Raw genomic sequence first — 55,187 nt, 5'->3', positions numbered from 1 at the left:
GTCCAGTGGATCACCAACGGCTACTTCCTCGCCCTCGCGGTCTCCCTGATCACCGCGGGCAAGCTCGGTGACCGCTTCGGCCACCGGCAGACCTTCCTGATCGGCGTGGTCGGCTTCGCCGCCGCCTCCGGTGCCATCGGAATGTCCGACAGTATCGCGCTGGTCGTCAGCTTCCGGGCCCTGCAGGGCCTGTTCGGGGCGCTGCTGATGCCGGCCGCGCTCGGCCTGCTGCGCGCGACCTTCCCGGCCGAGAAGCTCAACATGGCCATCGGCATCTGGGGCATGGTCATCGGCGCCTCCACCGCGGGCGGCCCGATCCTCGGCGGCGTCCTGGTCGAGCACGTCAACTGGCAGTCGGTGTTCTTCATCAACGTGCCGGTCGGCATCCTCGCTGTCGCCCTCGGCGTGTTCATCCTGCTCGACCACCGCGCCGAGAACGCCCCGCGCTCCTTCGACATCCTGGGCATCGCCCTGCTGTCGGCCGCCATGTTCTGCCTGGTGTGGGCGCTCATCAAGGCCCCGGAATGGGGCTGGGGCTCCGGCACGACCTGGACCTTCCTCCTCGCGTCCGTCGTCGGCTTCGCGCTCTTCGCCTTCTGGGAGACGAAGGTCAAGGAGCCGCTGATCCCGCTGGCGCTGTTCCGCTCGGTCCCGCTGTCGGCGGGTGTCGTCCTCATGGTCCTCATGGCGATCGCCTTCATGGGCGGCCTGTTCTTCGTCACCTTCTATCTGCAGAACGTGCACGGTATGGGTCCGATCGACGCCGGTCTGCACCTCCTCCCGCTCACCGGGATGATGATCGTGGGCTCCCCGCTCGCGGGCGCGATGATCACCAAGCTGGGCCCGCGCGTCCCGCTGGCCGGAGGCATGGCCGCCGTCGCCATCGCCATGTTCGGGATGTCCACCCTGGACGCGGGCACCGACAGCGGCCTCATGTCGCTCTGGTTCGCCCTGCTGGGCTTCGGCCTCGCGCCCGTCATGGTCGGCGCCACCGAGGTCATCGTCGGCAACGCCCCGATGGAGCTCTCCGGTGTCGCCGGCGGACTCCAGCAGGCCGCGATGCAGATCGGCGGCAGCCTCGGTACGGCCGTCCTGGGCGCCGTGATGGCCTCCAAGGTGGACAGCGACCTCGCGGGCAACTGGAAGGACGCGGGACTCCCGGACCTCGCGCCGACCCAGCTGGACCAGGCCAAGGAGGCGGTCCAGGTCGGCGCGGCACCGGTCGCGCCGGGCACGCCGGAGGCGATCGCCGCGAAGATCACCGACGTCGCGCACGACACCTTCGTCTCTGGCATGAGCCTGGCGTCCCTGGTCGCCGCCGGGGTCGCCGTCCTCGCCGTCCTGGTCGCGATGCTCACCAAGCGTGGCGAGAACGCCGAGGCGGGAGCGGGCGTCGGGCACATCTGAGCCCGATCCGGGCGGAGTTCACCTATCCGGGTGACTCCGCTAAAGATTCCTTGCCTCCGGCATGTGCGGCGGGTGACATTGGGCCAACCGGGCTGGTTCCAACCCGGCTGGCGTTGATCGCATAAGACTCGGGCGTTCGCTGAGCGGCCGAGCCGCGTGAGTCAGGAATCCCCCTGTTTCGGCCGGGGGAGGGTTCAAAGTGGGTCAAGCCCTCCGGCCGACAAGGCCGCATGACACGGGGGGCGACCGGTCTGAGGCGCGCCGCTGGAGGGGGCGGCGCGCCGCAAGGCCGGAGGATTAGGCACCGCATCGGGGGTACTCGCATCGTCGAACCCGAAACGAACCCAACCAACCGAGGGGTTCAGGGAGTTGATGATGGCGGGCTTCGGACACGGAACGCGCAGGTACCCCCGCTCACGTAGCCGGACGTGGTCACGGAGCGGGCCGGATCGCGCGACGCTCGGAATCATCGGAGTCATCTGTGCGATCGCCGGATTCTTTGTGCTGGGGATCATCCTCGGCCCCGTCGCGATCGTCTGCGGCTGGCTCGCCATGGGCCGCAGCTGGGCGGGCACCCGCCCCGTCCCGGCCCTGGTCGCCCTGGTACTGGGCGCCATCGACACGCTCCTGGCGGTCATCTGGATCGCCGGAGCGGCAAACCCGGGCACGGGCATGTTCTGACCCCGGGGCGTGAGGGAAGCCGCTGCGCCCGGCCCGCAGAGCTGCGGGCAGTCGTGCCGCTGGGGCGGCACGGGTGGGCGCAGCGGCACCCCGCAAGCGCGGGTGCGCGATACCCACCCCGGCGGCGCAACGCCGGTCACCTTTTGACGGACGTCTCCTGCAACGCCGCGACCTCCGCCCGCAACGCCCGCACCTCGTCGGTCAGCAACCGGATCGCCTCCGTCTGCCGCCGCTCCTCCACGTCGTCCTTCTCGAACCGGGCGATGAACCACGCGGCGATGTTCGCGGTCACCACACCCAGCAGCGCGATCCCGGACAGCATCAGCCCCACGGCGATCATCCGCCCGAGGCCGGTGGCCGGCGCGTGGTCCCCGTACCCCACGGTCGTCATCGTCGTGAACGACCACCACACCGCGTCACCCAGCGTCCTGATGTTCCCGTCCGCCGACTCCCGCTCCACCGACAGCACGGCCAGCGAGCCGAACATCAGCAGCCCGACCACCGCCCCCGCGACATACGTCGTCAGCCGGATCTGCGAGGCCATCCGCGCCCGCCGCTGCACCAGCAGCAGCGTCGACACCAGCCGCAGCAGCCTGAGCGGCTGGATCAGCGGCAGCGCCACCGCGCACAGGTCCAGCCAGTGCGTCCGTACGAACCGCCGGCGGTCCTCTGCGAGGGCCAGCCGCACCAGGTAGTCGACGGCGAAGGCCCCCCACACCGCCCACTCGACCGCCGTGCACGCGAGGGTCAGCGACCGGCTCGCCGGGCTGACCACGATGGGCACGGCATAGGCGACGGCGAACAGCACCGCGAACGCCAGCAGCGGCCGTTGGGTCCGCCGCTCCCAACGCACCTGCGCCGATGGTTCCTTCATGCCCGCATCGTAAAGAAGTGGTGAAGCAATGAGGGCGGTGGGGCCTCAAGCCCCACCGCCCTCATCGGTCCTGCCGGGTCGCGCTACGCGTCGCCGCCCGCGGCCCCCGGGTCCGCCGCCGACACGTCGAGCAGCTGGTAGCGGTCGATGGCCTGCTTCAACGCCGACCGGTCGACCTTGCCCTCCTTCGCCAGCTCGGTCAGTACGCCCACCACGATCGACTGCGCGTCGATGTGGAAGTAGCGACGCGCCGCCCCACGGGTGTCGGCGAAGCCGAAGCCGTCGGCGCCCAGCGACTGGTACGTCCCCGGCACCCACCGCGCGATCTGGTCCGGAACCGACCGCATCCAGTCGGACACGGCCACGAACGGTCCCTCCGCGCCGGACAGCTTCCGCGTCACGTACGGCACCCGCTGCTCCTCCTCGGGGTGCAGCAGGTTGTGCTCCTCGCAGGCCACGGCCTCGCGCCGCAGCTCGTTCCAGGAGGTCGCCGACCAGACGTCGGCCTTCACGTTCCACTCCTCGGCGAGGATCTTCTGCGCCTCGATCGCCCACGGCACCGCGACACCGGACGCCATGATCTGCGCCGGGATCGACCCCGAAGTGCCCTCCGCGAAGCGGTGGATGCCCTTGACGATGCCCTCGGTGTCCACGTTCGCCGGCTCGGCCGGGTGCTGGATCGGCTCGTTGTAGACGGTGAGGTAGTAGAAGACGTCCTCACTGTCGGGGCCGTACATCCGGCGCAGCCCGTCCTGCACGATGTGCGCGATCTCGAAGCCGTAGGCCGGGTCGTACGCCACACAGCCCGGGTTGGTCGAGGCGAGCAGCTGCGAGTGGCCGTCCGCGTGCTGGAGGCCCTCACCGGTCAGGGTCGTACGGCCCGCGGTCGCACCCAGTACGAAGCCGCGCGCCAGCTGGTCGGACATCTGCCAGAACTGGTCGCCGGTGCGCTGGAAACCGAACATCGAGTAGAAGACGTACACCGGGATGAGCGGCTCGCCGTGCGTGGCGTACGACGAACCTGCGGCGATCAGCGAGGCGGTGCAGCCCGCCTCGGAGATGCCGTCGTGCAGCATCTGCCCGGTCGGCGACTCCTTGTACGCGAGGAGCAGGTCCCGGTCCACGGCCTCGTACTGCTGGCCGAGCGGGTTGTAGATCTTCGCGCTCGGGAAGAAGGAGTCCATGCCGAAGGTGCGGTACTCGTCCGGCGCGATCAGCACGAACCGCTTGCCGATCTCCTTGTCCCGCATGAGGTCCTTCAGGAGCCGCACAAAGGCCATGGTCGTCGCGATGGACTGCTGGCCCGAGCCCTTCTTCACGGTCGCGTACGTCTTGTCGTCCGGCAGCGGGAGCGGCTGCGAGCGCACCACGCGCGTCGGGACGTAACCGCCGAGCGAGTTGCGGCGGTCGTGCATGTACTGGATCTCCTCCGAGTCCCGGCCCGGGTGGTAGTAGGGCGGCGCGCCCGACTCCAGCTCCTTGTCGGAGATCGGCAGGTGCAGCCGGTCGCGGAAGCCCTTGAGGTCGGCGACCGTCAGCTTCTTCATCTGGTGCGTGGCGTTGCGGCCCTCGAAGTTCGGCCCCAGCGTCCAGCCCTTGATCGTCTTGGCGAGGATCACGGTCGGCTGGCCCTTGTGCTCCGCGGCCGCCTTGTACGCCGCGAAGATCTTCCGGTGGTCGTGACCGCCGCGCCCCAGGTGCAGGATCTGGTCGTCGGTCATGCCCTCGACCATCGCGCGCAGCCGGTGGTCGTCGCCGAAGAAGTGGTCGCGGATGTACGCGCCGGTCTCGGTGGCGTACGTCTGGAACTGCCCGTCCGGCGTGGTGTTCATCTTGTTGACCAGCACGCCGTCGCGGTCCTGCGCCAGCAGCGGGTCCCAGGTCCGGTCCCACACCAGCTTGATGACGTTCCAGCCGGCGCCCCGGAAGATCGACTCCAGCTCCTGGATGATCTTGCCGTTGCCGCGCACCGGGCCGTCGAGCCGCTGCAGGTTGCAGTTGACCACGAAGGTGAGGTTGTCCAGGCCCTCACGGGCGGCGATGGACAGCTGGCCGAGCGACTCGGGCTCGTCCATCTCGCCGTCGCCGAGGAACGCCCACACCTGCGACTTGGAGGTGTCCGCGATCCCGCGCGCGTGGAGATAGCGGTTCATCCGGGCCTGGTAGATCGCGCCGATCGGGCCGAGGCCCATCGACACGGTCGGGAACTCCCAGAAGTCCGGCATCAGCCGCGGATGCGGGTAGCTGGACAGGCCGTACGGCGCCTTCGACTTCTCCTGCCGGAACGCGTCCAGGTTCTGCTCGCTGAGGCGGTCGAGGAGGAACGCGCGGGCGTAGATGCCCGGGGAGGCATGCCCCTGGAAGAAGACCTGGTCGCCGCCGTCGCCCTCGTCCTTGCCGCGGAAGAAGTGGTTGAAGCCGACGTCGTAGAGGGAGGCCGAGGAGGCGAAGGTGGCGATGTGGCCGCCGACGCCGATGCCGGGCCGCTGGGCGCGCGAGACCATGACCGCGGCGTTCCACCGGGTCGCGTTCAGGATCCGGCGCTCGATCTCCTCGTTGCCCGGGAAGAACGGCTCAGCCCTGGTGGGGATGGTGTTGACGTAGTCCGTGCTGCGCATCTCCGGCACGGCCACGCGCTTCTCGCGGGCGCGCTCGATGAGCCGCAGCATCAGGTAGCGGGCCCGTTCCCGGCCGCGCTCGTCCACAGCGGCGTCGAGGGAGTCGAGCCACTCCTGGGTCTCTTCGGGATCGAAGTCAGGAACCTGACTCGGAAGGCCGCCAATGATGATCGGATTGCGATCGGATCCGGAAGCCACGCTGTTCCTTACCTGTCAGAGGGCTGCTTTGCGAGGGTTTCCTCGGGGTTTTCGTATGCCTGCACCGTTCCCCATCGTGTACCTCGGCGTCGCAAACGTCATCTCTACTGTGAGGTAATCAGAGCCTGGTGCGCACGGACGCCCCCAAGTGGGGTTCCCAAACGTACAAACAGGGCACATGGGTGTGGGCTGCATCACCTCGGACTGGGGCGGTGTGCCGTAGGTTGCGGCGACACGGCCGGTATCGTCACCGTTTCGGCGGTCCGAACGGCCGGGTACTTGCGCGATCGGTCCCGCCCGTGTGGACTACGGCCATTGCTTCGCGCACGCGCGTGGCTGAGACATTCACCAAGACATGATCAGGAGGCAACCCGTGAGCGCGACCGCGGACCACGCGGAGGAGCGGACGAACCCTGCCGTCAGGCTGGGGTTCCAGCCCGAGCAGGTGGTCCAGGAGATCGGCTACGACGACGACGTAGACCAGGAACTCCGCGAGGCCATTGAGGAAGTCATCGGCACAGACCTCGTGGATGAGGAATACGACGACGTCGCCGACGCCGTTGTGCTGTGGTTCCGCGACGAGGACGGCGACCTGACCGACGTACTGGTGGATGCCATCACGTACATCGAAGAGGGCGGTTCGATCCTGCTGCTGACGCCGAAGACCGGCCGGGACGGCTACGTGGAGCCGAGCGACATCTCTGAAGCCGCGACCACGGCAGGGCTGTCCGCGTCCAAGAGCGTCAGTGTCGGCAAGGACTGGAGCGGCAGCCGGCTGGTGACGCCGAAGGCCGCGAAGTCCAAGAAGTAGCCCGCAGCGCCGGACGGGCTGGTCAGTACTCGGCAGTGGCCGAGACCCCCAGCCCGTCCGAAGCCCTTCGGTGATCGCTGCGTAGGGTGGTTCTCACCCGAACAGCCCACGAAGGGACATCCGAGGCGATGGCGATCCAGGTCGGCGAGAAGGCCCCCGACTTCGAGCTCAAGGACAACCACGGCGCGACCGTGAAGCTGTCCGACTTCCGCGGCAGCAAGAACGTCGTACTGATCTTCTACCCCTTCGCCTTCACGGGCGTGTGCACCGGCGAGCTGTGCGAGCTGCGGGACCACCTGCCGCAGTTCTCCGACCGTGACACCCAGCTGCTCGCCGTCTCGAACGACTCCATCCACACCCTGCGCGTCTTCGCCGAGCAGGAAGGTCTGGAATACCCGCTGCTCAGCGACTTCTGGCCGCACGGCGAGGTCAGTCGCGCGTACGGCGTCTTCGCCGAGGACAAGGGCTGCGCGGTACGCGGCACCTTCGTCATCGACAAGGAGGGCCTCGTGCGCTGGACCGTCGTCAACGCTCTGCCGGACGCGCGTGACCTGAACGAGTACGTCAAGGCGCTCGACACCCTGTGATTCTTCGGTTCCACGCCATGCGTGGTGCGGGAACCCGTCACTAGGATCGACTCGTTGATCCGACATCGAACGCACGGCGGGGCCTCCCAGCCCCTGGACACCAATGGAGGACTCGTGGGAGTCAGCCTCAGCAAGGGCGGCAACGTATCGCTGACCAAGGAGGCGCCGGGCCTGACCGCGGTCATCGTCGGTCTGGGGTGGGACATCCGCACCACCACCGGCACCGATTTCGACCTGGACGCCAGCGCGCTGCTGCTGGACGCGTCCGGCAAGGTCACCAGCGACGCCAACTTCATCTTCTTCAACAACCTCAAGAGCCCGGACGGCTCGGTCGAGCACACCGGCGACAACCTCACCGGTGAGGGCGAGGGCGACGACGAGCAGATCAAGGTCAACCTCGCCGCCGTCCCGGCCGACGTCGACAAGATCACCTTCCCGGTGTCGATCTATGACGCCGAGAACCGTCAGCAGTCCTTCGGCCAGGTGCGCAACGCGTTCATCCGCGTCGTGAACCAGGCCGGCGGCGCCGAGATCGCGCGGTACGACCTCTCCGAGGACGCCTCCACCGAGACCGCCATGGTCTTCGGCGAGCTCTACCGCAACGGCCCGGAGTGGAAGTTCCGTGCCATCGGCCAGGGCTATGCCTCGGGCCTGCGCGGCATCGCCCAGGACTTCGGCGTCAACGTCTGAGCCCACGGCGGGTCTCACCGTCCGGCGCCGCACGGTTTGCGTGCGGCGCCGGACGTGCAGGACAAGCAGAGAAGGACTGTCTCGGGGAGGGACCAGCATCATGGGCGTCACGCTCGCCAAGGGAGGCAATGTCTCCCTGTCCAAGGCCGCACCCAACCTCACCCAGGTGACGATCGGGCTCGGCTGGGACGCGCGCTCCACCACCGGCGCGCCCTTCGATCTCGACGCCAGCGCGCTGATGTGCAACAACGGCCGGGTGCTGGGGGATGAGTGGTTCGTCTTCTACAACCAGCTCAAGAGCCCGGACGGCTCGGTCGAGCACACCGGTGACAACCTCACCGGTGAGGGCGAGGGCGACGACGAGTCGCTGCTGATCGACCTCTCCAAGGTGCCGCCGCAGTGCGACAAGATCGTCTTCCCGGTCTCCATCCATCAGGCCGACGAGCGCGGCCAGAGCTTCGGCCAGGTGAGCAACGCCTTCATCCGCGTGGTCAACCAGGCCGACGGCCAGGAACTGGCCCGCTACGACCTCAGCGAGGACGCCTCCACCGAGACCGCGATGATCTTCGGCGAGGTCTATCGCTACCAGGGCGAATGGAAGTTCAGGGCCGTGGGACAGGGGTACGCGTCGGGGCTGCGGGGCATCGCTCTAGACTTCGGAGTCAATGTTTCGTAAAGCCGAGTACGGCGCGGTAGAGACTCGTACATACAGGATTGGGTAGCCAGTGGTTCTGAAAACCTTCGGCTGGTCGTTCGCGGTCACCGCGCTCGGCCTCGTCGCGGCGGTCTTCTACGGGGGGTGGACCGCTTTCGGTGTCGTGGCGATCCTCTCCGTCCTCGAGATCTCGCTGTCCTTCGACAACGCAGTGGTCAACGCCGGAATCCTGAAGAAGATGTCTGCCTTCTGGCAGAAGATCTTCCTCACCATCGGCATCCTCATCGCCGTGTTCGGCATGCGGCTGGTGTTCCCCGTCGTCATCGTGGCGGTCAGCGCCTCGATGGGCCCGATCGAGGCCGTCGACCTCGCCCTCACCGACAAGGACCGCTACGAGCAGCTGGTGACCGACGCTCACCCGTCGATCGCCGCCTTCGGTGGCATGTTCCTGCTGATGATCTTCCTCGACTTCATCTTCGAGGACCGGGACATCAAGTGGCTGGGCTGGCTCGAGCGGCCGCTCGCCAAGCTCGGCAAGATCGACATGCTCTCGGTCTGCATCGCCCTGGTCGTGCTGCTGATCTCCGCGCTGACCTTCGCGACCCACGCCCACCAGCACGGCGGAACACACGTCGACAAGGCGGAGACGGTCCTTCTCTCCGGTGTCGGGGGCCTCATCACCTACATGATCGTCGGCGGGCTCTCCGGCTTCTTCGAGGACAGGCTCGAAGAGCAGGAGGAGCGTGAGCACGAGGCGGAGGAAGCCGCCGAACGCCAGGGCAAGCCCAAGTCGGCGGTCGTCATGGCCGGCAAGGCCGCGTTCTTCATGTTCCTCTACCTGGAGGTGCTGGACGCGTCGTTCTCCTTCGACGGCGTGATCGGTGCCTTCGCCATCACCAACGACATCGTCCTGATGGCGCTGGGTCTCGGTATCGGCGCGATGTACGTCCGGTCGCTCACGGTCTACCTGGTCCGCGAGGGCACCCTCGACGACTACGTCTACCTTGAGCACGGCGCGCACTACGCGATCGGCGCCCTCGCCGCGATCCTCCTGATCACCATCCAGTACCAGATCAACGAATTCATCACCGGCATGGTCGGCGTGGTCCTGATCGGCTGGTCCTTCTGGTCCTCCGTGCGCCGCAACAAGGCACTGGCAGCGGCCGAGGGAAAAGCGGGCTCGGACGACAAGACTGAGGTGTCGTCCGGGGTGTGACACCCCTCGGGGTGAGGAACGCTCTGTGCGGGGCGGCGTCGAGGCGAGTCCTCGGCGCCGCCCCGCCGGTCTTTGACGTGAAGGTGGGGCGGGAATGGGTTTCTTCGACGGGCTCCGGCGCGGGCAGGAGTCCGACTTCGACTCGGGCAACGCGGCGACCAACTCCATCGAGCTGACCAAACGGCACGGCCAGGTCTCCCTCACCAAGCAGGGCGCCGCCACCGGGCATCTGCGCATCAACCTGGCCTGGCGCATGCGGACGTCCGACTTCGGCGGCTCCCAGCGGGAGAGTCTGCTGCGGCACCCCTTCAGGGCGCTCAAGCCGCCGGAGGTCCTCGGGCACAGCCAGAGCATGGTCAACGTCGACCTCGACCTGGGGTGTCTGTACGAGCTCCAGGACGGCACCAAGGGCGTCGTGCAGCCGCTCGGGGGCTACCTCGGGGAGATCAACGGGGCGCCGTACGTGAAGCTCAGCGGGGACGACCGGTTCGGGTCGGCGTCCGGGGAGACGATCTACGTCAACCTCGACCATCGGGACGCGATCAAGCGGCTGCTGGTGTTCGTGTACATCTACGACCAGACGCCGGCGTTCGACCGTACGCACGCGATCGTCACGCTGTATCCCAGCAACGGGCCGCGGATCGAGATAGGTCTCGACGAGCGGCATCCCCAAGCTCGGTCATGCGCGGTGGTGATGATCGAGAACGTGAAGGGGGAGATGATCGTTCGGCGTGAGGTGAAGTTCGTCTACGGGTTCCAGGCGGAGCTGGACCGGTTGTACGGGTGGGGATTGCAGTGGGGGCGGGGCTACAAGGCGAAGGCTGAGCGGTGAGCGCTCGCCCACGTCAGAGCCGCGCGCCCCTTCACCGTCCGATGAACTGAGGTCCCTGAGGAGGCAGCCGGAACTCCTGCGCCGGAGCCGCCGTCACCGGCTGCGGGTAGCCGTAGCCGCCCGGGGCTCCCGTCGTCGCCGCGGCCGGGGTCTGCGGGTAGCCGTACGCCGGCTGGACCGTGGGAGCGGGCTGCTGGGGGTAGCCGTAGGCCGGCTGGGCCGGGACCATCGTGGGCTGTTCCGGGGGGAGGGGCTGGGAGGTCTCCGGGGGCGGCAGGGCCGCGGGCTCGTCCGTCGTACTCTGCTGCTCCTCCGACTCGTCCACCGCGATGCCGAAGTCGGTGGCGAGGCCCTGAAGGCCGTTGGAGTAGCCCTCGCCCAGCGCGCGGAACTTCCAGCCCTCGCCGCGGCGGTACAGCTCGCCGCAGATCAGGGCGGTCTCCTCGCCGGTCTCCGGCTTGATGTCGAAGTGCGCCAGCGGCTCGCCGTCGGCGGCCGTGGCGTCGTACAGCAGGATGCGCAGCCCCTGGACGCGGTCGAAGGTGACGTCGTCCGCGGAAGCGACCAGCAGAATCCGGCTGACATCGGACTCGACACCGGCGAGATCTGTCTGGATCGTGTCCGTGGGCCCCTCGGCGACCCGCTTCTTGCCGAGCAGCCAGACCTTTCCGGAGGGGTGGCGGGGCTGGTTGTAGAAGACGAAGTCCTCGTCGGATCGCACACGACCGTCCGGGCCGAGGAGCAGCGCCGAGGCGTCGACGACAGGGCTCCCCTGCACGGGCGCCCAGCGCAGCACGGCGCGTACCGTGGTGGCTTCGAGCGGGACGTTCGACCCCTTCAGCATCGCGTGCGTCATGCGGTCATCCTGCCCTCTCGGTCCTGCTCACGACAACGCGGGGTCGCAGATCCGTGTGTTTGGCTGTGCATGGGTGTGCGTGTCCGTGTTACCTGAAATTCATGCCCTGCGGGAACCTAGGACATGGATCCCTACGTACTATTACCGGCCACCTGTGGACAGCCCGCAGGAGTCCATCAGCGTCCACGGGGGAGTTCTATGCGTCATTTCGGGCACATCGCCCCTGAGGTGCGGCAGCGCCTCTTCCACGTGGAGCCGTGCGAGTTCACCGCGGACTCCTCGGCCCGGCTGCTCGCCGTGGCCCTGGGCGCCACGCTCTACAGTCCGGCCACCCGGCCGCGGCTCGCCGACGACATCGTCAAGCAGACCGGACGTGGCGTGGTCTCGATGGTGCTGTGCCTGGAGGACTCGATCGGCGACGAGGAGGTCGCGGACGCCGAGGAGAACCTCGTCCGGCAGTTCAAGGACCTCGCCGGCCACGACGGCATGGACCTGCCGCTGCTGTTCATCCGGGTCCGCACGCCCGAGCAGATCCCGGACCTCGTGGAGCGTCTCGGTGTCGCCGCCCGGCTGCTGTCCGGGTTCGTGATGCCGAAGTTCACCGAGGAGCGCGGCATCCCCTTCCTGGAGGCGCTGGCGAGCGCCGAGACGGCGAGCGGGCGGCGGCTCTTCGCGATGCCCGTGCTGGAGTCGCCCGAGCTGCTGTACCGGGAGTCGCGGGTGGAGACCCTGGAGGGCATCTCCCGCGCGGTCGACAAGTACCGCGAGCGCGTCCTGGCGCTGCGCCTCGGCGTGACCGACTTCTGCTCCTCGTACGGCCTGCGCAGAGCGCCCGACATGACCGCCTACGACGTCCAGGTCGTCGCCTCCGTGATCGCCGACGTGGTGAACATGATGGGCCGGGTCGACGGCACCGGGTTCACGGTGACCGGGCCGGTGTGGGAGTACTTCCGCGTCCAGGAGCGCATGTTCAAGCCGCAGCTGCGCCGCAGCCCCTTCCTGGAGGGCAAGGCCGAGGAACTGCGCGAGGCGCTCATCGAGCACGCCATGGACGGCCTGCTGCGCGAGATCACCCTCGACCAGGCCAACGGCCTGCAGGGCAAGACCTGCATCCACCCCTCCCACGTGCTGCCCGTGCACGCACTCTCCGTGGTCAGCCACGAGGAGTTCAGTGACGCCCAGGACATCCTGCGGTCCGAGCGGGGCGGCGGCGGCGTGCTCAGGTCGGCGTACACGAACAAAATGAATGAAGTGAAGCCGCATCGCGCCTGGGCCGAGCGGACCCTGCTGCGCGCCGAGGTGTTCGGTGTGGCGAACGAGGACATCGGCTTCGTGGAGCTGCTCGCGGCCGGAATCCCCGATTGAGACCGCTGACCACCAAGGGACGTATGAACCACGCAGTGAACAAAGCCGTCTGGTCCGGCAGCTGGGTCGCCGAGCGACTCGGCGTCGAACTGGTGGGCGACGACGGGCTGACCGAGCTGCTGGGGCTGGCGCTGCGCCGCAACCCCAAGCGGGCGCACCTGCTGGTGTCGAACGTGCTCGGCAAGCACGTCCCGCAGTCGCCGTCCGTCGTCTACGGCCACGGCTTCGCCCTCGGCCGCCGCGTCCGGGACCTGCTCGGCACCGACGAGGCCCGCCGGGCGGTCGTCCTCGGCTACGCGGAGACCGCCACCGGCCTCGGCCACTCCGTCGCCGACGGCGTGGGCCTCGCGCCCTACCTGCACTCCACCAGGCGCCCGGTCCCGGGCGTCGCCACGGCCGGCGGTTTCGAGGAGTCCCACTCGCACGCCACCTCCCACCTGCTGCTGCCTCAGGACCCGGCGCTGCTGGTCGGGGACGGGCCGCTGGTCCTGGTCGACGACGAGTTCTCCACCGGCAACACGATCCTCAACACCATCCGTGACCTGCACGAACGCTACCCGCGCGGACGGTACGTGGTGGTCGCCCTCGTCGACATGCGCTCGGCGGCCGACGCCGGCCGCCTGGAGGGCTTCGCCCGGGAGATCGGCGCCCGGGTCGACCTGGTGGCGGCCGCCTCGGGGACCGTGCGGCTGCCGGAGGGGGTGCTGGAGAAGGGGCAGGAGCTGGTGGCCCGGCACGAGGCCGCGGCCGCCCCCGCCCCGCCGTCGTACGGCCGGATCGCCCGCGTCGACCTGCACTGGCCCCGCGGCCTGCCCGACGGCGGGCGGCACGGGTTCACGCCGCAGCACCGAATACGCCTGGAGGGCGCACTGCCCGCCATGGCCGCCCGGCTCGCCGAGGCGCTGCCCCCGAAGGCCCGGCGCGTGCTCGTCCTCGGCTTCGAGGAGCTGATGTACGCACCACTCAGGCTGGCCCGCGAGCTGGAGCAGCTCGCAGACACCGCTGACACCGTGGGCGCCGAGGTGCGCTACTCCACCACCACCCGCTCACCCGTCCTCGCGGTCGACGACCCCGGCTACGCGATCCGCAGCCGCCTCGTCTTCCCCGCCCACGACAACCCGGCCGACGGCCCCGGCGAGCGCTACGCCTACAACGTGGCGGGCGGCGGCTTCGACGCCGTCATAGCCGTCGTCGACTCGGCCGCCGACACCCCCGAACTGCACGCGTCCGACGGCCTGTTGGCCCGGCTGGCCGCCCACACCCCGCACGTGGTCCTCGCGGTCGTACCGTCGTACGTCCCCGAGTCGCTGTACGTTCCCGAAAGGCCCGCCATGCTGCCCGAGCCCCTCCGTGGCCCCGCCTTCTCCTCGTACCCGCCCGACGAGGTCGGCTGGCTGCTCCAGGACCTCTCGGACGTGACGCTGGAGGCGCCGACCGAGGAGCGAGAGGAGGCCATCCAGAGCGGCGGCGCGCACTACGCCGAGTCGCTGCCGGTGGAGTACCAGCCCAGCGAGCAGTACCAGGAGCTGTTCCACACGGCGCTGGAGGCGTCCGCGGGGCGGCTGGCGCTGGCGGTGGGCGCGGTCACCGAGCTCGTCCTCGCCGAGCGCTCTCCCCGGCCGGTGCTCGTCTCGCTGGCCCGCGCGGGTACGCCGATCGGTGTGCTGATGCGCCGCTGGGCCCAGTTCCGGCACGGCCTCGACCTGCCGCACTACGCCGTCTCCATCGTGCGCGGCCGCGGCATCGACGCCAACGCGCTGCGCTGGCTGGCCGCCCACCACGACCCGCGTGACGTCGTCTTCGTCGACGGCTGGACCGGCAAGGGCGCCATCACCCGCGAACTCGCCGACGCGGTCAAGGAGTTCGAGGCCGGGGGCGGTGCGGTGGGCTTCGACCCGGAGATCGCGGTGCTGGCCGACCCGGGCTCGTGCGTGCGGACGTACGGCACTCGCGAGGACTTCCTCATCCCGTCCGCGTGCCTCAACTCGACCGTCTCCGGCCTGATTTCGCGAACCGTCCTGCGCGCCGACCTGGTGGGCCCGAACGACTTCCACGGCGCGAAGTTCTACCGCGAACTCGCCGGCGCCGATGTGTCGGTGGCCTTCCTGGACGCGGTCGCCGCCCGCTTCCCCGAGGTCGGGGACGCGGTGGACGCGCAGGCCAAGGAACTGCTGTCCGGCGACCGCGAACCGACCTGGGAGGGCTGGGCGGCCGTCGAGCGCATCAGCGAGGAGTACGGCATCCACGACGTGAACCTCGTCAAGCCCGGCGTCGGCGAGACCACCCGGGTGCTGCTGCGCCGGGTGCCCTGGAAGATCCTCGCGCGGGCCGGGGCGGGCGCCGACCTCGACCATGTGCGTCTGCTGGCCGAACAGAGAGGTGTCCCGGTGGAAGAGGTCGCGGAACTCCCGTACACCTGCGTGGGGTTGATCCACCCCAAGTACACGCGGGGCGCCACGGGCGCCGACGGCAAGGCGGTGACGGTCTGATGCCGGTGCTGGTGGCGAGCGACCTCGACCGTACGCTCATCTACTCCGTGGCGGCCCTCGCGCTGACCATGCCGGACGCGCGGGCGCCCCGGCTGCTCTGCGTCGAGGTGCACGAGAGCAGACCGCTGTCGTTCATGACGGAGACCTCGGCGGCCCTGCTCACCGAACTCGGCGACGCGGCGGTCTTCGTCCCGACGACGACCCGGACCCGCAAGCAGTACCAGCGCATCAACCTCCCCGGCCCCACGCCCACGTACGCGATCTGCGCGAACGGCGGGCACCTCCTGGTGGACGGCGTCTCCGACCCCGACTGGCACGCGCGCGTGACGGCCCGGCTGGCCGACGAGTGCGCCCCGCTGGACGAGGTCCGCGAGCACCTGATGACGACGGCCGACCCGCTCTGGGTGCGCAAGCACCGCGACGCCGAGGGCCTCTTCGCCTACCTGGTCGTCGAGCGCGAACTGCTCCCCGAGGAATGGGTGAAGGAGCTCGCCGTCTGGGCGGAGAACCGCGGCTGGACGGTGTCCCTCCAGGGCCGCAAGATCTACGCCGTCCCTAAGCCGCTCACCAAGAGTGCCGCCATGCACGAGGTCGCCCGCCGCACCGGCGCCGAGCTCACCCTCGCCGCCGGCGACTCCCTCCTCGACGCCGACCTGCTCCTGGCGGCGGACCGGGGCTGGCGCCCGGGCCACGGCGAACTCGCCGAAGCGGACTGGAGCGCCCCGACGATCAGTGCGCTGCCGGAGCGGGGCGTACTGGCGGGGGAGCGGATCCTGCGGGAGTTCCTGCGGGGGGCGCGGCAAGCCTGACCCGTCAGCCGCAGCAGCCCCCGCCGCAGCAACCGCCCCCGCCGCCACCGCCCGACCCGGGTGCGGGGGCGGGCGCGGAGGCCGAGCCGCCGACCGCCACTGTCGACAGGAGCTTGACCGTGTCGTCGTGGCCCGCGGGGCAGTCGGCGGGGGCGGAGGACTCCGCCATCGGACGGCTCAGTTCGAAGGTGTCGCCGCAGGTCCGGCAGCGGTACTCATAGCGAGGCATACGCACAGGTTAACCGGCGTACGGTCGCCGTCGTAGGGGCACGTCAGTGCCCGGACCCGCGCTCCTCCCGGATCTGGTTCACGACCCGCGCCACCGACTGCCGTACCGCCTCCGTCTCGGTCAGGAAGTGCCAGTAGTCCGGATGGCGGCCCTCCAGCGTGCCGATCGCGCGCTCGAGGCGGGCGACCGCGTCGTCCAGGGGGCGGGCGTGATGCGGGTCGGGGGTGTGGCGGCCGGCCATGGCGAGGCGCTGGGCGTCGCGGATGGCGAAGCGGGTGCGGTCGATCTCCTGCTGCGGGTCCTTCTGCACGGCGTTCAGCCGGCGCAGCCGGTCCCCGGCGGCCGACACGGATTCATCGGTCGTGTTCAGCAGCGCCCGGACCGTCGACAGCAGGGCGGTCGCGTCGGGCCAGCGCTGCTCGTCGCGGGCGGCGCGGGCCTCGCGCAGCTTCAGCTCGGCCTGCGCCACGTTCTCCGCGGCCTGGTCCGGCACGTGCTGGAGGTCCTGCCAGCAGGCGGCCACGAAGCGGCGCCGCAGCTCGCTCAGGATCGGGTCGAGCTGCTCTGCGCGGGTGGTGAGGGCCTGGGCGCGGGTGCGCAGGGAGACCAGCCGGTGGTCGATCTCGGCGGCCCGCTCCGGCAGCCGCTCGGCCTCCACCCGGACCGACTCGGCCTCCCGCGCCACGCGCTCGGCGCGCTCCAGGGTCTGGGGGACGCCGTGCGCTCCCGCGCCCTGGTTCAGCTTGGTCAGCTCGGGCCCGAGGGCGGCGAGCCGGGCGGCCAGGTCGTCCGCCTTCAGCCCTGATCCCCGTACTGCGTCGAGCGCGTTGGACGCGGCCAGCAGGCCCTGCCGGGCCCGCTCGACGGCGGGGGCGAGGCGGGCCAGCTGGGTCTCGGCCTTGCCGATCAGCGGTTCGAGCCCGGCCGTGAACCGGTCCAGGTCCTGTTTGACCCGGCCCAGTTCGTCCTTGGCCCGGCCGAGCGCGGTGCGGGCCTGCGCGGCGGCCGAGGTCTCCAGGTCGTCCCGGTCGAGGTCATGGGCGTCGACGGCGTTGATGTACTGGTGACTGGCCTCGTCGATGCGGTTGCTGATCGCCTGGAAGTCGGCGACCGCGCGCCGGGCGGCCGGGGAGTCGTCGACGGCCGTGATGGTCTCTATCGAGATCCGCAGGTCGCGCTGGGCGGTGTCCAGCTCGTAGAACGCGGCCGCGGCGGCGTCCTTCGCGGCCTGCGCCTCGGCCCGCTGGCTCTCGGCGCGCCCGCCGAACCAGCGCCGGGTGCCGCTGCCGCCACCGCTCGCGAAGGCGGCGGGCAGGGCGATCGCGACGACGAGCGGCAGTCCGAGCAGGGTGAGGGTGTCCCGCAGCACGTGACGCACAGGGTGGTGCGCGCGCGGCACCAACGGCGAGTACGGCTGCGAAGGTGTCGCCGTCACATCCCTCTCCCGTGCTGTGATTTGTCCTTGCCCGCTGTCATTCTCCCACCGGTTAAGGACGAACACACGGGCCGGTCAGTTCGCCGTCCGGACCGTTACTTTGCCGTCGCCGGTCTGCGCGGACACCACATGGGAGCTGGAGTCGTCCCGAGGTACCGAAATGTCCTCGGCTCCGTCGCCCGTCCTGGCCGTCACCCGGTACGTGGCGTCGGGCAGCGCGATGGTCACGGACCCGTCGCCGGTGCGGGACTCCACCAGGTCGGGTACGGCGCCCAGTTCGAGGTGGACGGAGCCGTCACCGGTCCGGGCGCGTACCTCGCGCGAGGAGACCTCCGCGTGCACCGAGCCGTCGCCGGTACGCAGCTCCAGCGGGCCGCTGGAGTCGGTGACGCGCACGGAGCCGTCGCCGGTACGGATGTTCAGCGCGTCCTCGAAGCCCCGCGCGCGCACGCTGCCGTCCCCGTCCACGACGTTCACCGCGACCCCGCGCGGCACCTCGATCCGGTGCTTGGCCGCGCAGTCGGCGACCACGCCCGAGCACGTCAGCCGCAGCTTCAGCCGTTCGTCCTTCATGGACCAGGTCACCTTGGGGTCCTTGCCCATGGCGACCGTGCCCTGGAACCAGCGGGTGACGTCGACCGTGCCCGCCTTGTGCGCGTCGGCGGCGACGATCTCCAGCGCGGAGTCGTCGGAGTCGATCGTGAGCGTGTCGCCGCGCAGCGCGAAGGACCGCTGGTCGGGGTCCTTGTCGTCGCCGGCGGAGGCGCCACACGCGGTGGCACCGGCGACGAGGGCCGCGACGACACCGGCGACGGCGAGGGCACGGACGGGAACGGTACGGGCCATGACGGTCTCCCCCTGGGACGAGCGCCGAAGCCTGTGCTACGACGCTCTTCGACCGTACGGATCCCGGGCGGGCGGGGGCATCCGGGCCGCTCCCGGATTCCGGGTGGGGATAACCCCCGGAGACCCGCGGAGACCCCCGGAGGTCCCACGGAGGTGGCCCTTACACACAGCTCGGCCGCACACAGCTCCGTGATACGGGTTTGCGGGGCAGTGCCCCGGGCAATGTAGGCTGTCGACTCGTCTCGGGTGCGTAGCTCAGGGGTAGAGCGCCTGCCTTACAAGCAGGATGTCGGCGGTTCGAAACCGTCCGCGCCCACCGACCGTTCAGGTCAGGCTCAGCAGAGCTTCGGCGGCCCCTCGGAGTGATCTCCGGGGGGCCGTTCTCATGAGCGGAGTCCACCAAGCGGGTGGCCAGGGCGCGGAACTGCGCGGGCAACCGGGATCTGACGGTCGACGGAACCGGCCGGTCCGGCCGATCGATGAGTTCCGGGTCGTGCGGAGGTCATAACCTGCAGCACCGCCGGCAGACTGACGCGCTCGTACCCGGAGGAGACACATGGCAAAGCTCATCTACTCGATGCTCACCTCGCTCGACGGCTACGCCGAGGCGGCGGAGGGCGGCCTCGGCACCGGTGCCGACGACCAGGAGGTGCATACCTTCGTCAACGACCTCTTCCGCCCCGTCGGCACATACCTCTACGGCCGACGGATGTACGAGACGATGGTCTACTGGGAGACCGCGCACACCGAGCCCGACCAGCCGCCGCACATCCTGCAGTACGCCCGCGACTGGCAGGCCGCGGAGAAGATCGTGTACTCCACGACGCTTGAGTCGGTGTCCAGCACGAAGACCAGGATCGAGCGGACCTTCGACCCGGACGCGGTGCGCAAGCTCAAGGCCGAGGCTGATCACGACCTCACCGTCGAAGGCCCGAACCTCGCGGCCCAGGCGATCGCGGCCGGCTTGGTGGACGAGTACCACCTGTTCATCACCACGAGCGTGGTCGGCGGCGGCAAGCGCTTCTTCCCCGACGGCGTGCGCCTCGATCTCGAGCTGGTCGAGGAGCGTGCCTTCGACAGCGGACTGATCTACGCGCGCTACCGGACCCGCTGAGTACCGGAGAGGGAGGGGCAGGCCGCGTGCATCGCGATGCCGACGGCGACGGCTCCTCTGCGGGATGAGAGGGCATTTCACCCCGCTGTGTGGCCGATCGGCTGGGCGAGTGAGACGCCTCGCTCCTTCGGTCATGCCGGAAGGCCGACGCGGGCATCGGGTGATCGGCTGACTCCAGCGCCAGTGCTCCGGACGAGTGTCCCTGGCGCAGAAGGAGAAGCTTCCGATGTTCTGGCCGATTTTCCCATGCAAGAATCCTGCTCCGCACTTCCGGCGAGCCCAGTTTCTCCGGGTAGGTGCGCTCCTGATGGCCGCGCTGACGCCGGCCCTTCCGGCTTCGGCCGCCGAGGCCGTTCCTCACGACCGCCATCCCGGCCAGGCTCCCCGCCAAGCGGTGGGCATTCCGAAGGGCGGTGCCGAAGACCGACTCGGCGATCCGGTGGTCACGCCGCTCGGTTCGTTCGGCGGAATTCGCTACGTGCAGTACGACGGTGTGTTCGAGGGCGAGACGTCGACCGGGCGGTTCCGCGTTCCCTACCGGATCAGCGCTCCTGCCGATCCGGACCGCACCAACGGCACCGCTGTCGTGGAGCCGCCACACTTCGTGGTGGGGCTCGGCGCCCTCAATGTCTATCTGCGCAGGGACTTCCTGTTCCGCCAGGGCTTCGTGCACGCCGGTGTCGGCTGGAGCACGCTCGGCAACCGCATCCTCGATCCGTCAGTGCCCGGCACCTTCATCGAGGGCGGAGTCGAAGAGGACGGAGCCAGGGTCGACGACGAGATCATCACGGACTTCGCCAGGGCACTCGCCTCCCGCTCCTCCGGCGCGCGTCCACTGGTCGGCAAGCTGCCCCGACGGTACGGCACGGGCTTCTCCGACAGCTCGTACCCTCTCCTGCGCCTGGTCCGTTCCGGCGACGCCACGGGCGCGCTCGACCTGGTGCTGCCCATCACCACGGAGGGCTTCGACCCCCAGGCCGACATCGCCGCCGGCCGCTACAAGGGCAAGGTACTCATCGTCAATTCGGAAGCCGACGATTCAACGAACCTGACCGACCGGGGCATCGTGACGAATCGGTATCGGTTCTACGTCGTCGCGGGAAGCCCGCACATTCCGGACCCGCTGGACGCCCCGCTGAACGTGCCGTTCCCGGTGAGGAGGACGACCCCGGCGAGCTTCGTGCCCGCCCTGCGCGCGCACTTCCTGCAGGGGCACAACTGGGTCCGCAAGGGGGCACCGCCGCCGACGAGCACGCAGTTGCGCACGGCGGGCGACGACACCATCGTCCGGGACGCCAACGGCAACGCGATCACCGAGGACCGCACCGGCCGGCGCGTGCCCCGGCTGCCGTTCGTCGAACTCGGCGAGGCCCGCTTCATCACCGGCTTCACCGGCAGCTACGACAACGTACGCACCGTGCAGCAACTCGGCTTCAGCAGCCACCAGGCCTACGCCAAGGCTTTCAGGAACAAACTCCGCGACTACCGAAGGGCCGGCTTCATCCTGCGGCGGGACGCCCGTGACATGAGCCGCCGCGCCGGCCTGTGCCCTCCGTCGACCTTCACGGAGACTTACCGCGACCACTACGCCGAATTCGTCGCGATCCGGCCCTGCACGGCCCGATGAGCCTGTCTCCGCGTCATCTGGCGGATGACGCGGAGACTTCTGAACTCCTGCGCTTCGCCCGCGCCTCCGGGGCCGATCGCCGTCCACGGTGCTGGATCGGTTGTTGGCTGGGCAGGGCGAGGTGTGCGGAGAGGCATGATCAGGCCGGCAATGACGGCGCGGGGGTGTGGGCTCCGGCGGTAGGTCGGGAGGGTCGTGGGGGTCGTGGGGGTCGTGGGGGTCGTGGGGGTCCGACATGGAAACGGAGCTCCCGACCGAGGGCCGGGACCCGTCCGGACTGCCGCGGCAAGGGTCAAGTCGCAGTAACCATCCCGGGATTGCCGCTCCGACGGATGACGTACGAGGGCCCTGCCGCGGAGATGCCTGTGACGGGGCCCCGGGTGGTGCAGGGTCAGCAGGCGTCGTACTTCCAGTCGCCGCCCTCCCTCGCCCACGGCTGCGACTCCTGGTCGAACTTCGGCAGGCCCTCCACCTTGTAGGAGACGCGGGCCAGATCCCCGGACACCTCCGCCTGCACGTCCGTCGCCGGATGCCCGTCGCCGTAGTCGGCCGCAGCCTGCTCGATCACAGCCGTATACGCCTCGGGCGTGATCTTGCCCTGGCAGCGCTCCGACAAGGCTTCGTACGCGGTGTCGTCGTCACCGTCGAAGTACGCCGTGGTGTAGTCCTCCACGGCCTGCTGGAGGGCGCCGTCGTCGCCCGGCGCGCTGCTCTCCTCGGCGGCCGGACTGCTCGCGCTGCTGCTGTCGGCGGACGCGTCGTCGCCGTTGTCCTCGCTGGACGAGCAGGCGGTGAGTGTGGCGACGAGCAAGGCGGCGGCGGTGAGCGTGGTGGCGCGGGTGCGCATGTGTCCCCCCATGGACGGTGCGGTCTGAGGGGGCATGGTGCCATAGAGGTACGACATGGCCGTGCCGCCTCAGGGGGATTGCGGCGTGGTTCAGGCGCCCGCCTTCTCAGGCTCCTCCGGCTGCTCCGGAGTCTCGTGCGCGTGCTTCAGCTTCATGCGGGCGTCCACCTGCTCCGCCGCCGCGACCTCCACCCAGAAGCGGTGGCAGCTCACGAAGACCGCGAGTTCGTGCTCCCGCCGGCGGAGCTTCTCCACCGCGGCCTGTTCGTCGGCTGTCCAACCGGGGGAGGCGGGGCGCTCCACCTTGCGCCAGCCGCCCGCGTCGCTGAAGCCGTCCAGAGGCTCGACCGACCAGGGAAGCCGCTTGAGCAGGGCCGACAGCTCGGCCCGGACCTGATGCAGCTCCTCCTGACCGGCGAGGAGGTCACTCGGAAAGTCATAGGTCGTAGCCACGGCACAATGCTACGCCTGTTCGAATTTGGGTGGCGAGTTCCTTCGCGTGGTTCATGCGAACGGGTGTGCCGGAGTGCGTATGCCGTTCGGTGGTCAGCGTGGGCGGCGGACCCGGTAGCAGGCCGAGAGCGAAGGTCTGTCCGCCGACATCGCCCGCCGCCACGCCGACCGTGCGGTCCCCGGCGAGTTCCTTGGCCTTCGTGATCGCCCGGGGCACGTCGTCGACGAAGTGGAACGGTGCTTCGGGATGCCACCCCTCGGGCCTGGGCCGGTGCGACACCCCGACGATGTGCTCGCCCGCCGGGGGCTTCCCCTCCCAGCCGTTGGTGATGTCGAAGACGTGCCGCCCGACCACCAGCACCCCGATGCCCGCCGGCATCGGCTTGACGTAGTCGGCCGAGGTCCGTGAGACCTTGGCGAACTCGTTGCACAGGGACGCAGTGCGCCCCGGAAACTCATCGCCGGCGTGGCGCTCAGGCCGTGGGCAGGGCGGCCAGCCAGGCGGTCAGCAGGCGGTTGACCTCGTCCGGGCGTTCCTGCTGGATCCAGTGGCCGCAGCCTTCGAGGAGGTGGGAGGAGCGCAGGCCGGGGAGGGCGACGGGGAAGGCCTCGATCGCGTCCGCCAGCCAGGTCGTCGAGGCGTCCAGGGTGCCGCCGAGGAAGAGTGACGGCTGGGGGATCGGGGCGCCGGTGAGGTCGGCGAGGTCCTTCCAGTCCTCGTCCATCGCGCGGTAGCGGTTCAGGGCGCCGGTGAGGCCGGTGCGCTCGAACTCGCCCGCGTAGACGTCGAGTTCCGCCTCGCCGAGCCAAGCGGGCAGACGGTCGGCCGGGAAACGGTCACGGAGGGTGTTGCCGGGGCTCACGAAGTGCGGGTCGGGGGCGCCGGGTCCGGGCATGGTGTCCGCGGAGAGCGCGGCGTAGAAACCGGCGAGCCAGCCGCGTACGTCCGGTTCGATCTCGCGCTCGGCCCGGCCCGGTTCCTGGAAGTAGGAGACGTAGAACTCCTCCTTCCCGCCGCCCAGTTGCGCGAAGATCTCGCTCGGCCGCGGGCCGCCGGGAGGGGTGTACGGCACGCTCAGCAGGCCCACCGCGCGGAAGACGTCGGGCCGCAGCAGGGCGGAGTGCGCGGCGATGGTCGCGCCCCAGTCGTGTCCGACGACCACCGCGGACCGCTCGCCGAGCGCCTCGACCACGGCCGCGTTGTCCGCCACCAGGTCGCGCATCCGGTACGCCGCCACCGCGTCCGGCCGCGAGGAACGCCCGTATCCGCGCACGTCCACGGCGACCGCCCGGTATCCGGCGGCGGCCAGCGCAGGCAGCTGGTGACGCCAGGAGTACCAGGACTCCGGGAAGCCGTGCAGCAGCAGGACCAGCGGTCCCTCGCCGAGTTCCGCGGCGTGGACGCGGCCGGCGGGGGCGGGGAGGAGGCGGTGGGTGACGTCTTCGAGCTGGGGGGCCGGATGGGGCATGAGTCCTCCGTACGTGCGTCGGGTGCAGCGGCACGCACACGGGCGGCGGCGCTGCGGCTCGTACGTCGATCCTGCGGTTCGGCGGCGGCCGGGCGCGAGGGTTGTTGCCGGTTCGGCAAATCGGTACCAGGTGGGGAGGAGGCGGTCACCGGGGCGGCGCGAACCCGCCGCCCCGGTGTGTCGCTCAGCCACCCACACCCGGCCGCGACCGAGGAGGGCCCAGCGTCAGTGCCCGGCGTCCCTCAACTCCCGTACCAGGCGGGCCGTTACGGGCACCTCCACCCCGTGGCGCTCGGCCGCGCGCAGCAACGCCCCGCCGATCGCGTCCAGTTCGAGCGGGCGGCCCGCCTCGGCGTCGCGCTGCATCGACGACTTCATCGCGTGCGGGAAGCTGTCGTAGCGGGCGAGTGCCTGGGCAGGGTCCGCCGGGCCGCCGCAGGCGGCGCTGACCTTGGCGGTCTCCTCCACCAGGGCCGTCAACTCCTCGCGGTACTTGGTGCGGACGTCGCCGAGGGGGAGTCCGTGGCGGGTCGTCAGGAGCGCGAAGGGGGCCAGGAACGACATCTTCGCCCAGAGGGCCGCCGACTCGTCCTGCAGCACGCGGGTGGTCGGGCCGGCGGCCGTGAGGGCCTCCGCCAGCGCGTCGAGGCGTTCGCGGGGGACGCCTTCGCCGGTGAGGTCGACCTCGGCGAAGGGGCTGCCGTGCTCGATCACGCCCGGCGCCACGCGGGTCGACTCCACGCGGATGACGGCGGGGGCGACGCGGTCGGAGCGGTAGCGGGTGCGGAGGGCCGCAGGGTGTTCGACGCCGTTCAGGAGCGGTACGACCAGACCGTCGCCGAGTGTCGCGGGCGGGACGCGTTCGAGGGCGGCGTCGAGGGTCGTGTGCTTGACCGCGACCAGGCAGGCGTCGACCGGTTCGCGCAGGGTCGTGTCCGCCTCGACGTGGGCCGTGAAGTCGCCGAATTTCTCGCTGCGGACGCGGATTCCGGCCGTACGGAGGGTGTCTGCCGTCTCGTCGCCGGCCAGGCAGATCACGCGGTGGCCGGCGCGGGACAGGAGGGCGGCGAGCAGGCCGCCGGTGCCGCCGGGGCCCAGGACGGCCACGGTCAGTTCTTCGTACGCCATGATGCGGGGTTCCTCTCCTCGGTCGGCCCCGGGACGGTGGCCGCCTCGGAACGATCATCGCAGGCGGCGCTTTCGCGGTGGCCTGATTGGTGGAATCCGGCGGAGGCCCGGCGGTATTCCCCGGCGGGGGCGAGACTGGAGGCATGTGCCGCAGCATCAAGACGCTTCGTCCGCCCGTACTGCCCGAGGAGGCGACCGAGGAGGAGATCCGGGCCGCCGCCCTGCAGTACGTCCGCAAGGTCTCCGGGTTCCGCGCGCCCGCCGCGCACAACCAGGAGGTGTTCGACCGGGCCGTGGAGGTGATCGCCGAGGCCACGGCGGAGTTGTTGGCCGGGCTGGAGGTACGGGGGTCCGCTGCGCAGAGGGCGGGGTAGAGCGGGCCGGGGTTTGGTGGGCGGGTCGGCGTTGCTGGCCGAGGTGGGTCGCGCAGCCCGGCGCTATGGGGGTGCCGCTCTTCTGTGGGTGGGGAGCCGCCCCAGCGGCACGATTGCCCGCAGCTGTGGTGCGATGCGTGCCGGTCGTTGGGTGCGCAGCCCGGCGCTATGGGGGTGCCGCTTCTGTGGGTGGGGAGCCGCCCCAGCGGCACGATTGTCCGCAGCTGCGGTGCGATGCGTGCCCGGGGTGCTGCCCGTGCCGGCCCCGCGGCACGACTGCCCGCAGCTGCGGTGTCCGGGGCGTCGCCCTTCTGGTGTCAGTGCCCGTCGTTACGGTGCCTGTGCCGGCTCCGGGCGGCGGCGCATGACGAAGGCCGCGCCTGCGCCCGCTCCGAACAGGGCCAGTAGCGACACCCCTGTCGCCAGCCAGGTCGTGCCCAGCCACTGGGCGCCGTAGTAGCCGAGGGCGACGCTGTAGGCGGCCCAGGAGAGGCCGGCGAGGGCGGACCAGGGGAGGAAGTCGCGGGCGCGGCGGTGGGCGGCGCCGGCGCCGAGGGAGACGACGGAGCGGCCGGCCGGGGCGAAGCGGGCGAGGACGACCAGGGTGCCGCCGCCGCTGGCGAGGGCCGAGCCGAGACGTTCCTGCGCGACGGTCAGCCGGCGGGAGCGGGCGATGGCGCGGTCCAGGCGGGCCCCGCCGCGCCAGGCCAGGCGGTAGGCCACCAGGTCGCCCAGTACGGACGCGGTCGTGGCGCAGAGGATGAGGGCGAGGATGTCGGGCACCTCGTGCGGAGCGACCTGGCCGGTCGCCGCGCCGGCGGCGGCCGTGGCGGCCGTGATGACGAGGACGCCGCTCGGCAGGACCGGCAGGAACACGTCCAGGAGGACAGACGCGGCGATCACCGCGTAGATCCATGGGCCGCCGGTCAGCAGCCCCACACTCTCCATGCTTTCCAGCACCCGAACTCCCCGTGATCCCCCGTGTTAACAGCCATACAGCGTACGCCCGGGGTCTGACAGGACATTCACCGGGGGCTCGTGTGTTCGGCACGACATGTTCACCCGGCTGCCCCCTCGCGGGGACGACGGCGCCCGCCCCGCGTGAGCCGCGGGAACGGGCGCCGTCGTGCATGCAATGCAGCTGCCGAGGATCAGGCCGCCACCGGCGTGTGCTCGGTGGCCGGCTTCTGCGCCGCCGTGGAGCGCTTGGCGAACAGCCGGTCCAGGCCGAAGGCGCCGGAGCCGGTGAAGATCAGCAGGAAGAAGGCCCAGCAGAACATCGCCGCGCCCTCGCCGCTGTTCTCCATCGGCCACAGGGCGTTGGGCTGGTGGACCTTGAAGTACGCGTACGCCATCGCGCCCGAGGAGATGAACGCGGCGGCCCGTGTCCCGAGGCCTAACAGCACGAGCGAGCCGCCGACCAACTCGATGACGGCCGCGTACCAGTTGGGCCAGGCGCCGGTCTCGACCGTGCCGCCGCTGCCGTCTGCGCCGCCGAGGACGCCGAAGAGCGAGGAGGCGCCGTGGCAGGCGAAGAGCAGGCCGACGACGATGCGGAAGAGGCCGAGGGCGTACGGCTGGGCCCTGTTGAGACGTGCGGTCATGTGGGGGGTACTCCTTCGGTCGGGCCGATCCGTGGGGAGAGGACCGGTCTGGGGGACGGAACCGAGTGAGTGACCCAGGTTAGGAGCACCTAATCTATCGTTGCAAGTTCAACATTTGGCCACCGGTTTGCCTCCGCTTTCCCTTCCGTTTCAGCCGAGGCCGCACGTAGGGCCGCTCTCGCCACCGCGTCCGCGTCCGAAAGCGTGACCGAATCCACACCAGGGCGGGCGCCCGCCGCGGTCACCCAGTGCACGCCCTCCGTGGGTACCCCGAAGGCCAGCCGCCGTGCGTGCGCCCGGCCCTGGCGGTCCAGCAGACGGTACGGCCGCGGTGTCACGTCCAACCCCCCGGTCTCGTAACCGTCCACGGTGTGGGGCCGGCACTGTCCGGTCTTCAGCAGCCGGGCCAGCAGCTCGTCGGCCGTGCGTCGCAGATCCGGTTCCGGTAGCCGCGCCTCTATGAGTGTGGTGACGCGTACGGCGGACCCCGGCACCTCCGGGGAGTGCGCCACCCACGCCCCGTCCTCCTCGCGGACCTCCAGACGAGGCCCGAGGACCTCCACCACGCCCGCCTCCACCAGCGCGGCCAGCTCCTCGATGCGGCTCCGGGGCGGGCCGATGGACAGGAAGGCGTTGAGCGGGGTGTACCAGCGGTCCAGGTGGTCCCGGCGGGAGGCGCCCGCGAGCCCGCCGTGGTCGACGATCTGCCGCAGTTCGTTGCGCAGGTCGCGCAGCACGTCCTGGGCGGCCTTCAGCGGACCGGCGACATTGCCGAGGGCCGCCTGGGCGGCGTCCTCGCGGAGGTGGGCGAGCAGCCAGTCCCGCCAGGCGCCGGGGCCGGCGAAGGCGCGTCCCGCGTACGGGCGGGACATCCGGTCCCAGGACCAGCGGTCGGCCGGCGCCACCCCGAACTCCTCGAGTACGGCGGCCTCCTGGGGACTGCCGTGCGCGGTGGCCAGGAAACGGTCCCGGAAGTCCGAGGCCGCGTACCCCGTGGCCGCGAACTCCGTGATGCCGAACTCCATGGCCCCGACCAGCGCTTCGTAGTAGACCGTCTCCACCTCCTTCGCCACCAGCGGCCATATCTCGGCGAGGAAGTCCGGCGCCTCGCCGGAGTCGGCGCGCTTGCGGAAGCCGGCGATCACCTCGTCGGTGAGGACCAGCGGGCGATGACGGCCGTAGGGGCCCTTCGCGTTGTCGCCCCGGGCCTGGTACGGGATGCCGCGCCGCGAACCGGCGTACAGGCGCGGCTCGCGGCCGGAGGGCAGGTACCGCAGGCCGTGCGGACCGGGTACGAAGCGCCCGCCGCGGCCCGTCGTCAACAGGGCCGTGTGGTCGAAGAAGTTGAGGCCCAGACCGCGCAACAGCACCGGTTCGCCGGGGGAGACGGGCGCGAGGTCGACGTCGGCCGGGTTGGCGGGCGGTATGTGGCACAGGCCGTGCTGCTCGGCGTAGGCCGCCGGCCGCCGTACGGCGGTGTCCGCGGCCACCGGCAGATGGCCCTGGGCCAGGACGACGGCGGACAGGCCGGACAGGGCGCGGCCGTCGTCGAGGGTGAGGGTCTGGAGGCCGTCGGGTGCGTCGTCCAGGCGTACCGCGCGGGCCGTGTACGTCTCGACCCGCACCCCGGGCGGTGCCTCGCGCACCGTCCGCGCGAACACCCACTCCAGGTAACGCCCGTACTGGGCCCGGGTCGGATACGCGTCGGGCCCGAGCGTGCCGCCCGCCCATTCGTGCAGGCTCGGGCCCGGCCGGATCGGTCCCGAGCAGTCCACGCTCTCGTCGGTGAACAGGGTCACCTGCGAGGCCACCGTGTTCATCAGCAGCTCGGGCGACTGCGCGGTCCTCCAGACGTGGCCCGGGCCGGGCGGCGCCGGGTCGACGACGTGGACCGTCAGCCGGGCGCCGGGCGGGAGGAGTTCCGGCGCCGAGGCGCAGAGGCGTTCCAGGACGCTGGTGCCGCGCGGTCCGGCGCCGACCAGGGCGACGGAGACGGGCACGTGGTCCTCGGTCGGTGCGGACAAGAGGGGGACTCCCGGGCGTGTGGGGCGCGTGGTGGCGACCACTGGAAGCGGACGGTCCGCCTCATCATGCCGTCGGGAGCCGAGGGAGCCGAGACCAGGGTGCACGGACTGTGGGATGCATCACGAGCATCACGAGCATCACGGGCATCAGGAGCATCACTGGCCACGGGCACAACAAACGGTCGTAACGGGTTGATCAGCGGGCGAGTTCGGACTCCGTGACCGTCGCCAACTGCGGCCTCCCGTCCCCCACCTCCCGCGCCTGCTCCAGCCGCAGCCGGGCCGAACGGCCGCGCAGGGTCAGGGTCATGAGCTGGTTGCCGAACCACGGGCCGCCCTTCTTGCGCCAGCTGACCGGCGGGACGGGAGTGCCGGCGTGCCAGGCGAAGCGGCGGCCGAGGGCGCGGGCCAGGGCGCTCCAGCCGAAGCGGAAGCCGAGCCGTATCGAGAGGGGGATGGAGTTGTGGACCGGGGAGCAGGTCAGCTGGAGGATCCGGGCGTCGGGGGACTCGGCACGCCAGTGCGGCTCGGCCACGTACGCGTGGTGCACGTCCCCGGACAGGACGAGGATCGTCGCCGGCGCCTGGGGCCCCGAACCGGCCTCGGCGAGCAGCTCCGTCAGCGCGGTGAAGGACTCCGGGAAGGCCGCCCAGTGCTCCAGGTCGGCCCGGCGCCGCAGGTCCTCGCCGAAGCGGGCCCAGCGGGCGCCCTTCTCGCCCCGGCACAGCGCCGCGTTCCACGCCTCGGCGTCGTGCACCAGCTGCGGCAGCAGCCAGGGCAGGGAGGTGCCGACGAGGAGATGGTCGTACGACCCCGGCGCGTCCAACGCCTGTTCGCGCACCCACTCCGCCTCGCGCGGGTCGAGCATCGCGCGGTGCTCCTCGTCGAGGACGCGGGCCGCCCGGGTGTCCACCATCAGCAGGCGGACGCGGCCGAAGTCGCGGCGGTAGCTCCAGCGCACCGAGGCCGCGTCGGCGTCGGCCTCGGCGGCGAAGGCACGCAGCACGTCGGTGCCGTCGGGGGTGTCGCGCACCGCCGCGTACAGCGGGTCGGCGGCCAGTTCGGCCGGGGACAGGTTCCCGAGGTGCTGGTGCACCCAGTACGACATCAGGCCGCTCATCAGCCGCTCCTGCCACCAGCCGGTGGCCCGCATGTCCTCGAGCCAGGCGGCGGAGGTGTTCCAGTCGTCGATGACGTCGTGGTCGTCGAAGATCATGCAGCTGGGCACGGTGGACAGCAGCCAGCGCACCTCGGGGTCCAGCCAGGACTCGTAATAGAGGTGGGTGTACTCCTCGTAGTCCGCCACCTCGTTGCCCGGCGGGTCGCTCAGGTCGCGGCGGGCGGCCAGCCAGCGGCGGGTCGCGCCCGAGGTCTCGTCGGCGTACACCTGGTCGCCCAACAGCAGGAGCACGTCCGGCCGTTCGCCCTCGGGATCGTCCGCGATCCGGGCGGAGAGGGTGTCCAGGGCGTCCGGGCCGAACGGGTCCTTCTCGCCGGCCGGGGGCGAGGCCCAGCGGCAGGAGCCGAAGGCGACCCGGAGGCCGTCGTCCTCGGTGGACGTGCGGATGACCGAGGGCGGGAACGGGGAGTCGGGCAACGGCCACACGTGCGTGCCGTCGAGGAACACCTCGTACGCGCGTGTCGTGCCGGGGGCCAGGCCGGTCACCGGGACGAGGGCGTAGTGATGGCCCTCGATCTGGAAGGTGCGGGCCTCGCCGCGGGCGCCGTCGGCGCAGCGCACCTCGGCGGTGCACGGGCGGCTCGCCTCGACCCAGACGGTCGCGCACGAGCCGTCGGCATACCTCAGCAGTGGCCCAAGGCGCAGTCCCGCCACGTGATCACCCTCCTCCGTCGCCCCGTACGGTACGGAACGACGGAGGGGAACGGGGAGGTTCCGCAGATCACGGTTTGTCGACCCTTTGCCGATCCTCGCGGACCACTCGGGATCGCGGGATCAGCAGCCCGAGAGGTAGTTCGTGAGCGCGGTCTTCTCGGCCGAGTCGACGGAGAGGTCGTAGTAGTACTTCACCTGGACCCAGGCGCGGACGTAGGTGCAGCGGTAGGCCGTGCGCGAGGGCATCCAGGTGGCGGGGTCCTGGTCGCCCTTGGCCTGGTTGACGTTGTCCGTGACGGCGATGAGCTGCGGGCGGGTCAGGTCGTTGGCGAAGGACTGGCGGCGGGCGGTGGTCCAGCTGTCGGCGCCGGAGTCCCAGGCCTCGGCGAGCGGGACGAGGTGGTCGATGTCGACGTCGGAGGCGGCGGTCCAGGTCGCGCCCTCGTAGACCGAGTACCAGCTGCCGCTGGTGGCGGCGCAGGCGGAGTCCTGGACGACGTTCGTGCCGTCGCGCTTCAGGACGACCTCACGGGTGTTGCAGGTGCCGGACTGGGTGATCCAGTGCGGGAACAGGTCACGGTTGTACCCGGTGCGGTCCTCCGTCGCCACGGTGAGCGAGGCGAGGTAGGTGCGGGCGGTGGCGCCGCTGACCGGGGTGGGGAGGGCGGCGGAGGCGGTCGGGCCGTTGAAAAGCCCGACCGAGGCTATGAGGCCGGTGAGCGCGGCGAGTATGCTGACGCGTCGACGCGCGTAGAACTTCGACATACGAACTCCCATGGGGTGTGGGGCCGTTGAGGTGCGAGCGAGGGAATGCTCGCGGGGCCGTGTTGCCGGGGGATGTGCGTCGGGTAAGAAGCTAATGACGTGCACATGACACGTCTATGCTCGCGACGGGACTTTCGGCCCTGAGGGTCGGTTCAGAGGTCACGTACTATGGACGGCGCAGAAGGGGAGTAGCTCTTCGCCGGACCGTCGACATACTGCTCAGCTCGTCTGAGCCGGCGCCCGGAGGCGGATCCCTTGGTGGATCGGCCAGCGAGACCTTCGGCAAGCAGTGCACATCCGTGCCGTACGGCACGGGTGACGTGTGCGCTGCCGTGCCGAGGTGTCCCGTCCGACGGATGCAGCGCTCTCGGTGGGGCAGCCCCGACCGATTGAGGACCCTTGATCAGCTTCACCGTGACGGCGCTCGTCTTCGGCGTCGTCTTCCTCGCCGAGCTGCCGGACAAGACCGCGCTCGCCGGCCTCGTTCTCGGCACCCGCTACCGCGCCTCCTACGTCTTCGCGGGCGTCGCCGCCGCCTTCGCGCTGCATGTCGCGCTCGCCGTCGCGGCCGGCAGCGTGCTGACGCTCCTGCCGCAGCAGATCGTGCATGCCCTGACCGGTGTGCTCTTCCTTGGCGGCGCCGCCGTGCTGCTGATGAAGGGGGACGAGGACGAGGAGGAGGTCCGCAAGCCGGAGAACCAGTCCTTCTGGAAGGTCTCGGGCGCCGGCTTCATGCTCATCCTGGTCGCCGAGTTCGGCGATCTGACCCAGATCATGACGGCGAACCTCGCGGCCCGTTACGACGACCCGCTCTCCGTCGGCCTCGGTGCGGTGCTCGCGCTGTGGGCGGTGGCCGGACTCGGCATCGTCGGCGGAAAGGCCTTGATGAAGCGGGTTCCGCTGCGGCTGATCACCAAGGTCGCGGCGCTGCTCATGCTGGGCCTCGGGGTGTGGTCGCTGTGGGAGGCCGTGGCCGGGTGAACCCGCCGCGTGAGCTGAACTGTGAGTGAACTGTTGCGTCAGACGGTGGCGGGAAGCCGGTTCTGTTTTGTACCGTGGAGAAACAAAGTGGCTCCCGCCCGTTTTCCCTGACCGGCGGGCGGGGCCGCCTTGTTCCCCCGGGGCACACCCACCCGCCCCGCTGCCCCGCGTCTTGGAGCTGCCGATGACGGCCACCGCCGTGCTCACCGCCCGCGCCCTCCTGCTGGACATGGACGGGACCCTGGTCAATTCCGACGCCGTGGTCGAACGCATCTGGCGGCGCTGGGCCGACCGGCACGCGCTGGACGGGGACGAGGTCATGAAGGTCGTCCACGGCCGCCAGGGGTACGCCTCGATGGCGCTGCTGCTGCCCGGCCGCCCCATGGAACAGAACCACGCCGACAACGCGCGCATGCTCGCCGAGGAGACCGCCGACATGGACGGCGTCGTCGCGATCCCGGGCGCCGCCGAGTTCCTCGCCTCGCTGCACGGACTGCCGCACGCCCTGGTCACCTCCGCCGACGTCCCGCTGTCCACCGCGCGGATGGCCGCCGCGGGCCTCGGCCTTCCCGACGTCCGGATCACCGCCGAGTCCGTCGGCGCGAGCAAGCCCGACCCCGAGGGGTTCCTCAAGGGCGCCGCCGAACTGGGCGTCGCCCCGGCCGACTGCATCGTCTTCGAGGACTCCGGCGCCGGGATACAGGCCGGCCGCGCGGCCGGGATGCGGGTCGTCGGTGTGGGGTCGAGGGCCGGCGCCCACGGGCCGGACGCGCTGGTGCGGGACCTGACGGAGGTGCGGGTGGCGGCCGCGGGCGACGGGACGCTCAGGGTGTACGTCGGCTGAGAGCCGCGTGCGTGGTTCCTGGGTGCGTCGGCCGGGAGTCGCTTGTCCGGTTTCCCGGGTGCGTCGGCTGAGAGCCGCGTGCGTGGTTCCTGGGTGCGTCGGCCGGGAGTCGCTTGTCCGGTTTCCCGGGTGCGTCGGACAAGGCGGCCGGGGCCGGTTTCCGAGGTCGGCCTTGGGGCCGGGATGCGGGTCGTCGGTGTGGGGTCGAGGGCCGGCGCCCACGGGCCGGACGCGCTGGTGCGGGATCTGACGGAGGTGCGGGTGGCGGCCGTGGGCGACGGGACGCTCAGGGTGTGCGTCGGCTGAGAGCCGCGTGCGTGGTTCCTGGGTGCGTCGGGTAAGGCGTCACGGCCGGTTTCCGAGGCCCGTTTCCGAGGTCGGCCTCTGGGCCGGTTACGGCTCCGTCGTCTCCGACTCCAGCTTGGCCCGGGTCTTGTGCTCGTACACCCCGAGGTTGTCGGTGCCGACGTTCCGGGACCACTGGTAGTTGCGCAGCGCGTCCTCGACCGCGGTGGTGAAGTCCCCGTCGATCGCGCCGTTGTAGAGGTACAGCTCGCGCAGGCGCTGCTGGAGCTCCGTGACCTCGGGACCCTCGTCGCCGCGGCGCAGGACTGGATCGTTGTTGCGGTCCTCGCCGGACTCGTCCCCGGAACCCGAGCCCGCAGCGCTGCTCGTCACCGACTGCGTCGGCTCGACCGACCGGGACGGGCTGGGCGAGGCGCTCGACGCGGATGCCGACGGCGAGGCGGTGGGCGACGGGCTGTGGCTGGCGGACGCGGACGGGGCGGCGGACGTCGGCGCCGCGGACGTGGTCCGCGTGGACGGCGACACGGACGCCGCGCTCGGCGAGCTGTCCGGCACGGCCGCCCGTACGTCCTGCGGCGGTGCGCTGTCCCGCGAGGGCGTCTCGTACGCGAACAGCCCGCTCGCGAACCCGGCCGCCGCCACCACTGACACGACGGCTCCGCCGACGCCGAGCAGGACGGTGCGAAGCCGGCGGCGGCCCGGCTCCCCGTCACCGTCGGCTTCGGCGGGGCCCGGCCCGTCGGCCGTCTCGAACAGGTGCAGGCCGGTGGGGCTGGGGTAGGAGGCCGGGGGCGCCAGGGGGGTCGGGAGCGCGGAGGTCGCGTCGACGGCCGGGAGCGTGACGGTGGCGTCCTCGGCGGAGGCGGAGGGATCGGTGCCGGTGCCGGGGCCGGAGGCGGTCGCGGCCGGGGTGACGGCACGCAGCGCCATGGTGGCCTCGACGGAAGGCACCCCGGGAACCCCAGTCATGTCAGGCGTGGCGCGCACCTCACGAGCGTCGTCGGGCGTCTCGGACACGTCAGACGCGTCCGCCGCCCCCTCCAGCTCGACGTACGGCCGTATCCGCAGCGGATCGAAGTCCTCCGCCGCGGCCGCCTCCGCGGTGCGGGCGTCGCGCAGGGCGTCGGACGCCCGCTGGGTGCAGGCGCAGGACGGGGTGTTGTCGGCGCCTCTGGGGGCACCGCACTCCGGGCACAGGTGCCCCTTCGACTCGGTCACGCGTTCGCCCCTCCCCTCGCGTCTTCCCCTCGCGAACTCCAGAGATTATCCAGACCTCCTCCACACCATCGCTCACGAGCCCCCGGAACAACGGCTTCCGGCATGACTCAACAGGCCATAACTGGTCACACCGACCACGATGGAAGATGGAACGAGACGTTCGGGAGGTCTTCATGGCCGGGGACGCACACGCAATGACGGGTCAGGTGCCGGACGCACGCGACGAACACGTGCCCGGCAACGTTCTCGTCTCCATCGGCGCCCTGCTCCTCGGGATGCTGCTGGCCGCCCTCGACCAGACCATCGTGTCGACCGCGCTGCCCACGATCGTCAGCGAACTCGGCGGCCTGGAACACCTGTCGTGGGTGGTCACCGCCTATCTGCTGGCGTCGACGGCGGCGACCCCGCTGTGGGGCAAGCTCGGCGACCAGTACGGCCGAAAAAGGCTGTTCCAGATCGCCATCGTTATTTTCCTGATCGGTTCGGCGCTGTGCGGCGCGGCACAGGACATGACCCAGCTGATCGCGTTCCGGGCGCTGCAGGGCCTAGGCGGCGGCGGGCTGATGGTGCTGTCGATGGCGATCGTCGGCGACCTCGTCCCGCCGCGCGAACGCGGCCGCTACCAGGGGCTGTTCGGCGCGGTCTTCGGCGCGACCAGCGTCCTCGGCCCGCTGCTGGGCGGGCTGTTCACCGAGCACCTGAGCTGGCGCTGGGTGTTCTACATCAACCTGCCGATCGGTGTCGTCGCCCTCGCGGTGATCGCGACCGTGCTGCGCATCCCGGTCAAGTCCACGCGGCACGTCATCGATTACCTCGGTACGTTCCTCATCGCGTCCGTCGCCACCTGCCTGGTGCTGGTGGCCTCGCTCGGCGGCACCACCTGGGGCTGGGGGTCGCCGCAGATCATCGGCCTGGCGGTGCTGGGTGTCGTCCTCGCCTTCGTGTTCGTGGCCGTCGAGCGGCGGGCGGCCGAACCCGTCCTCCCGCTGAAGCTCTTCCGGATCCGCACCTTCACCCTCTCCGCGGTCATCAGCTTCATCGTCGGCTTCGCGATGTTCGGCGCGATGACCTATCTGCCGACCTTCCTCCAGGTCGTCCAGGGCGTCAGCCCGACCATGTCCGGCGTGCACATGCTGCCGATGGTGTTCGGCCTGCTGCTGTCGTCGACCGTCTCCGGGCAGATCGTCAGCCGCACCGGCCGCTGGAAGGTGTTCCCGGTCGCGGGCACCGGTGTCACCGCCCTCGGCCTGCTCCTCCTCCACCAGCTGGACGAGACCAGCTCCACGGCCGAGATGAGCGGCTTCTTCTTCGTCTTCGGCCTGGGGCTGGGGCTGGTCATGCAGGTCCTCGTCCTCATCGTGCAGAACGCGGTCTCGTACGAGGATCTCGGCGTCGCCACCTCCGGCGCGACCTTCTTCCGGTCCATCGGAGCCTCCTTCGGCGTCGCCATCTTCGGCACGGTCTTCGCCAACCGCCTCGGCGACAAGCTCACCGACGCCTTCAGCGGCACCCAGCTCCCGCCCGGCGTCTCGGTGGGCGCGCTGGAGGCCGACCCGCGCGGCATCGAGGCGCTGCCGGCCGCGCTGCAACTCCCGGCCGTGCAGGCGTACGCCTCGTCCATCACCGACGTCTTCCTGTACGCCGCGCCCGTCGCCGTCGTCGGCTTCGCACTGGCCTGGTTCCTGAAGGAGGACCGGCTGCGCGGATCGGTCACGGCGCCGGACGTCACGGAGACGCTCGCCAGCAACCCGGTGGAGCGGTCCTCGTACGACGAGGTGTGCCGGGCGCTGTCCGTGCTCGGCACCCGGGAGGGCCGGCGCGAGATCTACCGCAAGATCACCGCACGGGCGGGCTACGACCTGCTCCCCGCGGCGAGCTGGCTGCTGCTGCGGATCAAGAGGTACGGCACGGTCGAGCCGGCCGTGCTCGCCGAGCGCACCACCGTCCCGCTTACCGTCATCATCGAGGCCGCCCGCCAGGTCGAGGTGCGCCGCCTCGCCCTCCGCGAGGGTCTCGACCTCGTCCTGACCGACGAGGGCCGCGAGGTCGCCGACCGGCTCGCCCAGGCCCGCGAGGAGTCGCTGGCCGAGCTCCTCGGCGACTGGTGGGGGCCGGACCGGCCGACCGACCTGATCCAGCTGGTCAAGGAGCTGAACGGTGAGTTGTGCGGCTCGGAGGCGGAACGGCCGCACGACGAGCGGGCGGTGAACCGTCCTACGTGAGCCGCTTGCGGAACCAGTGCTCGGCGTACGTGTCGTCGTTGTGCGGCTCGGTCTCCTCGTAGCCGAGCCGCGCGTACAGGGCGCGGGCCTCCACCAGGTCGCCGCGCGTGTCGAGGATCATCGACACGGCCCCGAGGGCGCGCGCCGCGTCCTCGGCGGCCCGGACCAGGGGCGCGGCGCCGCCCCGGCCGCGCATCCCCTCGTACAGGAACACCCGGGTGAGCTCGGCGATCCCGCCCTCCAGAAGCCGTACGCCCGCGTTCCCGGCCGGTTCGCCCCCGTACCGGGCGACCAGCAACTGCCCGCTCGGCGGGGCGAGTTCGGCCCCCGTGTGGGCGGCGATCTACCGTTCCAGCTCGTCGGGGTCGGTCCGCCGCGCCTCGTGCAGCAGGTACCAGCGGTCGCTGACCTCCGTGTAGAACGCCCGCCAGAGCGCGGCGGCGACGGGCGAGTCGAAGGGTTCCGGGGCGATGGTCCAGGTCGTCATGGCGCCCATTGTCAGGAGCGCGCCTATGCCGTCCGCAACCGGATATGGGTGGCCTCCGGCGAGTCCAGCACCTGCGTCTTGCGCCACTGAAGCTGCTGGTCGCCGAGGCCGTCGAAGAGGCGGCGGCCGCCGCAGGCGAGGACGGGGACGACGTGCAGCCACAGTTCGTCGAGCCATCCGGCCCGGACGAACTGCTGCACGAGGTCGGCGCCGCCGGCCAGGGAGACGTCCTTGTCGCCGGCCGCCTTCCGGGCGAGAGCGAGGGCGTGCTCCGGGCCCTCGGTGACGAAGTGGAAGGTGGTGCCGCCCTCCTTCACGAGGGGCTCGCGCTCGTGGTGGGTGACGACGTACACCGGCATGTGGAAGGGCGGGTCGTCGCCCCACGGGATTTCGCCGGTGATGTACATGTGGTGGCCCATGACCACCGCGCCCGGGCGGGCGATCCACTCGGTGAGCAGATCGTCCTCCGGGCCGTTCGTCCCGCCCTTCATCCCCTGCATCCGGCGCCACGAACGCAGCCCGAACACCCACTGGTGCAGCCGCTCCCCGCCGATGCCCAGGGGGTGCTCGCGCCCCGATTCCGGACCGGCGATGTACCCGTCCAGCGACATGGACAGCTGTGCGATGACGTCACTCATGACGACCTCCGCCTCGGGGCACTCTTTCGGTGCCTTCACCCTTGCGTCGATCGGGCACACACCGGATCGACACGGCGTCGCCACGGATGCGCGGACCGTTTGGACGGGGCCGCCCGGGCTACCCGGTCGTTGAAACCGGCCCGTACGGAGAGCCGGTTGGGTCGAGAACCCGGAAGGCACTCATGTCCACAGGCTTGATCATCGCTCTGATCGTGATCGTGGCGGCCCTCGTGATCGTCGCGGCGGTACTGACCCTGCGGGCCCGGCGCGGGCCCGGCGGCCAGAACCTGAAGCGGCGCTTCGGGCCCGAGTACGACCGGGCCGTGGCCCGGCACGACGGGGACGCCACAGCCGCCGAGCACGAGCTCGCCGAGCGCGTGGAGCGGCACGGATCGCTGCGCGAGCGGCCGCTGGAACCCGCACAGCGCGAGCAGTACGAGGCTCGCTGGACGGCCGCGCAGGAGCGGTTCGTCGACTCGCCGCGGGAGGCCGTGGCCGAGGCGGACCGGCTGCTCGCCGAGCTGGCCGGCGCCCGGGGCTTCCCGGACGGCGCGCGGTACGACGAACAGCTCGACGCGCTGTCCGTGCACCACGCTCACCACGTGCACGGCTACCGGCGTGTGCACCGCGTCGCCACCGCGGGGACCGGGACGCAGGACGGCGACGGCAGGGCCGGCACCGAGGAGATGCGCGAGGCCATGGTCGAGGCGCGGGCCCTGTTCGAGGACCTGATGCGCCCGACCCGGCACCGGGAGGAGTCCCGGAAGTCCGTCGAAAGGTCCGACGGCGGGGCGGCGCACGGTCGTGCCCACCACCAGCCGTGGGGATTCACCAGGCGTCATGCGAAGGGGAGTTGAATGACATGACGGATGCGACGAGCGGCCCGGGCGCCGAGGGCGCCCCGCGCGACGGAAAGCCCAGGGGGCGGTCCGCGGTTCCGGCTGCGGCTCCGGGCCGCGACCCGGTGACGGGCGAGAAGGTACCGGGCGCCGTGCAGGCGACCGGCGCGGAGACCGGGCGAGGCCGTGAGACGGAGTCGGGCGGCGGGTTCGGCGGCGAGACCGCCACGGGCCGCGACAGCACCCCGTCCCCGGCAGGTACCCCAGGCGCTCCGGCCCCGGCGGGCACGCCGGGTAGCCACGGCCCCTCCGGTACCTCCTCCGACTCGGCACCGCTGGTCACCGGCTCCGAGCAGAGCCACGGCAGCCGCGGCAGCCACGACTCCGAGCAGGGCCAGGGCAGCGGCGGCCGCCTCCTCCCGCGCGACGAGAGCGACAAGCTCTCCTCGCGACTGCAGCACGCGGTCACCGGGTTCGTGGACGCTCCGAAGTCGGCCGTCGAGGAGGCCGACCACGTGCTGGAGGAGGCCGCCGCCCGCTTCACCGACGCGGTGACACAGCGGCGCCGTACCCTCCGCAACTCCTGGCAGGCCACGGACGGCGGCGGCACCGAGGGCAAGCCCGCCACGTCCACCGACACCGAACAACTCCGTCTGGCCCTGCGGGACTACCGCGAACTGGCGGAGCGACTGCTACGCATCTGAGGGTTCAGGCCTTCAGGCCTGCGCCGCCCGGCGCTCCCGCCACTGCCGTACGACGTCCTCGACGTCGTACGGCTTCATGCCCAGCGGGGGACCGGGCGGCGGTTTGAACATCATGTCGCTGATCTTGACGTTGACGTCCGTGAGGATCTTCCGGACGATCCGCTCCGAGGGCGCCGCGTACGCAGCCGCGAGCGCGTCCTCGGCCTCCTTGCGCAGCGCGAGGGTGGGCGGCAGGACGGCGAGGCCTTCGCGGGCCATCTTCCGTTTGATCCACCACAGTTCGTCGTACGACGTGTCGGTGATCTCCGGCAACGGCTTGCCCGCGCCCGGAAGTTGGTCGAACTCGCCGCGGCGCTCGGCATCGCGGATCTGTTTGTCGACCCAGGACTCGAACGGAACTCCGGGTGGTTTTCGCTCGGTCATGAGTCCATTGTGCCGGACGGGTCGGGGCCGGGCGATTTATCATGCGGCGGCTGCGTAAGGACACTTCAGGAGGAGCGCACGTGCTCGAACTCACCATGGCCGCCGTCTCCGCGACGGAGGAGGGTGCCACGGCCGGCATGCTCATGGCCGACTCGCCCAGTGAGCCGGGCGCCGTGCTGCGGGTGGGCCGGGACAAGACCGTGTGCCGCCTCGCGACACCCGACGACTGGCTGTTCGTCTCCCGCGTCCACCTGGAGTTCCTCTGCGGCCCGGACGGCACCTGGCACCTGACCTGGCTGCAGGGCTCCCAGCCCGACCCGTCCTCCGAGGTCCGCCTCACGGTCGGCGAGTACGCGCAGCCGCTGTCCTACGGCGGGACCGTGCCGCTGCCCAGGGGCGGGAGCGGCGAGATCATCGTCCAGGACCGCACCGCCCCGCGCAGCGTCAACGTCGGCTTCTATCACGAGGTGTGAGGGAACCGGGGCAGGTGTTACGCGAGAACGCGGGCCAGCGCGAAACCGTCGTAGCCCTTGCTGCCCACCGTCTGGATCGCCGTACCGCTCAGCCTCGGGTGGCTGCCGATCAGTTCGATGGCGGTCCGGGTGCCCTGGATGTCCGGGGCGGTGCTGTCGGCGTCGGCGACCCGGCCGTCTCGCACCACGTTGTCGACGACGATCAGGCTGCCGACGCTGGTGAGTTTGAGCGCCCACTCCACGTAGTGCGGGTTGTTGGCCTTGTCGGCGTCGATGAAGACCAGGTCGAAGGGGGCCGGGTTCTCGTCGGCCAGCTCGGGCAGCGACTCCAGAGCCGGGCCCACCCGCACCTCGACGAGCTTGTCGAGGCCCGCGCGGGCGATGTTGCGGGTGGCGACCTCGGCGTGCCGGGGGTTGTACTCCAGGGAGATCAGGCGGCCGTCGGCGGGCAGGGCGCGGGCCAGCCAGATGGTGCTGTAGCCGCCGAGGGTGCCGATCTCCAGGATGGTGCGGGCGCCCTGGATCTGGGCGAGAAGCTGGAGGAACTTGCCCTGGGGTGCCGTGACGCTGATCGGCGGCAGCTCGGCGGCCTCGCTGTCGCGCAGGGCCGCCGCCAGGGCCTCGTCGTCCCGCGCGAGGTGGGTGGTGAAGTAGTCGTCGACGTCGTCCCAGCGCTGCGACTCGCTCATGGACCTGTGCCTTTCGTATGTCTAGTTAGAGCTGCTAACTAGCTCTGCTAACGAACATAGTCGCGTGCCGGTTCCCTGTCAGGGACTCCCACGGGGAGGTTTCAGCCGATCGGCCCAGGCGCCGCTAGCGCCGCGCCGCCGAGGGCCGCTGTTCCACCGAGGGCGCCGAGCCCGGCAGGGGCTTTCCGGCCGACTCCGCCATGAACCACACCGCCACGCCGCCGATCACGGCCGCGGCCATCATGTAGTACGCGGGCATCATCATGTTCCCGGTCGCGCCGATGAGCGCCGTCACCACCAGCGGGGTCGTCCCGCCGAAGAGGGACACCGACACGTTGAAGCCGATCGACAGGGAGCCGTAGCGGACCCGCGTCGGGAACAGCGCCGGAAGCGCGGACGGCATCGCCGCCGTGAAGCAGACCAGCAGCAGGCCGAGCGCGCCCATGCCGAGCGCGACCGCGAACAGGCTGCCCTGGCGGATCAGCAGCAGGGCCGGGACGGACAGGAGCAGGAAGCCCGCGCAGCCGGCGGCGATCACGGGACGGCGGCCGATGCGGTCCGTCAGGGCGCCCGCGAAGGGCTGGACGACCATCATCAGTGCCATCACGCCCAGCACCACCAGCAGGCCGTGGGTCTCGTCGTACCTCAGCTCACTGGTCAGATAGCTCGGCATGTACGACAGCAGCATGTAGTCGGTGACGTTGAAGACCAGCACCAGGCCGACGCAGAGCAGCAGCGCCCGCCACTGGCCGGTGATCATGTCGCGCAGCGGCACCTTCGGGCGGTCCGCCTCGGCCTTGGCGACCTCGGCCGCGAACGCCGGGGTCTCCTCCAGGCGCATCCGCAGATACAGGCCGATGATGCCCATCGGGCCCGCGATCAGGAACGGGATCCGCCAGCCCCAGCTCAGCAGGTCGTCGGTGGACAGCAGAGCGGTCATCAGCGTGACCAGACCCGCGCCGCCGATGTACCCGGCGAGGGTCCCGAACTCCAGCCAGCTGCCGAGGAAGCCGCGCCGCTTGTCGGGGGCGTACTCGGCGATGAAGGTGGAGGCGCCCGCGTACTCGCCGCCGGTGGAGAAGCCCTGCACCAGGCGGGCGGCCAGCAGGAGCAGCGGGGCGCCGACGCCGATCGTGGCGTACGACGGGATGAGGCCGATGGCGAAGGTGCCCGCGGCCATCATGATCATGGTGACGGCGAGGACCTTCTGGCGTCCTACGCGGTCGCCCAGCGGCCCGAAGACCATGCCGCCGAGCGGGCGGACCAGGAAGGCCGCGGCGAAGGCGCCGAACGTGGAGAGCAGCTGGGCGGTGGGGTTGCCGGACGGGAAGAAGACCTTGCCCAGCGTGACCGCGATGTAGCTGTAGACACCGAAGTCGAACCATTCCATCGCGTTGCCCAGCGCGGCGGCCTTCACGGCGCGCCTCACGAGGGCCGGGTCGGTGACGCTGGCGTTCTCCGGGGCGGTCGGGTTCTTCGCGGGGGGAGCGGCGACTGGGGCAGTCGTCAAAACTTCGCTCGCCTGCCTTTCGACGGGGACGGGGACGGGCCTGCGCGACGGCGACAGCGGCGGCGACGACGGCGGCGGCGAGCAGGCAGAAAAGCGACCATAGGGGTACTTGTCCCGTTCACGTGCCGTGCACGGTTAACTGCAAAGTGCACGTAAATGCGGTGTATGCAGGCCCGTATCCCGGCCTCGGAGCGGATGTTCCGGCCTCCCGCTGTGATCCTTCTCGCGCCCCGCGGAGGCAAGTGAACCTTCCGCGCACTATCGTCATCCGGACAAAAGGAGAGCGGACGTCAGGTGAAGCAGGGGTTGCCCGCGTCTCTCTCCGGGGGTGGTGCGAGCCTCATAGGGTTCGCTAAGCAATCCGACGCACCCAACGCGTGGGACGAACGGGGCGGGAGGCCGACGAGGCGTGGCGAATGCGGAGCACAGTGGGCGACCGGCGGAAGCTTTCGGAGCGACAGCCGTCGGCACGGCTACGGCTGCCCAGGCCCGCCTGCGCGCGGCCCGGCTCGGCCTGTGGCTGGTCGCCGTGGTCCTCGCCGTACGACAGGTGGCCGTCGTCCTCAGTACGCCCCGGGGGGAGCGGCTGACCGATCTGGAGACCTGGGTCGGTCCGAACGGCGTCCTGCATGTGAAGGGCTCGCTGTACGACTCGACGCGCTTCACCGGCACCCCCTTCGGCGGATGGGTCATGAAGCCGCTCACCCGAGCGGCCGAGCAGGCCCTCGGCTGGGGCTGGACCTTCGGCACCCTCCTGCTGGTCGTCGCGCTCGGCCTGGTCGCCGCCCGCGCCCTGCCCCAGCCGGTCAGCCGCCGTACCTCCCTGCTCGCCGCACCCGTCGCGATCAGCCTGCTGATGCTGTCGCTGCCGGTGCGCAACACGCTCTGGCTCGGCCAGACCAGCATCATCCCGGTCCTGCTGGTGCTGCTCGGCTGCTTCTCCGTACGCGGCCAGCGCGCCAGCGGCCTCCTCATCGGCGTCGCCGCCGCACTCCAGCCCACGGTCCTGCTGTTCGCCCCGCTGCTGTGGTTCACCGGCCGCCGCCAGGCCGCCCTGTCCACCGGCGTGACCTTCGCCGGATGCACGGCGCTCGTCTGGGCGGCGATGCCGCACGACTCGTACACCTACTGGGTGCACCACATGGCCGGCGTCGGTCTCGGCGGCAAGGCCGACGACCTCGCCAACCAGTCCCTGCACGGGTTCCTGCTCCGCCTCGGCCTGTCCGGCCCGCTGGAGATCACGCTCTTCCTGCTGCTGGGCGCCGCGGTCGCCACCCTCGGCGTGCACCGGGCCGTGCGCTACGCCCGGGACGGACAGCTCCTGCTCGCCGTCGCGATCACCGGCTGCGCCGCGATCGCCGTCTCGCCGACCACCTGGCAGCACCAGCTGCTGTGGGTGCTGCTCGCGGTCGTCGGCCGGGTCGGCAAGCGGGCCTCCGACCGCTATGTGTGGCCGGTCGCCGTCGTCCTGGTGATGACGCTGCCCGCGAAGATGATGCTGCCGAACATGCCGGCGCTGTACGCCCTGCGCGACAACGTGGTGCTGCTCGCGGCCGTCGCGGCGGCCACCGTCATCCCGTTCCTGTCCCGCACCTCGGCGCACTACCGGTCACCGATCCCGACGGAGTACGCCGAACCCGTCCCGGCACGCTTCAAGCAGGTCCCGCTGCTGCCCTTCCTGCGCCGGGTCCTCAGCCGCCCGAACCTGCTGCTGGAACTCCTGCTCATCCGTGTCACCTACGCCGCCTACCAGCAGGTCAGACTCGCGGCGACCGGCGGCTCCAACTCGGCCGGCCGGGCCCGCGCGGAGAAGCACGGCCACCAGATCCACGACATGGAGCGCTGGCTCCACATCGACATCGAGCACTGGGCCAACCACGCCGTCGTCAAGGTCGACTGGATCCGGAACTTCTTCGACTTCTACTACACGTCCTTCCACTTCGTCGTCCCGCTGAGCGTCCTCGCCGTCCTGTACTGGCGCCGCCCCGTCGACTACCGCTGGGCCCGCGCCACCCTCGGCTTCACCACCCTGCTCGCCCTCGTCGGCTTCTGGCTCTACCCGCTCGCCCCGCCCCGCCTGATGCCCAACCTCGGCGTCATCGACACCGTGCACGGCGTCCAGGACTTCACCAAGCCGGACTACGGCACCCTGACCGCCCTCACCAACCAGTACGCGGCGATGCCGTCCCTCCACTTCGGCTGGTCCCTGTGGTGCGGGCTCGTCATCGCGATCATCGCCCCGAGATGGTGGATGAAGGCGCTCGGCCTGCTGCACCCGCTCTTCACGGTCACAGCGATCGTGGTGACCGGCAACCACTGGGTACTGGACGCGGCGGGCGGTGCGGTGGTCGTGGCGGCGGGGTTCGGGCTGGCCTATCTGTTCCAGGGGCCGCGGGCGCGGTTGACGACGACCACAGCCGTCACCAGCGAACCGACGCGGGTGAAGGACCTGAAGGACCCGGCTCCGAGCTGAACCGGCGCGCGGACGGGCCGACGGCGCCGGGAAGCCGTCGGCCCGAGTGTTGCCGGTCAGTCCGTGCTGACCTGGAGTTCCTTCACGCCGTTGATCCATGCGGAGCGCAGTCGGCGGGGGTCGCCGGCCTGTTTGAGGGTCGGCATGGCGTCGGCGATGGCGTTGAAGATGAGGTCGATCTCCAGGACGGCCAGGGACTTGCCGAGGCAGTAGTGCGGGCCTCCGCCGCCGAAGCCGAGGTGCGGGTTCGGGTCGCGGGTGATGTCGAAGACGTCCGGGTTCTCGAAGACCTCGGGGTCGTGGTTGGCGGCGGCGTAGAAGAGGCCGACGCGGTCGCCCTTCTTGATCTGCTGGCCGCCGAGTTCGGTGTCCTGGGTGGCGGTGCGCTGGAAGGAGTTGACCGGGGTGGCCCAGCGGACGATCTCCTCGGCGGCCGTCTCCGGCCGCTCCGCCTTGTACAGCTCCCACTGCTCGGGGTTCGTGAGGAAGGCGTGCATGCCGTGGGTGATGGCGTTGCGGGTCGTCTCGTTTCCCGCCACGGCCAGCATCAGCACGAAGAACCCGAACTCGTCGGAGTTGAGGTTGCCCTCGTCCTCGGCCGACACCAGCGTCGTCACGATGTCCTTGGCCGGGCACTGTTTACGGTCGGCGGCCATGTTCATCGCGTAGGCGATGAGCTCGGTGGCCGACTCCTGGCCGACCTCCTCGGTGATCGCGTACTCAGGATCGTCGTACGAGATCATCTTGTTGGACCAGTCGAAGATCTTGGCCCGGTCGTCCTGCGGGATGCCGATCAGCTCGGCGATGGCCTGGAGGGGCAGTTCGCAGGCGACTTCGGTGACGAAGTCGAAGGACCCGGTGCGGGCGCGTGCGTTCGCCGCGATCGCGAGGGCGCGGGTGCGCAGGTTGTCCTCCAGTGCGCGGATGGCCCTCGGCGTGAACACCCGCTGCACGATCTGGCGGACCCGCGTGTGCTCCGGCGGGTCCATGTTGAGCAGGATCAGCCGCTGGGCGTCGATCGCGTCGCGCTCGATGTGCTCGTTGAAGCGGATGATCGCCGTGTTGAGGTACGAGGAGAACAGCTCCGGGTGCGTCGAGACGTACTTGACGTCCGCGTGCCGGGTGACGGCCCAGTACCCCTCGTCCTGGAAGCCGGCGAGGTTCGAGGCCTGGGGGACCCAGTGGACCGGCTCGGCCCGGCGCAGCTCGGCGAACTCCGGGAGGGGGACGCGGTGTTGCAGCAGATCGGGATCGGTGAAGTCGAACCCGTCGGGAAGCGCTGGACAGGGCATCGGCAACTCACTCCAGCCATCTGACGGTCCATCAGGAACAAGGCTGCCGTGAAGGTAGTAACGGGTTCTAGAAGTAGCAAGGGGCGCGGCACTCCGAATTGCCTGCACGCCCCTTGCGGTGGCGGGCGAGGGGTCAGCAGACTGCAGGTGGAACTAGAACACGTACTAGTTCCGCGTGGCGGGCCGGGCCGGGACGCCCCCGCGCCGCGCGGGTTGGGAGTAGTTCCTGGATCGGCCGGTTGGAGTTGGCTATTTCGGGCGGGTCGGGGTGGTCTGCGGTGAGGGGCCTAGTGGTGATCGTCTTCGGGCATTTCCGTGCGGAATGGATCAGTTGTCTGCCAGCCGCAGACACGTGCGGTAGTGGGGTGGGATGCGGCGTTAGTTTCGGTTCGTCGAGATCATCGCGGGTGGGGCAGAGGGCGTTCGGTATGGGGAAGCGGGTGCGGGGCGGGAAGGCTGTTCGGAACGCCTGATACGGCCAACATTGGCCAATCAACTTAGGAACGGTATCGGAGGAGAGGAACTCCCATGGCCGCGGAACCCGTGATCGTCGAGGCCGTACGCACCCCCATCGGCAGGCGCGGCGGTGCGCTCGCCAACCTGCATCCCGCCTATCTCCTGGGCGAGACCTACCGTGAACTCCTCGGCCGCACCGGCATCCCCGCCGACTGCGTCGAGCAGATCGTCGGCGGCACGGTGACCCACGCCGGCGAGCAGTCCATGAACCCCGCACGCACGGCCTGGCTGACGGTCGGGCTGCCGTACGAGACGGCGGCGACGACGGTCGACTGTCAGTGCGGGTCCTCGCAGCAGGCCTCCCACATGGTGGCCAACATGATCGCGGCGGGGGTGATCGACGTGGGCATCAGTTGTGGCGTGGAGTCGATGTCGCGGGTGCCGCTGGGGTCCGGGTCGAAGCACGGGCCGGGAAAGCCGTTCCCGGACGAGTGGAACGTGGATCTGCCCAACCAGTTCGAGGCGGCGGAGCGGATCGCCCGCCATCGGGGGCTGACCCGGGAGAACGTCGACTCGCTGGGCCTGATCTCGCAGGAGCGGGCGGCGGTGGCGTGGTCGGAGGAGCGCTTCAAGCGGGAGACGTTCGCCGTCCAGGTGCCGACCACGGAGGACGAGCAGCGGGCCGGGCAGGGCATGTGGCGGCTGGTCGACCGGGACGAGGGGCTGCGGGACACGTCCATGGAGGCGCTGGCCGGCCTGAAGCCGATCATGCCGACCGCCGTGCATACGGCGGGCAACTCGTCCCAGATCAGCGACGGTTCGGCGGCGATCATGTGGGCGTCCAAGCGGATGGCACGCGCGCTGAAGCTGCGGCCCCGGGCGCGGATCGTCGCGCAGGCGCTGGTGGGAGCCGACCCGCACTTCCACCTGGACGGGCCGATCGACGCGACACGGGCGGTGCTGGGCAAGGCCGGCATGTCGTTGAAGGACATCGACCTGGTCGAGATCAACGAGGCCTTCGCGTCGGTGGTGCTGAGCTGGGCCCAGGTCTTCGAGCAGGACCTGGAGAAGGTGAACGTGAACGGCGGCGCGATCGCGCTCGGGCATCCGGTGGGGTCCACCGGGGCCCGGCTCATCACGACGGCACTTCATGAACTGGAGCGCGCAGACAAGGAGTTCGCGCTCGTGACGATGTGCGCGGGTGGGGGCTTGGCCACCGGCACGATCATTCAGCGGCTGTAGACGTCCAGCTGACGAAGCTGGTGAACGCGGCGGGGTCGAGGGTGAGGATCGGTCCCGCCGGGGTCTTGGAGTCGCGGATGGCGATGGTGGCGGTGGGGAGTTCGGCGATCTCCACGCAGTCCCCGCCTTGGTCGCCGCTGTACGTCGACTTGCGCCAGGCGAGCCGGCCGAGCGGCGCGCACTCGATGCAGTTGCCGCCCTGATCGCCGCTGTAGCTGGACTTACGCCACGGGATCCCCGTCAGAATCGCGTTGTTCTCCATAGCGTTCCTCCATCACCCGCCGGATCAGCTCCGCCGAACCCCTGAGGGAGAGCGCGGCGGCTTGGAGATGATCGTAACGGAGCGAGCAGTCCTTCACGGTGTCCGGATTCGCGGTTGGATGCCCGCTGCCGTACCCCTCGGTGTAGAGGATGGTGGGGTCGCTCGCGAAGCGATAGAGGTCGAACGCGCCCTGGAGCCCCGCGTGTGCTCCGGCCGAGAACGGCAGCACCTGGATGTTGATCCGGGGGTTGTTCTCGAAGGCCAACAAATGGGCCAGTTGGCCCCTCATGGTTTCCCGGCCGCCGATCTCCTGGTACAGCGCGGCCTCGCTGAGGACAGCCCAGAAGACCGGGGGTTCCTCCTTCTCGAAGATGCGCTGGCGGGCCAGCCGTACGGCCGTACGGTCGTCGATGTTGCTTTGATCCAGCGCACCGAGGACAGCACGGGCGTACTCCGTGGTCTGGAGGAGGCCGTGGATCATGTGGTTCTCGAAGGAGTAGATCTCGGTGGCCCTCGCCTGCAACTCGGCCACCTGCTGAAACCAGCCCGGCAGTTGACTCCGCATCACCAACTCGACGAGCCGCGACAACGCCCCGCCCGTCCCCAGCGCCGCATCGGCACGCTCACTGAAGTCCTGCGTGGGCAGCTTCCTGGCCGTTTCGATCTGCCCGACCATCGAGCCGGTGTAGTTGACGATGTCCCCGAGCTGCCGTTGGGTCAGCTCGGCGGCTTCGCGGTACCGGCGCAGCTCGTAGCCGTAGTAGTCGAGCGGTGAGGCGCCCGGGTCGAGGGCGCTGATGTGGGTCACGCACGGTCCCCTCTGTGCGGCAACTCCGTCCACTTCGGGACTGGTTGTATTCAGTACGTAGCCCACGGTAGTCACGCCAGGTCACCCTCGTCATGTGAACGCATACATTCCCCAGTACCGCCTGACCCTCACCGCAGGCGAACACTCCGCCCGTCAGATCCGCCGCATCGTCCGCTCGCTGCTCGACGAGTGGGAGCTGCCGGAGCTGTCCGACGCCGTGGAGTTGGGCGTGACGGAGCTGGTCACCAATGTCGTACGACATGTTCCGGACCGGCGGTGTGTGGTGCTGGTGCTGCGGCTGGCGGGTGCGGTGCGGGTGGAGGTGGCGGACGGTGCGCCCGAACTGCCGTACACACAGCCTCAGTTGTCCGTCGAAGCGGAGGGCGGTCGAGGGCTCGTGCTCCTGGATGCGATCGTCGACAAGTGGGGTGTGGGACCGAGATCAGAAGGCGGCAAGACCGTCTGGTTCGAGTGCGGGACGCCATGATGACGGCATGACCGACGGACTTCGGTGGGTGTACGAGGCGTATCCCTTCGGCTACAGCGTCGTCTTCTGCGAGCGCCTCGCGCCGGAGGACGTGCTCGTACGGCTCGGCGCGCGGCGGGAGTCCCTGTTCCCGCTGACCCGGTTCGAGGCCCAGGAGATCGAGGTCCGCAACGCGGCCGACGAGCCGTACGGCCTGGACCACTTGGAGGACCTGGACGTGGAGGCCGTAGAGGCGCTGGGGTTCCTCCGCCGGGAGACCGACGCCGTCGTGCGGGCCGGGTCGGTCGAGGGGTGGGCGTACGCGATCCAGGCCTCCACCTCCTACGTCTCCGCCCGCGCCTACCTCCCGGCGCTTTCCTGGGGCACCCGGGTCTTCGCCGTCAGCAAGGACATAAACGCCGTGCAACGCGTGGAGTACGCGGTCGACGGCTGCGTCCTGTCCTCCTTCGAGCCCGGGATGAACCCCGCCTACAACGACGGGGCCGATCCGTCGGCGTTCCCTTGGCCGTCGTCGGTTGCGTACCCGTTGCAGGTGCTGGATCACCTGGAAACCGAGTTCGGCCTGTGGGTACCCAAGGCATCCGAGAACCAGCCCCTGCCGGCGGCGGCTTTGTCGACCCGGTGATGAGTGACCGGTTCAAGCCCTGCCGTACAGCCGCCGCAGGTCGACGAGGGCTACTTCGCCGCGCTCGGTCGCCGCTTGCAGGTCCGGGGTGAAGCCGACGCCGCTGTAGCAGGCCGGGCGGGTGTGGGTGGTGTCGATGCCGTGGGCCGCGAGGAGGCCGAGGATGTGGCGGAGGCGGTCGGGATGGCGTACGTCCATCTGCTTGTTCCACCTCGCCTCGCCGATCGACAGCAGGATGCCGTGGTCCTGGCCGACCGCGCCGCGTACGACGATGTCGACCTCGTGGGAGGTCCGTGCGGCCGGATCGGCGACGGTTCCAGAGGTGACGTCGATGGGCAGAGCGCCGAAGGTGTCGGGTTCGGCATGCCGGGCGACCCACTCGCGGCACAGGTGCTCGAAATGTGGACCGACGACTTGCTCAGGAACGTGTCCCGGGATTGTGCCCAGGCCTCCGCCGGGTTGCTTCGGCAAGAGCGCCACCCGTGCGGATACGGGCAGCAGCCGCCTGGACCGATGAGTTTCTCTCGTCGTCGGCGTCACCTAGGAGTAGGACGAGGAGGAGGTTGAGGCACGGACGGATCGGCACGGCAGGAAGCCTTGGCGAGGTTGGACGTCCTGGTCGGCGAGTGGGAGGTGGAGGCCGAGTTTCCCGGGCAGACGGTTCCTGCCGGGCGCAGTGTGTTCGAGTGGGCCCTGGACGGACAGGTCCTCGTGCAGCGCACCGAGGTGCCGGTCCCCGAGGCTCCGGACACCATGGCGATCATCGCCGTGGACCCGGAGACGGGGGCGTACACGCAGCACTACTTCGACACGCGGGGTGTCGTACGGCTGTATGCCATGACCTTCGCCGACGGGGTGTGGCAACTGCGGCGGGAGGAGGCGGACTTCTCGCCGCTGTCCTTCCGGCAGCGGTACACCGGGCGGGTGAGCGAGGACGGCGGCACCATCCGCGGCGGCTGGGAGCTGGCGAAGGACGCGTCGGCCGCGTGGGAGAAGGACTTTGAGCTGACGTACCGCAGGAGGCACTCAGGGGGCACTGATGAAACCCGGTGAGATCGCTCTGGAGATCGTGGACGCGAGCCGGTACATGGTGCTCGCCACCGCCGACCGGGACGGACGGCCGTGGGGGTCGCCCGTGTACTTCGCCCATGTCGACTGCCGCGAGTTCTTCTGGGTGTCCTCGCCCGAGGCGACTCATTCGCGGAACATCGCGGTGCGGCCCGAGGTGGGGATCGTCGTCTTCGACTCGTCGGTGGAGATCGGCACCGGGCAGGGTGTGTACATGGCTGCTGTGGCCGCGGAAGTGGTGGACGGCTCGGTGGCCGAGCGGGGGCTCGACTTCTTCTCCCAACGCTCGCTCCGGCACGGCGGCCGCATCTGGGCGGCCGACGACGTGCAGGGCGGCTCCGGCATGCGGCTGTACCGCGCCGTGGCCGAGGACCACTCGATGCTGGCCAAGGACGGCCAACCGGACCATCGGATCCCGGTCGACCTCACCTGACACTCCGCGACACGGCGCCCGTACCTGGGCCGGGTACGGCGAAGGCGGCGGCCCCGGGGATCGGGGGCCGCCGCCTTGGCGTCAAGGGGGCTGATCGGTGCCGGCTCAGTACCAGCCGTTGGCCTGCCAGAACGACCAGGCGCCGGTCGGGCTGCCGTAGCGGTCGTTCATGTAGTCGAGGCCCCACTCGATCTGGGTCTCGGCGTTGGTCTTCCAGTCGGAGCCGGCGGAGGCCATCTTGGAGCCGGGGAGGGCCTGGACCAGGCCGTAGGCGCCGGAGGAGGGGTTCATGGCGTCGACGTCCCAGCCGCTCTCGTGCTCGACGATCTTGCTGAAGGCGTTGTACTGAGCGGTGTCCGGGATCAGCTTGTGCGCGATCGCCTTCGCCTCGGTGGCCGAGGCGCCCGTGGTGGCCGCCTGGGCGGGGGCCGCGGTCAGGGCCATGCCGGTGGTGGCGGCGGCCAGCGCTACGGCGGTGAGGGCCTTCTTCGGGGAAGCGATGCGACGAACGATGCGGGTGACGGACACGGAGAACCTTTTCTTCGGGGACTGGGATGTCGTGGCGTGCCGTGACCCCGAGGTGCGGGGCGGTGGCATGCCGCGGCGCCGCGGCCCTGAGGGCACGTCGGCGCCGTGCGACGTCATCCAGAGAAACAGGCTCGGGCCGTGTCCGCAATGACCCCTTTTACTAGTTGTGGTCGCATGTGGGTGATGGGGCGGTCCTGTGACGTGGCTCTCAATGCGCAGGTCGGGGGCCTTGCGGGCGCGTACATGTCAGGCGTCAATTGCTACGGCCTTGCCTCGTAGGTGACCTGGGTCATGTGGGGTGCTTCACCGTTGAACCGACGTCGTGTGGCTCTGAGTGCGCGGCGGTTCACTGAGCGGGGGCGTCGAAAGTGACCGGGGTCTCGAAGGCCGCCCTGCGGGTGGCCCGGCGCAGGGCCCTGAGGATCGCCGGGCCGAGCAGCGCAGTCAGGACGACCGTGACGAGCGCCCGGCCCAGGTCCCAGCCCAGTGACGTGGCCAGGCAGTACGCGACGAAGCGGGCCAGGTTGGCGGCGACCGCCCCGTCCGGCTGGAAGGCGATGTTCGAGGCGTTCTGCGTCATGAAGGTCCAGCCCGCGAGGTTGGTGATCGTGCCGTAGGCGAAGGCGGACAGGAAGCCGTAGCCGCCGAGGAGCGCGAGTTCGGCGCGGCCGCGCAGGCGGTCGGGGCCCGGCAGCAGACCCGCGCCCATCGTGAACCACCCCATCGCCAGCATCTGGAACGGCATCCACGGACCCACCCCGCCCGTGAGCAGCGCCGACGCGAACATCGTCACCGAACCGAGCACGAAACCGAAGCCCGGGCCGAGCACGCGTCCGCTCAGCACCATCAGGAAGAACATCGGCTCGAGACCGGCCGTCCCGGCGCCGATGGGACGCAGCGCCGCACCGGTCGCCGCCAGCACGCCGAGCATCGCCACCGCCTTCGGACCCAGGCCGGACTCCGAGATCGTCGCCGCCAGGACCGCGACGAGAAGGAGCAGCAGACCCGCGAAGAACCACGGGGCGTCCTGCACATGCGCCCCGACCCGGGACGTGGGCGGGGCGAGGAACGGCCAGCCGAGAGCGGCCACGCCGACCGCGCTCACCAGGATCAGGGCGGCTGTCGAGCGGGGACCCAGGCGGACGGCCTTGACCTGGCGCGTATCGGTCATGCCAGCGCCTCCCGCACCTGTGCGACCGTGAGCCACTTCTGCGGCGCCAGGATCTTCGTGACCTGCGGGGCGAAGGAGGGGGAGGCCACCACCACGTCCGCCGTCGGGCCGTCCGCGATCACCTCGCCGTCGGCGAGGAGCACCACCCGGTGGACCAGCTCGGCGGCCAGCTCCACGTCGTGTGTCGCCAGCACGATCGCGTGCCCCTCGGCCGCCAGCCCGCGCAGGACCGCGACCAGGCGGGCCTTCGCCGCGTAGTCCAGGCCCCGGGTCGGCTCGTCGAGGAGCAGGAGGGGAGGGCGGGCCGCCAGGACCACGGCCAGCGCGAGAGCCAGCCGCTGGCCCTCGGAGAGGTCACGGGGGTGGATGTCGTCGGTGACCCCGGGGAGCAGTTCGGTGACCAGCGCCCGGCAGGTCCCCGGCGCCGCGCCCGCGTCCCGGTCGGCGGCCGCGCACTCGGCGGAGACCGTGTCGGCGTACAGCAGGTCGCGCGGTTCCTGCGGTACGAGACCCACGCGGCGTACGAGCTCGGGAGGCGCCGTGCGATGCGGCACGGCACCCCCGACCCGCACCGATCCGCCGGTCGGCTCCACCAGGCCGACCAGCGCGGAGAGCAGCGTCGACTTACCGGCGCCGTTGCGGCCCATGAGGGCGATCGTCTCGCCGGGAGCGACGGTGAGGTCGGCGTGGCGCAGGGCCTGGACGCGGTCGCGGCGGACGGCGAGGGCGTGGACTTCGGCCGGGGGAGCGGTAGTTGGGGCCGGGGTGGGCTTCCTGAGGAGGCGCCGGCGGGACGGCGGGGGAGGGGCGAGTGCGGGTGCGGCCGGAGGTGCCGGGGTGACGGACGGTGTGTCGTGCCTCCCGTCCCGGCCTGTCAGTCGTTCCCGCAGGTCGCCCGCCCGTCGCCGCGCGTCCCGGACCGTCAGCGGCAGCGGGGCCCAGCCCGCGAGGCGGCCCAGGTCCACCACCGGTGGGTACACCGGCGATACGGCCATGATCTCGGCCGGGGTGCCGAGGACCGGGGCCGCGCCGGGTGAGGGGAGGAGGGCGACCTGGTCGGCGTACTGGACGACGCGTTCCAGTCGGTGCTCGGCCATCAGGACCGTCGTGCCGAGGTCGTGGACGAGGCGCTGGAGGACCGCGAGGACCTCCTCCGCGGCCGCCGGGTCGA

General features: G+C 70.6%; 54 protein-coding genes, 1 tRNA gene and 2 pseudogenes (2 of these 57 running past the window's edge). 28 read left to right on the top strand and 29 right to left on the bottom strand.

The features are described from left to right. Together AC5P09_RS22030 and AC5P09_RS22025 are read left to right on the top strand one after the other, a co-directional pair. Positions 1-1,407, top strand: the 3' portion of a protein-coding gene (locus AC5P09_RS22030; RefSeq protein WP_493875547.1) for an MFS transporter. It extends 213 nt beyond the left edge of the window; only the last 1,407 of its 1,620 coding nucleotides appear in the window; its start codon lies beyond the left edge, outside the window; the stop codon is at positions 1,405-1,407. A gap of 372 nt (positions 1,408-1,779) precedes the next feature. Continuing rightward, positions 1,780-2,088, top strand: coding sequence for a small hydrophobic protein (locus tag AC5P09_RS22025; protein ID WP_493875546.1), 309 nt, complete (start codon positions 1,780-1,782; stop codon positions 2,086-2,088). A gap of 136 nt (positions 2,089-2,224) precedes the next feature. On the opposite strand, the gene AC5P09_RS22020 is transcribed toward AC5P09_RS22025, so the two are convergent. After that, a complete protein-coding gene (locus tag AC5P09_RS22020; protein ID WP_493875545.1) occupies positions 2,225-2,962 on the bottom strand; it encodes a potassium channel family protein in 738 nt (245 codons plus the stop codon). 83 nt (positions 2,963-3,045) lie between these two features. After that, entirely contained in the window at positions 3,046-5,778 is a 2,733-nt protein-coding gene (gene aceE, locus AC5P09_RS22015) for a pyruvate dehydrogenase (acetyl-transferring), homodimeric type (protein ID WP_493875544.1), read from the bottom strand. Positions 5,779-6,151: 373 nt separating this feature from the next. Here aceE and AC5P09_RS22010 point away from each other — a divergent pair, with 373 nt between their 5' ends. The 6 genes from AC5P09_RS22010 to AC5P09_RS21985 all read left to right on the top strand — a co-directional run bounded on the left by AC5P09_RS22010 (position 6,152) and on the right by AC5P09_RS21985 (position 10,569). Continuing rightward, positions 6,152-6,589, top strand: a complete 438-nt coding sequence (locus AC5P09_RS22010) for a DUF3052 domain-containing protein (RefSeq protein ID WP_217240558.1) — start codon at positions 6,152-6,154, stop codon at positions 6,587-6,589. 128 nt (positions 6,590-6,717) lie between these two features. Further along, positions 6,718-7,176 carry a peroxiredoxin gene (locus tag AC5P09_RS22005; RefSeq protein WP_493875543.1) on the top strand — a complete coding sequence of 153 codons (459 nt, stop codon included), beginning with the start codon at positions 6,718-6,720 and terminating at the stop codon, positions 7,174-7,176. Positions 7,177-7,290: 114 nt separating this feature from the next. Next, positions 7,291-7,866 (top strand): TerD family protein, encoded by a 576-nt coding sequence (locus tag AC5P09_RS22000; RefSeq protein ID WP_307674513.1) that lies wholly within the window; start codon positions 7,291-7,293, stop codon positions 7,864-7,866. Between the two features lie 100 nt (positions 7,867-7,966). Further along, on the top strand, positions 7,967-8,542 hold the full coding sequence (locus AC5P09_RS21995) for a TerD family protein (protein ID WP_493875542.1): 576 nt from the start codon (positions 7,967-7,969) through the stop codon (positions 8,540-8,542). Positions 8,543-8,591: 49 nt separating this feature from the next. Further along, positions 8,592-9,737: a DUF475 domain-containing protein gene (locus tag AC5P09_RS21990; protein WP_493875541.1), complete on the top strand. Its 1,146-nt coding sequence runs from the start codon at positions 8,592-8,594 to the stop codon at positions 9,735-9,737. 94 nt (positions 9,738-9,831) lie between these two features. Then, positions 9,832-10,569, top strand: a complete 738-nt coding sequence (locus AC5P09_RS21985) for a TerD family protein (RefSeq protein ID WP_493875540.1) — start codon at positions 9,832-9,834, stop codon at positions 10,567-10,569. A gap of 31 nt (positions 10,570-10,600) precedes the next feature. On the opposite strand, the gene AC5P09_RS21980 is transcribed toward AC5P09_RS21985, so the two are convergent. Further along, positions 10,601-11,425, bottom strand: coding sequence for a TerD family protein (locus AC5P09_RS21980; protein ID WP_493875539.1), 825 nt, complete (start codon positions 11,423-11,425; stop codon positions 10,601-10,603). Positions 11,426-11,623: 198 nt separating this feature from the next. Here AC5P09_RS21980 and AC5P09_RS21975 point away from each other — a divergent pair, with 198 nt between their 5' ends. Genes AC5P09_RS21975 through AC5P09_RS21965 form a run of 3 tightly spaced genes read left to right on the top strand, consistent with a single transcriptional unit; the run spans position 11,624 to position 16,088 of the window. Next, positions 11,624-12,790, top strand: a complete 1,167-nt coding sequence (locus AC5P09_RS21975; protein WP_493875538.1) for an HpcH/HpaI aldolase/citrate lyase family protein — start codon at positions 11,624-11,626, stop codon at positions 12,788-12,790. Positions 12,791-12,813: 23 nt separating this feature from the next. Continuing rightward, entirely contained in the window at positions 12,814-15,279 is a 2,466-nt protein-coding gene (locus AC5P09_RS21970; protein ID WP_493875537.1) for a phosphoribosyltransferase, read from the top strand. Next, positions 15,279-16,088 carry an HAD family hydrolase gene (locus AC5P09_RS21965; RefSeq protein WP_493875536.1) on the top strand — a complete coding sequence of 270 codons (810 nt, stop codon included), beginning with the start codon at positions 15,279-15,281 and terminating at the stop codon, positions 16,086-16,088. The genes AC5P09_RS21970 and AC5P09_RS21965 overlap by 1 nt, the downstream gene beginning before the upstream one ends. 4 nt (positions 16,089-16,092) lie before the next feature. On the opposite strand, the gene AC5P09_RS21960 is transcribed toward AC5P09_RS21965, so the two are convergent. From AC5P09_RS21960 to AC5P09_RS21950, 3 genes are all read right to left on the bottom strand, one after another. After that, positions 16,093-16,317, bottom strand: coding sequence for an FmdB family zinc ribbon protein (locus tag AC5P09_RS21960; RefSeq protein ID WP_266440093.1), 225 nt, complete (start codon positions 16,315-16,317; stop codon positions 16,093-16,095). Between the two features lie 43 nt (positions 16,318-16,360). Next, positions 16,361-17,752: a hypothetical protein gene (locus AC5P09_RS21955; protein WP_493875535.1), complete on the bottom strand. Its 1,392-nt coding sequence runs from the start codon at positions 17,750-17,752 to the stop codon at positions 16,361-16,363. 75 nt (positions 17,753-17,827) lie between these two features. After that, positions 17,828-18,598, bottom strand: coding sequence for a DUF4097 family beta strand repeat-containing protein (locus AC5P09_RS21950; protein WP_493875534.1), 771 nt, complete (start codon positions 18,596-18,598; stop codon positions 17,828-17,830). 244 nt (positions 18,599-18,842) lie between these two features. Here AC5P09_RS21950 and AC5P09_RS21945 point away from each other — a divergent pair. The 3 genes from AC5P09_RS21945 (at position 18,843) to AC5P09_RS21935 (ending at position 21,339) form a co-directional block, all read left to right on the top strand. After that, a tRNA-Val gene (locus AC5P09_RS21945) sits at positions 18,843-18,914 on the top strand. Between the two features lie 240 nt (positions 18,915-19,154). Then, positions 19,155-19,712 carry a dihydrofolate reductase family protein gene (locus tag AC5P09_RS21940; protein ID WP_493875533.1) on the top strand — a complete coding sequence of 186 codons (558 nt, stop codon included), beginning with the start codon at positions 19,155-19,157 and terminating at the stop codon, positions 19,710-19,712. 307 nt (positions 19,713-20,019) lie between these two features. Next, positions 20,020-21,339, top strand: a complete 1,320-nt coding sequence (locus AC5P09_RS21935) for an alpha/beta hydrolase domain-containing protein (RefSeq protein WP_493875532.1) — start codon at positions 20,020-20,022, stop codon at positions 21,337-21,339. 391 nt (positions 21,340-21,730) lie between these two features. Here AC5P09_RS21935 and AC5P09_RS21930 read toward each other — a convergent pair whose 3' ends face one another. The 5 genes and pseudogenes from AC5P09_RS21930 to AC5P09_RS21910 all read right to left on the bottom strand — a co-directional run bounded on the left by AC5P09_RS21930 (position 21,731) and on the right by AC5P09_RS21910 (position 25,236). Continuing rightward, positions 21,731-22,243, bottom strand: coding sequence for a nuclear transport factor 2 family protein (locus AC5P09_RS21930; protein ID WP_493875531.1), 513 nt, complete (start codon positions 22,241-22,243; stop codon positions 21,731-21,733). A 33-nt stretch (positions 22,244-22,276) separates the two neighbouring features. Beyond that, on the bottom strand, positions 22,277-22,639 hold the full coding sequence (locus AC5P09_RS21925; protein WP_493875530.1) for a DUF8825 domain-containing protein: 363 nt from the start codon (positions 22,637-22,639) through the stop codon (positions 22,277-22,279). Positions 22,640-22,754: 115 nt separating this feature from the next. After that, positions 22,755-23,054, bottom strand: a pseudogene (locus tag AC5P09_RS21920) (dihydrofolate reductase); the annotation flags it as partial. Positions 23,055-23,112: 58 nt separating this feature from the next. Continuing rightward, the gene (locus AC5P09_RS21915; RefSeq protein WP_493875529.1) at positions 23,113-24,108 is read right to left on the bottom strand and encodes an alpha/beta fold hydrolase; all 996 of its coding nucleotides are present in this window, start codon (positions 24,106-24,108) and stop codon (positions 23,113-23,115) included. Between the two features lie 225 nt (positions 24,109-24,333). After that, positions 24,334-25,236: a ketopantoate reductase family protein gene (locus AC5P09_RS21910; RefSeq protein WP_493875528.1), complete on the bottom strand. Its 903-nt coding sequence runs from the start codon at positions 25,234-25,236 to the stop codon at positions 24,334-24,336. A 143-nt stretch (positions 25,237-25,379) separates the two neighbouring features. Between AC5P09_RS21910 and AC5P09_RS21905 the strand changes: the two genes are divergently transcribed. Next, positions 25,380-25,610: a DUF2277 domain-containing protein gene (locus AC5P09_RS21905; protein WP_266440102.1), complete on the top strand. Its 231-nt coding sequence runs from the start codon at positions 25,380-25,382 to the stop codon at positions 25,608-25,610. 330 nt (positions 25,611-25,940) lie between these two features. Here AC5P09_RS21905 and AC5P09_RS21900 read toward each other — a convergent pair whose 3' ends face one another. The 5 genes from AC5P09_RS21900 to AC5P09_RS21880 all read right to left on the bottom strand — a co-directional run bounded on the left by AC5P09_RS21900 (position 25,941) and on the right by AC5P09_RS21880 (position 31,837). Next, on the bottom strand, positions 25,941-26,558 hold the full coding sequence (locus tag AC5P09_RS21900) for a DedA family protein (RefSeq protein WP_493875581.1): 618 nt from the start codon (positions 26,556-26,558) through the stop codon (positions 25,941-25,943). A gap of 203 nt (positions 26,559-26,761) precedes the next feature. Continuing rightward, a complete protein-coding gene (locus AC5P09_RS21895) occupies positions 26,762-27,214 on the bottom strand; it encodes a DoxX family protein (protein WP_493875527.1) in 453 nt (150 codons plus the stop codon). A gap of 89 nt (positions 27,215-27,303) precedes the next feature. Further along, the gene (locus AC5P09_RS21890) at positions 27,304-29,238 is read right to left on the bottom strand and encodes an FAD/NAD(P)-binding protein (protein ID WP_493875526.1); all 1,935 of its coding nucleotides are present in this window, start codon (positions 29,236-29,238) and stop codon (positions 27,304-27,306) included. 196 nt (positions 29,239-29,434) lie between these two features. Beyond that, positions 29,435-31,072, bottom strand: a complete 1,638-nt coding sequence (locus tag AC5P09_RS21885) for an alkaline phosphatase D family protein (RefSeq protein WP_493875525.1) — start codon at positions 31,070-31,072, stop codon at positions 29,435-29,437. A 120-nt stretch (positions 31,073-31,192) separates the two neighbouring features. Further along, positions 31,193-31,837: an HNH endonuclease family protein gene (locus tag AC5P09_RS21880; RefSeq protein ID WP_493875524.1), complete on the bottom strand. Its 645-nt coding sequence runs from the start codon at positions 31,835-31,837 to the stop codon at positions 31,193-31,195. 399 nt (positions 31,838-32,236) lie between these two features. On the opposite strand from AC5P09_RS21880, the gene AC5P09_RS21875 reads away from it, so the two are divergent. The 3 genes from AC5P09_RS21875 to AC5P09_RS21865 all read left to right on the top strand — a co-directional run bounded on the left by AC5P09_RS21875 (position 32,237) and on the right by AC5P09_RS21865 (position 33,968). Beyond that, positions 32,237-32,818, top strand: coding sequence for a TMEM165/GDT1 family protein (locus AC5P09_RS21875; RefSeq protein ID WP_493875523.1), 582 nt, complete (start codon positions 32,237-32,239; stop codon positions 32,816-32,818). A gap of 184 nt (positions 32,819-33,002) precedes the next feature. Next, entirely contained in the window at positions 33,003-33,662 is a 660-nt protein-coding gene (locus AC5P09_RS21870; protein WP_493875522.1) for an HAD family hydrolase, read from the top strand. Positions 33,663-33,845: 183 nt separating this feature from the next. Beyond that, on the top strand, positions 33,846-33,968 hold the full coding sequence (locus AC5P09_RS21865) for a hypothetical protein (protein WP_493875521.1): 123 nt from the start codon (positions 33,846-33,848) through the stop codon (positions 33,966-33,968). Positions 33,969-34,055: 87 nt separating this feature from the next. Here AC5P09_RS21865 and AC5P09_RS21860 read toward each other — a convergent pair whose 3' ends face one another. Next, positions 34,056-35,186 (bottom strand): peptidoglycan-binding domain-containing protein, encoded by a 1,131-nt coding sequence (locus AC5P09_RS21860; RefSeq protein WP_493875520.1) that lies wholly within the window; start codon positions 35,184-35,186, stop codon positions 34,056-34,058. Positions 35,187-35,359: 173 nt separating this feature from the next. Between AC5P09_RS21860 and AC5P09_RS21855 the strand changes: the two genes are divergently transcribed. Next, positions 35,360-37,408, top strand: a complete 2,049-nt coding sequence (locus AC5P09_RS21855) for a DHA2 family efflux MFS transporter permease subunit (protein ID WP_493875519.1) — start codon at positions 35,360-35,362, stop codon at positions 37,406-37,408. Here AC5P09_RS21855 and AC5P09_RS21850 read toward each other — a convergent pair. Both AC5P09_RS21850 and AC5P09_RS21845 read right to left on the bottom strand, forming a co-directional pair. Continuing rightward, positions 37,401-37,904 (bottom strand): annotated as a pseudogene (locus tag AC5P09_RS21850) (GNAT family N-acetyltransferase). The gene AC5P09_RS21855 and the pseudogene AC5P09_RS21850 sit on opposite strands and share 8 nt — an antisense overlap. A 14-nt stretch (positions 37,905-37,918) precedes the next feature. After that, positions 37,919-38,533 carry a dihydrofolate reductase family protein gene (locus AC5P09_RS21845; RefSeq protein WP_493875518.1) on the bottom strand — a complete coding sequence of 205 codons (615 nt, stop codon included), beginning with the start codon at positions 38,531-38,533 and terminating at the stop codon, positions 37,919-37,921. A 182-nt stretch (positions 38,534-38,715) separates the two neighbouring features. Here AC5P09_RS21845 and AC5P09_RS21840 point away from each other — a divergent pair, with 182 nt between their 5' ends. Both AC5P09_RS21840 and AC5P09_RS21835 read left to right on the top strand, forming a co-directional pair. After that, complete coding sequence (locus AC5P09_RS21840; protein ID WP_493875517.1) at positions 38,716-39,390, top strand: hypothetical protein; 675 nt, start codon at positions 38,716-38,718, stop codon at positions 39,388-39,390. 5 nt (positions 39,391-39,395) lie between these two features. After that, on the top strand, positions 39,396-40,076 hold the full coding sequence (locus tag AC5P09_RS21835; RefSeq protein ID WP_493875516.1) for a hypothetical protein: 681 nt from the start codon (positions 39,396-39,398) through the stop codon (positions 40,074-40,076). A gap of 12 nt (positions 40,077-40,088) precedes the next feature. Here the strand turns inward: AC5P09_RS21835 and AC5P09_RS21830 are convergent, their stop codons facing one another. Next, complete coding sequence (locus AC5P09_RS21830; RefSeq protein ID WP_493875515.1) at positions 40,089-40,499, bottom strand: DnaJ family domain-containing protein; 411 nt, start codon at positions 40,497-40,499, stop codon at positions 40,089-40,091. Positions 40,500-40,579: 80 nt separating this feature from the next. Between AC5P09_RS21830 and AC5P09_RS21825 the strand changes: the two genes are divergently transcribed. Beyond that, positions 40,580-40,972, top strand: a complete 393-nt coding sequence (locus tag AC5P09_RS21825; RefSeq protein ID WP_307674487.1) for an FHA domain-containing protein — start codon at positions 40,580-40,582, stop codon at positions 40,970-40,972. 17 nt (positions 40,973-40,989) lie between these two features. Here AC5P09_RS21825 and AC5P09_RS21820 read toward each other — a convergent pair whose 3' ends face one another. Beyond that, positions 40,990-41,661 (bottom strand): O-methyltransferase, encoded by a 672-nt coding sequence (locus AC5P09_RS21820; RefSeq protein ID WP_493875514.1) that lies wholly within the window; start codon positions 41,659-41,661, stop codon positions 40,990-40,992. Between the two features lie 124 nt (positions 41,662-41,785). Next, a complete protein-coding gene (gene proP / locus AC5P09_RS21815) occupies positions 41,786-43,171 on the bottom strand; it encodes a glycine betaine/L-proline transporter ProP (RefSeq protein ID WP_493875513.1) in 1,386 nt (461 codons plus the stop codon). A 409-nt stretch (positions 43,172-43,580) separates the two neighbouring features. Between proP and AC5P09_RS21810 the strand changes: the two genes are divergently transcribed. After that, entirely contained in the window at positions 43,581-45,644 is a 2,064-nt protein-coding gene (locus AC5P09_RS21810; RefSeq protein ID WP_493875512.1) for a bifunctional glycosyltransferase 87/phosphatase PAP2 family protein, read from the top strand. Between the two features lie 56 nt (positions 45,645-45,700). Here AC5P09_RS21810 and AC5P09_RS21805 read toward each other — a convergent pair whose 3' ends face one another. Beyond that, positions 45,701-46,936 carry a cytochrome P450 gene (locus AC5P09_RS21805; protein WP_493875511.1) on the bottom strand — a complete coding sequence of 412 codons (1,236 nt, stop codon included), beginning with the start codon at positions 46,934-46,936 and terminating at the stop codon, positions 45,701-45,703. A gap of 528 nt (positions 46,937-47,464) precedes the next feature. Between AC5P09_RS21805 and AC5P09_RS21800 the strand changes: the two genes are divergently transcribed. Further along, on the top strand, positions 47,465-48,634 hold the full coding sequence (locus AC5P09_RS21800) for a steroid 3-ketoacyl-CoA thiolase (RefSeq protein ID WP_493875510.1): 1,170 nt from the start codon (positions 47,465-47,467) through the stop codon (positions 48,632-48,634). Here the strand turns inward: AC5P09_RS21800 and AC5P09_RS21795 are convergent. Together AC5P09_RS21795 and AC5P09_RS21790 are read right to left on the bottom strand one after the other, a co-directional pair. Continuing rightward, a complete protein-coding gene (locus tag AC5P09_RS21795; RefSeq protein WP_493875509.1) occupies positions 48,618-48,896 on the bottom strand; it encodes a DUF397 domain-containing protein in 279 nt (92 codons plus the stop codon). The two genes, AC5P09_RS21800 and AC5P09_RS21795, sit on opposite strands and share 17 nt — an antisense overlap. Continuing rightward, positions 48,856-49,704: a helix-turn-helix domain-containing protein gene (locus AC5P09_RS21790; RefSeq protein ID WP_493875508.1), complete on the bottom strand. Its 849-nt coding sequence runs from the start codon at positions 49,702-49,704 to the stop codon at positions 48,856-48,858. The genes AC5P09_RS21795 and AC5P09_RS21790 overlap by 41 nt, the downstream gene beginning before the upstream one ends. A 94-nt stretch (positions 49,705-49,798) precedes the next feature. Here AC5P09_RS21790 and AC5P09_RS21785 point away from each other — a divergent pair, with 94 nt between their 5' ends. Next, positions 49,799-50,191, top strand: coding sequence for an ATP-binding protein (locus AC5P09_RS21785; RefSeq protein WP_493875507.1), 393 nt, complete (start codon positions 49,799-49,801; stop codon positions 50,189-50,191). Positions 50,192-50,198: 7 nt separating this feature from the next. Continuing rightward, positions 50,199-50,816: a DUF6461 domain-containing protein gene (locus AC5P09_RS21780; protein WP_493875506.1), complete on the top strand. Its 618-nt coding sequence runs from the start codon at positions 50,199-50,201 to the stop codon at positions 50,814-50,816. Between the two features lie 12 nt (positions 50,817-50,828). On the opposite strand, the gene AC5P09_RS21775 is transcribed toward AC5P09_RS21780, so the two are convergent. Beyond that, entirely contained in the window at positions 50,829-51,287 is a 459-nt protein-coding gene (locus AC5P09_RS21775; RefSeq protein ID WP_493875505.1) for a hypothetical protein, read from the bottom strand. A gap of 126 nt (positions 51,288-51,413) precedes the next feature. Between AC5P09_RS21775 and AC5P09_RS21770 the strand changes: the two genes are divergently transcribed. Next, a complete protein-coding gene (locus AC5P09_RS21770) occupies positions 51,414-51,869 on the top strand; it encodes a hypothetical protein (protein ID WP_493875504.1) in 456 nt (151 codons plus the stop codon). Further along, a complete protein-coding gene (locus tag AC5P09_RS21765; protein WP_493875503.1) occupies positions 51,856-52,317 on the top strand; it encodes a pyridoxamine 5'-phosphate oxidase family protein in 462 nt (153 codons plus the stop codon). Before AC5P09_RS21770 ends, AC5P09_RS21765 begins: the two co-directional genes overlap by 14 nt. 105 nt (positions 52,318-52,422) lie before the next feature. Here the strand turns inward: AC5P09_RS21765 and AC5P09_RS21760 are convergent, their stop codons facing one another. From AC5P09_RS21760 to AC5P09_RS21750, 3 genes are all read right to left on the bottom strand, one after another. After that, positions 52,423-52,845, bottom strand: a complete 423-nt coding sequence (locus AC5P09_RS21760) for an aggregation-promoting factor C-terminal-like domain-containing protein (RefSeq protein WP_345563517.1) — start codon at positions 52,843-52,845, stop codon at positions 52,423-52,425. A 346-nt stretch (positions 52,846-53,191) separates the two neighbouring features. After that, on the bottom strand, positions 53,192-54,016 hold the full coding sequence (locus AC5P09_RS21755) for an ECF transporter S component (RefSeq protein ID WP_493875502.1): 825 nt from the start codon (positions 54,014-54,016) through the stop codon (positions 53,192-53,194). Further along, positions 54,013-55,187, bottom strand: the 3' portion of a protein-coding gene (locus tag AC5P09_RS21750; protein ID WP_493875501.1) for an ABC transporter ATP-binding protein. It continues 514 nt past the right edge of the window; 1,175 of the gene's 1,689 nt are visible here — the last part of the coding sequence; the start codon falls outside the window, past its right edge — the gene reads right to left on this strand; its stop codon occupies positions 54,013-54,015. Before AC5P09_RS21750 ends, AC5P09_RS21755 begins: the two co-directional genes overlap by 4 nt.

Source organism: Streptomyces sp. a15 (genome assembly GCF_059026085.1).
Note: the sequence above shows the minus strand (reverse complement) of the source record. Positions and strands in the feature narration are given on the sequence as shown.

Coding starts and splice junctions, on each gene's coding strand:
- AC5P09_RS21975 (WP_493875538.1), top strand. CDS start 11,624: ATGCGTCATTTCGGGCACATCGCCCCTGAGGTGCGGCAGCGCCTCTTC.
- AC5P09_RS22025 (WP_493875546.1), top strand. CDS start 1,780: ATGATGGCGGGCTTCGGACACGGAACGCGCAGGTACCCCCGCTCACGT.
- AC5P09_RS21755 (WP_493875502.1), bottom strand. CDS start 54,016: ATGACCGATACGCGCCAGGTCAAGGCCGTCCGCCTGGGTCCCCGCTCG.
- AC5P09_RS21950 (WP_493875534.1), bottom strand. CDS start 18,598: ATGGCCCGTACCGTTCCCGTCCGTGCCCTCGCCGTCGCCGGTGTCGTC.
- AC5P09_RS21930 (WP_493875531.1), bottom strand. CDS start 22,243: ATGTCGTACCTCTATGGCACCATGCCCCCTCAGACCGCACCGTCCATG.
- AC5P09_RS21935 (WP_493875532.1), top strand. CDS start 20,020: ATGGCCGCGCTGACGCCGGCCCTTCCGGCTTCGGCCGCCGAGGCCGTT.
- AC5P09_RS21915 (WP_493875529.1), bottom strand. CDS start 24,108: ATGCCCCATCCGGCCCCCCAGCTCGAAGACGTCACCCACCGCCTCCTC.
- AC5P09_RS21865 (WP_493875521.1), top strand. CDS start 33,846: ATGCGGGTCGTCGGTGTGGGGTCGAGGGCCGGCGCCCACGGGCCGGAC.
- AC5P09_RS21780 (WP_493875506.1), top strand. CDS start 50,199: ATGACCGACGGACTTCGGTGGGTGTACGAGGCGTATCCCTTCGGCTAC.
- AC5P09_RS22005 (WP_493875543.1), top strand. CDS start 6,718: ATGGCGATCCAGGTCGGCGAGAAGGCCCCCGACTTCGAGCTCAAGGAC.
- AC5P09_RS21970 (WP_493875537.1), top strand. CDS start 12,814: ATGAACCACGCAGTGAACAAAGCCGTCTGGTCCGGCAGCTGGGTCGCC.
- AC5P09_RS21965 (WP_493875536.1), top strand. CDS start 15,279: ATGCCGGTGCTGGTGGCGAGCGACCTCGACCGTACGCTCATCTACTCC.
- AC5P09_RS21905 (WP_266440102.1), top strand. CDS start 25,380: ATGTGCCGCAGCATCAAGACGCTTCGTCCGCCCGTACTGCCCGAGGAG.
- AC5P09_RS21870 (WP_493875522.1), top strand. CDS start 33,003: ATGACGGCCACCGCCGTGCTCACCGCCCGCGCCCTCCTGCTGGACATG.
- AC5P09_RS21805 (WP_493875511.1), bottom strand. CDS start 46,936: ATGCCCTGTCCAGCGCTTCCCGACGGGTTCGACTTCACCGATCCCGAT.
- AC5P09_RS21835 (WP_493875516.1), top strand. CDS start 39,396: ATGACGGATGCGACGAGCGGCCCGGGCGCCGAGGGCGCCCCGCGCGAC.
- AC5P09_RS21845 (WP_493875518.1), bottom strand. CDS start 38,533: ATGAGTGACGTCATCGCACAGCTGTCCATGTCGCTGGACGGGTACATC.
- AC5P09_RS21910 (WP_493875528.1), bottom strand. CDS start 25,236: ATGGCGTACGAAGAACTGACCGTGGCCGTCCTGGGCCCCGGCGGCACC.
- AC5P09_RS21820 (WP_493875514.1), bottom strand. CDS start 41,661: ATGAGCGAGTCGCAGCGCTGGGACGACGTCGACGACTACTTCACCACC.
- AC5P09_RS21980 (WP_493875539.1), bottom strand. CDS start 11,425: ATGACGCACGCGATGCTGAAGGGGTCGAACGTCCCGCTCGAAGCCACC.
- AC5P09_RS21830 (WP_493875515.1), bottom strand. CDS start 40,499: ATGACCGAGCGAAAACCACCCGGAGTTCCGTTCGAGTCCTGGGTCGAC.
- AC5P09_RS21995 (WP_493875542.1), top strand. CDS start 7,967: ATGGGCGTCACGCTCGCCAAGGGAGGCAATGTCTCCCTGTCCAAGGCC.
- AC5P09_RS22020 (WP_493875545.1), bottom strand. CDS start 2,962: ATGAAGGAACCATCGGCGCAGGTGCGTTGGGAGCGGCGGACCCAACGG.
- AC5P09_RS21895 (WP_493875527.1), bottom strand. CDS start 27,214: ATGACCGCACGTCTCAACAGGGCCCAGCCGTACGCCCTCGGCCTCTTC.
- AC5P09_RS21840 (WP_493875517.1), top strand. CDS start 38,716: ATGTCCACAGGCTTGATCATCGCTCTGATCGTGATCGTGGCGGCCCTC.
- AC5P09_RS21985 (WP_493875540.1), top strand. CDS start 9,832: ATGGGTTTCTTCGACGGGCTCCGGCGCGGGCAGGAGTCCGACTTCGAC.
- AC5P09_RS21940 (WP_493875533.1), top strand. CDS start 19,155: ATGGCAAAGCTCATCTACTCGATGCTCACCTCGCTCGACGGCTACGCC.
- AC5P09_RS21855 (WP_493875519.1), top strand. CDS start 35,360: ATGGCCGGGGACGCACACGCAATGACGGGTCAGGTGCCGGACGCACGC.
- AC5P09_RS21800 (WP_493875510.1), top strand. CDS start 47,465: ATGGCCGCGGAACCCGTGATCGTCGAGGCCGTACGCACCCCCATCGGC.
- AC5P09_RS21765 (WP_493875503.1), top strand. CDS start 51,856: ATGAAACCCGGTGAGATCGCTCTGGAGATCGTGGACGCGAGCCGGTAC.
- AC5P09_RS21795 (WP_493875509.1), bottom strand. CDS start 48,896: ATGGAGAACAACGCGATTCTGACGGGGATCCCGTGGCGTAAGTCCAGC.
- AC5P09_RS21900 (WP_493875581.1), bottom strand. CDS start 26,558: ATGGAGAGTGTGGGGCTGCTGACCGGCGGCCCATGGATCTACGCGGTG.
- AC5P09_RS21960 (WP_266440093.1), bottom strand. CDS start 16,317: ATGCCTCGCTATGAGTACCGCTGCCGGACCTGCGGCGACACCTTCGAA.
- AC5P09_RS21880 (WP_493875524.1), bottom strand. CDS start 31,837: ATGTCGAAGTTCTACGCGCGTCGACGCGTCAGCATACTCGCCGCGCTC.